This is a genomic window from Hydrotalea sp., assembly GCF_049968455.1.
Lineage (GTDB): Bacteria > Bacteroidota > Bacteroidia > Chitinophagales > Chitinophagaceae > Hydrotalea.
This window is the reverse complement of record NZ_JBMFQT010000005.1, coordinates 1-57,671: the sequence shown is the minus strand read 5'-3', so window position 1 is coordinate 57,671 and position 57,671 is coordinate 1. Positions and strand designations below refer to the sequence as shown.

Genomic DNA, 57,671 nt, shown 5'->3' with positions numbered 1-57,671 from the left:
ATAGCTAAGTGTCCATACGTACGTGCCGGTAGGTTGGGCTAAACCATTTAATGTGCCATCCCATTTTTGCGTCCAATCGGTTGTATAAAAAATAACTTGTCCAAACCTGTTATAAACGGTAAAACGTAGGTTAATGGCTTTGTAAGCATTCAGCGGATATAAATAATCATTCAGCCCATCACCATTTGGCGTAAATGCTGAGGGCACTGCTATATAACAATTGGTAACTGCTTTTAATATTTTAGTATAATTAGCCGTGCAACCTGCCGTATCGGTTACTAATAATTGTATTAGGTAATTAGTTGATATATTGGTATTGGGATAATTTTGTAATGGTGGTGTTTGTAAATCGCTGGTTTGTCCGTTGCCAAAATCCCAATGCCATTTTGTTAGTAAGCCCGTGCTTGAATCTGTAAAAGTAACGGCATCATTGGGGCATATATAATCAGGTGCTGAGAAGTATGCTTTGGGTGGATAATTGTCTAATACGAAATTTTTAGTAATCGTATCTGCACATACGGTGTTGCTGGCAATTAATTGAGTTGTTTTTTGTCCTAAAGAGGAATAAATAATGGCGGGATTTGCCATTGTACTAGTAGTTGCATTATCAAAAGTCCATACCCAATTAGTAGCATTTTGAGCTTTTAAAATATAATCAACTGTATCGTTCACACATCCCCAACGAATCGTATAATCAAAATCAGCTTTTACCAATTGTTGCGAAGTAATTGTAAAAGATGCTTGTGTGCTTAACGGTACGGCATTTTGGCAGTTGTCTAATAACGTGTTTCCATCAGTGCCCATTAATTGTTGCACCGTATATACATTGGGCGATAAGGGATTATTTAATTGTACAATAATAGAATCGGTATCAAAATTATTCACACATCCAACTCCATATGCCGATTGAATGGAAGCATTAGGTGTAAGGGAAAAATCGCTGCCATCTGCTGCAATAGAATTACATAAAATAGTTTTATTCATTTTTATGGCAATTTCTTTGCCCCCACAAATGCCTGAAGCTTTGGTATAGGTTGGCAAATTAGGATCGGTAATACTGGCAGTGCCGCCGGTAAAATTCAAAGTATACCCGCTCTGGCTATCGGTATAATGGCTCACTAATAATAAGTAGGTATGCCCCTGAATAAGTGTTGGCGGTTTACTAAATGGCGAAACGCCACCTTGTGCATAGGTTGAAGGGGAGGCACATTGGTTGGCCGCACTTGCAGTATCGGCAGTACCGGTTAATCCACCTACACCTGACCAATTACAACATACAAACAAGTTAGGATCGGTAAAAACATTGTTCGGATCTACACCTGTAATATCAAATATCTGCCAATCATAATCATCTGAAATTGTATTGGGTGTGATAACAAAAATAAGCGTACCTGTTTGGTAGCAGGTAAATTTATACCAATAAGGATTTTTATTCGTTGCAATAAAACTGTTAGGCCCAGTGGCACAAACCGGAACAGGTATGCTAGAAGTTCCACAAATGCTTACTGAGCCCTGCGAAAAACTTTTAATACCGCAAACCGGGAAAGCACTGGCGGGGGTTTGCCCTTTTAAGGTACAAATAGCCTGAGCATGTAGATCTAAGGGCACTATACAGCAAGATATTATGAATAAAACAAATACAAATCGAAAAAAAGTTATCAAAATTCAGTCAGTTTTTATTATTTAATGAATGGCAAATTAGGCATTATGCTGCTTTGTCTGAATGTTTTAACAAATTCAATACCTTTTTAATAACTCAAAGTAACGTTAGTTTTCTGAACACTGATGAACTGTATGATTTATTTGGGTGTAAAGCGTACATTTGTCACCCATAACATTATTTTTTGCGGTATGAGTGATGAAAAAAGTTTAAATTTTTTAGAAGAAATTATTGAGGCCGATTTGGTAGCCGGAAAATATCAACAAATTATTACCCGTTTTCCTCCTGAACCCAATGGCTATTTGCACATGGGGCATGCTACTAGCATTTGTTTAAATTTTGGACTTACCAAAAAATATGGTGGTTATACAAATTTGCGATTCGATGATACCAATCCAGTTACAGAAGATACAGAATATGTTGAAAGCATTAAAGCCGACATAAGGTGGTTGGGTTTTGAGTGGAAACATGAATTGTATGCCAGTGATTACTTTGAAACATTATATGAATTTGCGGTTCAGTTAATAAAAAAAGGATTGGCCTATGTAGATGACAGTAGCAGTGAAGAAATTGCTGCGCAAAAAGGAACACCTACACAGCCGGGTACCAATAGCCCTTATCGTAATAGAACAATAGAAGAAAACTTATCGCTTTTTGCCGATATGCGTGCAGGAAAATATAAGGACGGAGAAAAAGTGTTGCGTGCTAAAATTGATATGGCACATCCTAATATGTTAATGCGCGATCCATTAATGTATAGAATTAAACATGCACACCATCATCGCACAGGTAATAAATGGTGTATATATCCTATGTACGATTTTGCACATGGGCAAAGCGATAGCATAGAAAAAATTACACATTCTATTTGTACGCTTGAATTTGTACCACATCGCGAATTGTACGATTGGTTTATAGAAAAATTAGAAATTTATCCTTCACATCAGTATGAGTTTGCACGTCGTAATCTTTCTTATACAGTAATGAGTAAAAGGAAACTTTTACAATTGGTAAATGAAAAATTTGTAGCTGGGTGGGATGATCCCCGAATGCCCACCATCAGCGCTATGCGTAGGCGGGGATATTTGCCCGAAAGTATTCGTGATTTTTGTGATGGGATAGGAGTTGCCAAACGAGAAAACTTAGTTGATATCGGATTGCTTGAGTTTTATGTTCGCGAACGTTTAAACAAGGTTGCATTGCGAAGAATGGTTGTCTTTGATCCATTAAAGATTACTATAACCAATTATCCAGATACTATTGAATGGTTAGAGTCAGAAAATAATCCGGAAGATGTTGCAGCCGGCTCTCGTACCATTCCCTTCAGTAAAGAAATATATATAGAAAAAGATGACTTTATGGAGCAGCCGCCCAAAAAATATTTCAGGCTGGCTCCGGGGCAAATGGTTCGTTTAAAAAGTGCTTACATTATTCAATGTAATGAAGTGATAAAAGATAGTGAAGGTAATGTTGTAGAATTAAAATGCACTTACCTACCGGAAAGTAAAAGTGGTAATGATACCAGTGGTATTCATGTAAAAGGAACATTGCATTGGGTAAGTATTCAACATGCTATTCCTATTGAAGTGCGTTTGTACGATCGTTTGTTTAATGTTGAAAATGTAGACGCTGCTGAAGGTGATTTTAAAAATTACTATAACCCGCATTCATTAGAAGTTATCTCTAAGGTATTTGCAGAACCATCATTACAGGAAGCAACCTTAAATGAACGCTTTCAGTTTATTCGTAAAGGATATTTTTGTTTAGATACTGATGCCAAAAATGGTTCCTTAATTTTTAATAGAACTGTTGGGCTGAAAGATACTTGGGCAAAAGAAATGAAAAAAGCATAAACTCATTTCTCGGGCTACTTTTTTGTTGCAACTTGTTGGTATGAATTTATTTGAAGCATTTCAATTGCAGTGGAAACGAAAGTTTTCCTATTTACACCCCCATAACTGTACCCTATTGGTGGCAGTAAGCGGCGGGGTAGATAGCGTGGTACTATTACATTGCTTACACAAAATGCAATTCCGAGTAGCTGCTGCACATGTAAATTTTCAGTTGAGGGGAGATGAAAGTAATCGCGATGCCTTGTTTGTGCAGCAAACCTGTGAAAAGTATAATATTCCTTTTTATTTAAAAACGGTAAATACTCAAGCTTTTGCTGATGAAGAAAAAATTTCAATTCAAGAAGCTGCAAGGCGGCTTCGCTATGATTGGTTTGAACAACTATTGCAACAGCCTTACTTCAAAACAACACCCAACGCTTTTATTGTAACAGCCCATCATGCCAATGATAATATTGAAACATTATTGCATCATTTATTCAGAGGTACAGGAATAGCAGGACTACAGGGTATTCCACAAAAAAATAATCATATTATTCGCCCTTTATTATTTGCTTATAAGCAAGATATTATTGAATACGCAGAACAACACAATCTAAAATGGGTCAACGACTCATCCAATAAAAAACAAGATTATACGCGTAATTTTATTCGATTACAAATTTTGCCGCAGTTACAACAATATTTTCCAAATATAGATTCTATATTGACTGAAAATATTCAAAGATTTCAAGAAGCAAATCAATTATATCAGCAGGCTTTACAAAACCATTTTAAAAAACTAATACAACACAATGAATACGGCTATCAAATTCCTATAGAATTATTAAAAAAAACACAACCCTTTACAACAGTTTTATGGGAAATTGCCAAACAATTTGGTTGCCAGTCTACACAGTTAATTTCCATAGAAAAATTATTAGATGCAGAAAATGGAAGTATTGTTGAAACATCCACTCATCGGTTTATCAAAAACAGGAAATGGTTATTAATACAATTACGTAGTAATCAGATAAACGACCTTGTTACAATTCAGGAGTGGAGTAATCAAATTCATTACAATGGCGGTAAATTATTGTTCGATAAAGTACCGGTTCCTGAAAACTTCGAAGCCAATAGTCAAACTATTTATATTGATGAAACTTCTTTGCAATTTCCTTTAATTATTCGCAAACTAAAAACGGGAGATTATTTTTATCCCTTTGGGATGAAACACAAAAAGAAGATTAGTCGTTTTTTAATTGATTTGAAACTATCACTTCCCGAAAAAGAAAATGTGTGGGTGTTAGAAATGAAAAAAAAAATAATTTGGGTAATTGGTTATCGTGCCGACAATCGTTTTAAAGTAAATGCTAATGCTAAACAATGCATTAAAATTGCTTATTTAAAATAATTACTTACCTCATTAATAAAATGGCTTACGGGGTTAAATGGGCTTAAAAAATGTGCCGTAATAATTAAAAAAACTATGCCATATATTGCTCCCCAAAAATGTGCTGAATGATTGATTCTACTGCTACCTTTTCTTGATAAATATGCGGAAATTCCTAAGTAAACTATGCCAAATATGAAGGCGGGAAATTCAATGGGAATAAATAGTAAACTTAAAGGTTGGGTAGGAGCTAAAAATACAAAGGCAAATACAACCGCGGAAACGGCCCCCGATGCACCTAAGCTTTTGTAAGCATAGTTGTTGGCATTTTTAAAATAAGTTGGTAATAAACAAACTATTAATCCGGTAATGTATAATATTAGAAAGAGTGGCTTACCTCTTTCACCATAAATGGTAATAAAGAAGTTTTCAATGGCCTCACCAAACATATAAAAAGCATACATATTAAATGCTAAATGCATTAGATCGGCATGTATAAATCCACAAGTAATGAATCGATACCATTGATGATGATACGTAATTGCGGGGGGATAAAAAATTAAATCGTCCATTAGCCTTTCATTTGAAAAGGCAATAAATGATATGATACAAGTAACGGCAATTATTATGATGGTAATTGAAGGCATATTTATGATTGCTGCTAATAATTAAACATGATGGTATTTTTCATTGTTCAAGATGGTGCATACTCTATATATCTGTTCTGCTAAAATTAGTCGTACTAACATATGTGGAAATACCAATTTTGATAAGCTCCAAGTAAAATCAGCTCGCTTTAAAATTACTTCATCTACACCAAATGCGCCACCAATTAAAAAGATAATTTTTCTGTTCCCAGCATTTATTTTTTGTTGTACAAAATTTGCCAGTTCAATAGAAGTTAATTGTTTGCCCTTTTCATCTAATACTATCAAATAATCTTCCTTATGTAAATTATTAAGTATTACAACAGCTTCTGCCTTTTTTAATTCAGTAGCGCTTAGGGTAGCAGCATTTTTAAGTGGCTTTATTATTAACCATTCTACTACAAAATAATTTTTAATTCGTTTGGTAAATTCTTCAATAGCTTCATTTACCATTGGTTCATGCTGCTTGCCGATTGAAATAAATTGCATTTTCATAACAACTAATAAAATGTATCGGCAATGAATAATAGGGTTTACGGATGTTTATATTTTAATGATTTCGTAACCAATTATTAAAATATAAATAAATATAAGTAATGCTATAAAAATAATTATAAATATGGGTGTTAGGCTTAACAGAATGTATATCTTGCTTTTAAATAAGTTACTATATGTAAAATTGTCACTTATTTGTAGCATGCTCTGATTGTGCACCTTTAAAAATTTTGCCAAATAATATTGATACTGTTCAAATGCCGGTTTTAGTACTTTGCTAATAATGGTTTGAATTGAATCAATATTACCTGGTAAGTGGTTGTAGTAGTACGTAATTAAAGTATTATACTTTTTTCTAGTTGTTTTTAAACTGTCTAAAATAAGACTGTCGGATGGGTGTAGAAAGTTTAAAATTGAAATGCTATCAAAGCGTTTATTGTTTTGATTAATTACTTGTTCCCAGTTATTTACTTTAATTGCTTTTTGATTATTACTAGCATATTCTAAAAATGTTACCCAATTTGAATACGAGGTTTGTAGGATTTGTTGACTTATAGCATTAAAGTGAGCTTCTTTGTTGATTAGTTTACTATACTCTCTGTCAATTTTTCTGGCAAAGAAGTTATAAAAAAGAAAAATAACAATTATTGTAAAAATTAATAATGCAATAATTCCCTTTTTTGAAAAGAAAAGTGATCCCATATTTACATTTCTGTATGGACGAATATAGGTAAGAATTTTTAGTAAAATTTATTAGCTACCATTTATTTTTATGCTTTCATTGGCTGCTTAAGCATTTTTTGGCTGATTAAGCCTAATGTTGATTTAAAGATTTTTAATTCATTGTTTTGCTGCTTAATAAATGAATTATCTGCCAATTTTCCCATTACTGCATCCATTTCAGCATCGGAATCGTATACCATTTTCCGATAAGGATTTGTATAATCTTTTTCTCGGGAAAGGAAAATTTGTTCAGTAATCCAGCTTTTTGTACTTAATACTTCTTCAAACAATTTTTGAATAAACGATTCATTAATTGTTTGCCAGTTAATTTGATACAGTTCTGTTAATGCAGCCAATGCATGTTTTGTTTTTTCAATTTTGTATTGTGTGCCCTGCTTTTCATAAAATTGGTGAACCTGCTCCCAACTACTAATTTTGCCACTTTTAATTTGTTGCAGTAATTTATCAACAGTTGTTTTTTCCATTAGCTGCCCACCAACATTTATCCATTGTTTTCTTTCAAAGTTGGATAATGATTTTTTTAAATCAGAAACACTATTAAGAGCATTGGTGTTTATCCAGTTTAACAAGTAATTAATACCATAATAAGCAATCATTCGTTTGTATAAATGATAGGCTTTAAATGCTTTTATAATAATTGTTTTGCGTTTATTATTTTCTGCATTCGGTAAAATAATTTCTAATGAATCAATGATTTTATCTCCATTTTCCTTGTTCAATAATTCTCGTCCTTGCTCAATACAAGCTTTATGATTATTGTATAGTTCATTATTTTCTTTCGCGTAAAAAGCTTTGCCCACACAATACTCCAACGTACTAATGCCCTCAAACATTTCGTTTACAGTATCTGGTGCCAGAAAATCATATTCCAGGTATTGAATTTTTTCGGTTCTTTTATCGCGATCAATGTATTTCCAACTGTTGCGTGCAAGTGCATACATGTTGTACATAAACCAATACGCGGGCATAATTAACAGTTGATTTTTTTCATTGTCAATGCTCACCAATGAAAATGGGAGGGTTATATTCAGCTCTGCCGGATAATCGCCTTTTGCTAAAATGGTATAGCTGGCAAATTTGGAATTGTGTTTTAAACTAACGCATAAGCCGGGCCAAAAGCCACGCCCCATAACCATTTCACCATCTGGCCCTCTTGAATTATGATTTGAACCGATAGTAGCACCCGCTGCAATGTTGCTTTGTCCCATTAACAATGTGGCACACAAAAATGAGTTGTTATGGTGTTGCTCATGTGCAGGAAAAATTAAAGAGTTTAATACTTCACAACATGAAATAGTGGCATTATTACCTAAATAGGAGTTAATTAATCGCGCACCATATTTTAATTGAGAATGCGAAGCCATAATAAATCGAACGGCTTTTACACCATAAAATATTCTGCAGCCAAAGCCAATAATACCATTCACCAATTCACACCCTTCGCCAATTTGTGTTTGCCCTTCTTTTCCTGAATTAATGGTTAGATTTTTTAATTTATTAGCACCTTTTATGTAGGCATCTTCTCCAATCCATACATCTTTTAAAATGGCAGAATTTTTAATAACGGTTCTACTACCAACTTTTCCATAATAACCACGTTTTTGGTTAAACTGTTTTTCGGTGAAATTTTTAAATTGTTGTAATAGTTCACTGTCAGCTCTATATTTGCTCCATAAATAGGCATCGCCGGGTAGCATTCCATTAAATGGAATAACACTTCTTCCACCATTTTCATTGCAAATTTCCATCCAAATACGTATGGCTTCATCTTCGCCTTCTTTTACAATTCCATTTCCAAATTTTGCATGGTTTGAAGTAACCATTTCATTAATGTTGGCCAAAATACATTCATTGCCAATGATGAAGTGGGATAAATAATTCACATTGTCAATTACCACATTATCGCCAATGTCGCAACTTATAATGATGGAATTATATAAACCTACCGGTATAGTTAAATCACTAAAGTTTAGGCATATTGGTTCTAATTTGCCAATGCGAACCAGCCCAAAAAACTTACAGTTTTTTACCAGTTCAGGATTAAATGCATCCGAAACTAAAATATTGTTCCAATCATCACTGGTATTTCTGTTTTTTACCAATGCTTCAATTTCGTATGCGGTTAAACGACGGTATTCAATACCGCTTCGGTTTTGTGCGTCTCTTAAATAATATTCATTTTTCCCTTTGGGCAAATATTCCGGTGGAATAAAATGATATCCTAATTGTTGTATAGGTATTTTTTGAATATTATTTTCAGGCATGTTGATACATTTTGTTCAAAAATTATTCTACCGTAACACTTTTAGCTAAGTTACGAGGTTTGTCAACATCGTATCCTTTTGCTACACCAACATAGTAGCTTAATAATTGCAAAGGAATAACACTTAATAAAGGTGCTAATATTTCATCTGTTTCGGGCACAAATAGTGTATCGTTGGCCATCGGCGGCAAGGTATTATCGCCCTCTGTAGCAATAGCAATAACAATACCTTTTCTTGCCTTAATTTCTTGTACATTACTAATTACTTTTTCATAATATTTATCTTTTGTGGCAACAAATACAACGGGAAGTTGATTGTCAACCAAGGCAATGGGCCCATGTTTCATTTCTGCTGCCGGGTAACCTTCAGCATGTATGTAAGATATTTCTTTTAGTTTAAGTGCGCCTTCTAATGCCACAGGAAAATTATATCCACGTCCTAAGTATAAAAAGTCATTTGCATCTTTATACTTTTCAGCAATTTGTTGAATAGGTTCTGTGTTTTTCAAAATTTCTCTTACTTTATCAGGTATATCGGCTAGTTCCTGCATAAGTGTTAAATAACGGTCATGCGTTAAGGTACCCTTTGCTAAGCCAATTTTTAAAGCCATCATAGCTAATACTGCTAATTGTCCGGTAAAGGCTTTTGTACTAGCCACTCCAATTTCCGGCCCTGCATGCGTATAGGCCCCTGCATTACTTAAACGTGCAATGCTGCTGCCTACTACATTTACTACTCCAAAAATAAAAGCCCCTTTTTCTTTAGCATTTTCTAAAGCCACCAATGTATCGGCTGTTTCGCCACTTTGTGAGATGGCAATAATTACATCGCCTTTATGTATAATAGGGTTTCTGTATCTAAATTCACTGGCATATTCTACTTCAACAGGAATACGGCAAAGTTCTTCAATCATATATTCTGCCACTAATCCGGCATGCCAACTGGTGCCGCAGGCAACAATAATGATGCGGTGGGCATGTGTTAATGCTTCTAAGTGGTTTTCAATACCACTCATAATAATTTTGCCTACTTCCGGAAGTAAACGCCCTCTTAAACAATCATGAATGGTTTCAGGTTGTTCATGAATTTCTTTTAGCATAAAATGGTCATAACCACCTTTTTCAATGGCAGCTAAATCCATATCGAGTTTGGTAATAAAAGGTGTTTGTTTTTCATTACCTAAATTCTTTAAAGTAAGCTCGTCTGCTTTTACAATGGCAATTTCATAATCGTTTACATACACCACTTCTTTGGTGTATTCAATAATGGGAGAAGCATCACTGGCTAAAAAATGTTCGCCCTTACCAATACCTATCACTAACGGACTCCCTTTTCTGGCAGCAATAATGGTATCAGGGTCATTTTTATCAATTAACAAAATACAATATGCACCCACAACACGTTTCAAAGCAATACGTAATGCTTCTTCTAAATTACATTGATTGTTTTTTTGAATGTCTTCAATAAAATTCAATAAAACCTCTGTATCTGTGTCGCTGGTAAAATGATATCCCTTCTTTAATAATTCGTTTTTTATGCTAACATAGTTTTCAATAATACCATTGTGAATCATGGCTAAGTTACCATTGTTGCTGGTATGTGGGTGGGCATTTCTGTCACTTGGTTCACCATGTGTAGCCCAACGGGTATGGCCAATGCCAATATGTGCATGCACGTTTTTGCCTAATGCAGCTTCTTCTAAATCAGTAACGCGCCCTTTTTTCTTATAAATATTCAATGCTCCGTTGTCAATTAAAGCAATACCGGCACTATCATATCCACGATATTCCAAACGTTTTAAACCTTTAATAATAATAGGGTAGGCTTCTTTTTTACCAATGTATCCAACAATTCCACACATAGTATAATGAATTTATGATGAGCCTGCAATATCCTAAATTTTACGCTAAAATTGTGTAAGTTCATGCATAAATACACTATTTGTATGAGTAAGGTATTTCCATTTCATGAAGCATTAGTGCTGGAAAATGAACGCGTTAAATTGCGTGCATTAATACAAAATGATGTAGCTAATTTGCGTGTTTTTTCTGAACAGGAACCTGATTTGTGGCAATATTCTATTCAATCTGCTGCAGGTGAAACTAACCTGCAATTGTATATTGGTAAGGCATTGAAAGATAAAAGTGCAGGCAATGCGTATCCGTTTATTGTGTATGATAAAATAATGCAAGAATACGCAGGCAGTACTCGTTTTTATGACATTCAATCGCAACATGCCTGCTTGCAATTGGGTTATACTTGGTATGGAAAAAAATTTCAGGGTACAGGCTTAAATGTGCATTGTAAATATTTAATGCTTTCATTTGTGTTTGATAATTTAGGTTTTGAAAGGGTAGAGGCAAGGGCTGATGTTTTAAATAAACGAAGTATTGCAGCCATGAAAAAAATTGGTTTTGTGGAAGAAGGTATTTTGCGTAACAATGCACTTAGTGCAGATGGAATTAGAAGAGATTCAATGGTGCTTTCAATATTAAAATTGGAGTGGCAAAACAAAGTGAAAAAAAATTTAAATAATCTATTGTAAAAAATTAAGTGTATATATTCTTTTGTAAAATTTAGAGTACTAAAATTAATTTTTTTCAATTGAATAAAGCCCGGCATTATTGGTTTTACTGGTTTCACAACTCAATAATAAATGTTGGGGCGATACATAACAAATACCTTCTGTTTGCCAATCTTTATTAGATTTTCCAATCGTTACTCTCTTGATTGATCCATTAAAGAAGTTGTTGTTTTTATACTTAGATAAAAATAATAAAAAGGAGTTTTGTTTTTTGTTTTCATACCCAATTAAAGCTACTTCTTTTGTAGTTGAATCATAATCTGCACCAGTTATTTTGCCTTTAGAATCATAAATTATTATTGGACTAACACTTTGATTATATTGGGTTTTTGAAAGTTTATACAATCGGGTTTTTTCATCTCCTCTGTTTTTTGTAAAAATATATAAGCAACTGTCTACACTAATCATCGCTTCACAATCATAATTGTTATTTTTATTTATAGAAAATGTTTTTTGATCGGCATAATTATAAGAAATGGCACTGGCCGAAACATTTATTTCAAAAGCATTGCTATTAATGTCCTGTTTTCTAATTTTAAGTACTCTTAAGTTTTTTCTATTTCCCTTATTATTTCCGAAGTCCCCTATATAAATATAAGTTTCGTCTGCTGTAATATCTTCCCAATCAATGTTTGGATAATTAGTAATATGTATGATTTGTTTAATTTTTCCCGTAGTAGAATCAATTTGATATAAATCTGCAGGATTGCCGGAATCGTTAAATGTAAATAGCTTGTTATTTGTATAGCATAAGCCTGATGAAGAGCTTAATATTGTATCTAAAGAACATTTTTTAGATAGAATAATATTCTTATTGATGATAAAACCGCTATTATTTTCTTTTTTTATACAGCAAATTGATATGCCAATAAGAACAAGAATAATAGCGGTTTTTAAGTCCTTCATGTTAGTGTAATTATCTGTTAATTAGTGTTGGTTACCTTTCCCATTAATTTGGTAACAGCCCAAATCAGCACCGGGTAAAGTATATTCAGTAACTCCGTATATATTATCCTGTGGAACTGTCATTAAAGGAGCTAAATTTAAACCTGTATAACCTTTGCCGATTAATGGTGAACCAGATTGTAATCTAAAATTGAAATTAGCTACAGCACTAATATCTCTTAAATTTAAACCTGCAGGCAAAGGGAGAGGGAAATTAATGAATAATGGATTAAATTTTTGAACGGCATTTGTTCCATCATAAATTTGACCGAGTGTATAATTTGCCGGCAAATAGGTACTCGGATTTGGGATATCTGTTGGTTGTGGTTTTGTAATATATCCTGTAGGATAAAATTGATTTGCTAGAGAAACAGAATCAGCCCATTGATAGTTATATCCATAAAATAAATTAGCAGTATCTGCTGCAGGGGTATTAACAACTCTATATCCAAATTTGCAATTAATTGCAACATTGTTATAAAATTTTCCTCTGGCTCCTTCTTCATAATTAATATTTGCTCCACGGCCTGTTTGTATTTGTCTGTAGCCACAATCAACGAAAGTGTTATTATACATAACAATATTAGTTTGTGCTGCACCAGTAGGTTGACCTTTATTTGATGCTTTTTGACCATTTGTAGCCATTCCTATAAAAAAGTTATAGGCCATATCACCAACGGTACCTCCTTTACAATTAATACAGTCACCTCCGTTCAGTCCACCTTTTTCAAAGGTGTTTCTAAAAATAGCAATTTTACCATTAGAAATTCTAATGGGGTCATCAATGCCCCCGTATAACCAAGAGTCTTCCATTACAAAATAACCATTGGGATTTTGAAATAGAATAGAAAAATTTGTTCCTGCTTTTTGTCCCAACGAAGGCGCTAGCGTGGCTCCTAAAGCTGCGCCGGCAAACTCAACATGTGTCCATTTTAATGATAATAAAGTGCAAGAAGTATCACAATAAATACCTTTCCATAAACCTTTATAAGCTGGGTCATTAGCAGGGTCTACACCAGGTGAGTCAGTTTTAGTAACACCAGCAACAGTTATCCAGTTAGGTTGTGCTTGTGTACCCAAGCTAATCAATACACCACGCACAACTATGCCTGCTTGGTTGGTAACATTAATAGTAACACCGGGTTGTAGTATAACAGTATCACCTTTGTTAATAATTACATCACAACCAATAGTGTAAGTTTTACCTGTTAACATTGTTCCTTTTATCGATCCGCATAATGGTGCTGCATCGCTAATAGCCACAGCCGGGGGAGGAGTATATTTATAAATATTTGTGGTTTCTTCTGCCCATTTTTTGCAGCCTCCAAAAAGGATAACAAACATTGAAAATGATAGTATTCGTTTGGTTATATTTTTCATTTGATTCATTTTTATTTCAATTGAATGAGGTTTAGAACTTAAATCTTAACCCAGTTAAGAATGACATATAATACATGTCTTTTTGTACTAGAATCTTGTTGCTATTGTCTTGATCAGGTAATGCATTGTTCCCTTTTATGTAGTTATTGGGTTGCTTAATGTATACCTTAGGAATTGCATTTGTTAAGTTGTTAACTTTTGCATAGAAAGAAAATCTTTTTATTATTCTCTGTTCAATTGAAAAATCGAGCTGGCTATAAGGTTGTTGCCAATAATCTAAATTAGCATACGGAGATACTTGCGCAATGCGTTCCCCTGTGTATACGTAGGCAAGTTGTACATCTAAACCAATTTTTGGGTTCTTATACAATAAAGAAAGATTTCCAATGTTATCGGCTTGTCCCTGTAGCGGCCTTGTTTGCGATACTAGTTTTGTAGAAATTTGTCCTGTGGAAGGATCTCTGTAATAGTAATTTTTGTCAGTAGTTACTTGTGAATGCGTATAGGTATAATTTGCCGAAATACCAAACATGCCTATGTATTTTGTGTAAACCAATTCAATTCCGTAATTGGTAGCTTTATTAGTATTCTGTGGCTGAATAAATTGTGCTGAAGGACCTCCGTTTCTTACCACAAAATTTTCTATAGGATTTTGTAATTCTTTATAAAAAGCACCAACTAGAAACTGGTCAGCACCTCCGGGAAATAATTCATATCTCAAATCTAAATTATCAGCGCGTACATGTTTTAAATATGGGTTACCAATTTCATTAAAATACTCACCCGGAATTAAGTAAGGTGTAATTTCATAAAATCCAGGTCGGCTAATTGATTTAAAGTAGGAAAGCCTTAAGTTTTCTTTGGCTGATAAAGCATATTTAAAATGAATACTTGGTAAAACATCCGTATACTTTATAGTGCCTTGTTTAGCGTTAAAAGTTGCAGGCATTACCGTTGTATAATCTTGTTGCGTGTTTTCAACTCTTACACCACCTAGTACTTGCAACTTTTCAATAGGGTTGAATTTGGCTTGTAGATAACCAGCACCAATTTTTTCATGTGCAGTATAATTATTTGGAGTTAATGCAGAGTTTATGCCTTTTGCATTATCCGGTATTTTAAAATTATAATTTGCAGATGCAATATCAGTAAATATTTGTGGGGCACCATTTACCAATACTGGATTTAATATGTAATCATTGTAGTAATTGTCTCTGGTTTTGTAACGATAAAGTCCTCCAAAGGCAAATTCAATATCTTTAATAATGTGTTTATTATAAGTTGCATTTAAGTATCCTGCCAAATCTTGATCAGAATTCCTTTGCCAAATACTTTCCATTGTTTGTGTAATTGAAGGTGATACAGTAACTACGCCTGAATTTAAATCGGTAGTAACTGCATGGTCAACTTTATATTCAGTCATGTCGGGCAATGCTTGTTTAGCTATTGAATAAACTGCACTCCAATTTAATTTTAGTTGATCATTTATTGTATGATCACCCTGTAGCGTGGCATTATAAATACTCTGTTTTTGCCATCTGCTTCGGTTGTAAATAGATACATTACCTGATCCGGGACCCGTTCTTTGAATGGCTAAAACCGAATCAACAGTGTATCTTGTTTGGTATTCGTTTTGGTTTACATATAAATTGTATAATGAAATTTTATTACGGTTATTAAATACATAATCTATTTTATTATGCAGTCCAATTCTATTTGTTTGAACAGAATATCTTCTAAGTAAAATATCCGTAAAAACCGGAACATTACCCGGATCAGGTTGTGCATTAGGTATAAAAAAGTCTGAGTTAGAACCTCTGTAAAAATTTTGATAACTAGCTGCAAAAACAATGCCTAAACGCTGATTTAAAAATCTATTACCAACAGTTAAACCTAAAGTCCCATTAATTGGGTTGTTTTTATCATGGTATTCTATATTGCTTCTTGGAAAATCATTTTGTGTTGCTGCGTAATTGTTCCCATAAATTTCTGCAGGTGATTTTAAGTTAATGCCACTATGATCAAATGCACTAAAAGGTCTATTCGAGAATAAAGTGGAATATCCTACAGCACTATTCACATTTAATAAAAAATGGTTTGGTGCATTTTTCATTACCAGGTTCAATGTACCTCCAATTGCATCACCCTCCATATTAGGTGTTAATGTTTTAATAACCTCTAAACGTTCTAACATATCCGATGGAAATATGTCCATTGGAACAAAGCGATATTTATCATCCGGGCTAGGAATTTTAATGCCATTCACTAAAACGTTATTGTAACGTTGATCTATGCCTCTAATAATAGCATATCTTCCTTCACCACTGCTATTGCGTTGTATGGTAACACCACTAACACGTTGTAATGCATTTGCAACTGTAACGTCTGGCAATAATTCAATTGTTTTTTCTGAAAGTATATTTTGAACATAATCAGCGTTTTTTTCCAGGCTTCTTGTATATTTATCAGTATTATGGCCTGCACCAGAAACAACTACAACTTCTTTTAAATTGGTATTTTTTTGATTAAGATTAAAAGTGTAGGTAGCAATATCTCTCTCATTTTTTAAGTTAATCTTTACCTCTTTTACACTTTCATAACCAACGTATTTAATTTTTAATTCGTATTTGCCTACAGGCATTTTTCTAAATGCAAATGAACCATCTAAGTTTACAGCAGTCGTAAATTTTTGTTCTCCTTTCTCAAGTGTTACGGTTGCTCCAATTAAAGGTTCCCCTGTTGTTGCATCGAAAACTTTGCCTTTAATTTCGCCGGCCATTGCTAGGCCAATACAAAAAATATGTAATACTAAAAGCAGTAAAACTTTTTTAACTAAATTAGGTTGCATGTAGTTTTGATTTTGTGCAAAACTAATCGTGCTAAAATTTTGATTTATCCGTTTAAACCAACTTAATAATTATATTATATTTTGATAATAATTTGATAACATAAAGTGAATTTTTTTAACTTTTCTATCATGTCATTCATATGCTTTTTAACTTTAACTAAAGGCACCCAAATACAGGCCTTAATGTAATCAAAGCCATTCACCTTCAATTTTGTACCTTTGCGCCACTTATTTGTAAAAAACTAAAAGTAGTAGGGTATTTATCAATGAATTATCAAACGGAAATTGAACGTAGAAAAACATTTGCCATTATATCGCACCCCGATGCCGGTAAAACTACCTTAACTGAAAAATTATTGTTGTTTGGTGGAGCTATTCAAACTGCAGGAGCTGTAAAAAGCAACAAAATTAAAAAGCATGCCACCAGCGATTTTATGGAAATTGAAAAGCAAAGAGGTATTTCGGTGGCAACCAGTGTAATGACTTTTGAATACAATGGCTTTTTAATTAATTTATTAGATACTCCAGGCCACAAAGATTTTGCTGAAGATACCTATCGTACATTAACAGCAGTAGATAGTGTTGTATTAGTGGTTGATAGCGTAAATGGGGTAGAAGAGCAAACCAGGCGGTTGATGGAAGTGTGTCGTATGCGTGATACACCGGTAATTGTGTTTATTAATAAAATGGATCGTGATGGTAAAAACCGCTTTGATTTGTTAGAGGAAATTGAAAAAGAATTGAACATATCCCTTCATCCTATGACCTGGCCCATTAATAGTGGTAAGGATTTTAAAGGGGTTTATAACTTGGTTGAAAAAAATCTTTTGCTATTTACTGCCGGTACAAAAGCAGATGATGAGGATGCGATTCATTTGAGTGATCTAGGAGATGAATTTATTGACATGAAAATTGGTGAACGAGATGCCAACCAATTACGCGAAGATGTTGAATTAATAGAAGCCGTACATGGTGATTTAAATGTTGCCGATTATTTAACAGGAAAAGTAGCTCCCGTATTTTTTGGTAGTGCTGTAAACAACTTTGGTGTACAAGAAATGTTGAATACTTTTATTCAAATAGCTCCCACGCCAAAGCAAAGAGAAACCTCTTCCGGTGCAATAGCGCCTAACGATGATAAATTTAGTGGCTTTGTATTTAAAATTCATGCCAATTTAGACCCAAGACATAGGGATAGAATTGCTTTTTTACGGGTTTGTAGTGGCAAGTTTGAACGCAATAAATATTACCATCATGTACGATTGGATAAGGATATTCGTTTTAGCAATCCTTATTCATTTTTGGCACGAAGTAAAGATGTAATTGAAGATGCCTATCCGGGTGATGTAGTGGGTTTATTTGATACCGGCAATTTTAAAATTGGAGATACACTTACTGAAGGGGATAATTTTTATTTTTTAGGCATTCCTACTTTTTCGCCGGAAATATTTAAAGAATTGGTGAATAAAGACCCCATGAAGGCCAAGCAATTGGAAAAAGGTATTCAGCAATTAACCGATGAAGGTGTGGCTCAATTGTTTACACAATTTGGTGGTTCTAAAAAAATTATTGGTTGTGTTGGCGATTTGCAATTTGAAGTAATACAATATCGCTTATTACAAGAATATGGTGCTTCGGTTGAGTTTAGGCCTTTACCCTTTTATAAAGCCTGCTGGTTAACGAGCAAGGATAGTAAAAAGTTAGAAGATTTTTTGCGCTTTAAACAACAAAATACTGCAGAAGATAAAGATGGTCAGCCGGTGTATCTGGCACAAAGTGAATGGTTCTTAAACACAGAAATCACAAACAATCCTGATATTACTTTTCACTTTACAAGTGAAGTGCATAAATAACGTGGCATACCGTTCGTACAAAATTTAATTTATGGAACACAGTGAAATATTTGATGTTATTATAATTGGTGGTGGTCCTATTGGTTTAGCTTGTGCTATTGAGGCTAAAAAGAAACAGTTAAATTATTTAATTTTAGAAAAGGGATGTTTGGTGAATTCATTATACCATTACCCTATGAATATGACCTTCTTTTCTACCTCAGATAGGCTTGAAATTGGCGATATTCCCTTTGTTAGTATTGCTGCGAAACCTACACGTAATGAGGCTTTAGAATATTATAGACGTGTTACTTTAAAAGAACAATTACACATTCATTTGTTCGAAGAAGTTACAGCGGTTACTAAAACAATGCAACTGCCTTTGTGTTTTAAAGTTAGTACAATTAAGCAACAATACTATGCTCACAACATTATAGTTGCAACCGGTTTTTACGATATTCCTTTATTATTGAATGTGCCGGGTGAAGATTTACCCAAGGTTACACATTATTATAAGGACCCACATTTTTATGCTTTTCAGGATGTTGTGGTAGTGGGTGCTAATAATTCTGCCGTAGACGCGGCATTGGAAACCTGGCGTAAAGGTGCTAACGTTACCATGGTGGTTCGCGAAAGCCAAATTGGTGAAAGGGTAAAATATTGGGTACGGCCCGATATTATAAACCGCATTGAGAAAGGTTCCATAAAAGCTTATTTCAATTCTGTTATTACTACAATTGAGCCCCATCATGTACACATACAAACACCTGGCGGGAACATTACTATTCCCAACCAATGGGTAATTGCTGCTACTGGCTACCAGCCCAACTTTTCTTTTTTGCGCAATTTAGGAATTGAATTGTCGGACGATGGTGTGCAAAAACCCACTTATGATGAAGCTACGCATGAAACCAATGTTGCCGGCATTTATTTGGCCGGTGTGGTTTGCGGAGGTTATAACACCCATCGTTTATTTATTGAAAACTCAAGAGAGCATGCCGTAAAAATTTTGCAGCATATTGCTGAAAAAAAGGTATTGTAATTTTTAAAAAAATCAGCTGCATAAGGTTCTGCAAGTACAAGTGTGCGACGCAACAGGCGATACCCAATGTTATGCAGCTGACTACATAAATACTATTCTGCTATTAATAAAATTAATTGAGTTTGGTTAAAGCATTTTTTATACGTTCCCAGGCTTTTTCAATGTTTTCCATACTGTTGGCAAATGAAAAACGAATGCAATTAGGTTCGCCAAAAGCATCGCCCATTACTGATGACACATGTGCTTCGTTTAAAATGAACATGCTTAAATCGCCTGAATTGGCTACGGTTTCGTTGCCGAATTTTTTGCCGTAGTAAGCACTAACATCGGGGAAAACGTAAAATGCACCTTGCGGTTCAAAGCATTTAAATCCGGGAATACTGTTTACCAATTGCATGGTTTTTTCACGGCGTCGTGCAAACTCGGCGGTCATGGCGCGGCTTGATGCTAAATCGCCGGTAAGTGCGGCAATGGCTGCACGTTGTGTGATGGAGCAAGTACCACTGGTGAATTGTCCTTGTAATTTTTCGCAGGCTTTTACAATATCTGTATTGGCTGCCATGTAACCTAAACGCCAGCCCGTCATAGCAAAACCTTTACTTAATCCGTTAATTACAACAACATGATCTTTAATGGAAGGGAATTGTGCTATGCTTTCGTGGTTGCCAATGAAATTAATATATTCATAAATTTCATCGGATAGAATGGTGATGCGTGGGTGCTTTTCAAATACTTTTACCAATGCAGCTAATTCTTCTTTGGTATATACTGCGCCTGATGGATTGCAGGGAGAGGAAAAAAGAAAAACACGGGTATTTGAGGTAATGGCTGCTTCTAATTGGGCGGGGGTAATTTTAAAATTTTGCTCAACAGTGGTATTAATTTCAACCACATGGCCACGGGCAATTTTTACCAGTTCGGAATAAGTTACCCAATAAGGTGTGGGAATAATTACTTCATCGCCTTCATCAACCAAAGCCAGAATAGCATTGGCCAGTGTTTGTTTGGCACCGGTTGAAACAATAATATTTTCTGGCTTATAATCTAAATTGTTATCGCGTTTTAATTTGGTGCAAACAGCTTCTTTTAAATCGGGATAACCAGATACGGGTGTGTAATGACTCCAGTTGTCATTAATAGCTTTAATTGCAGCCTCTTTAATATGTTGTGGGGTATCAAAATCGGGCTCGCCTAAACTTAAGTCAATAACGTCAATTCCTTTGGCTCTTAATTCCCGGCCTAATTTGGCCATTTTTAAAGTTTCCGGTTCGCTAAAACGATTTAATAGGGTAGATAAATTGGTGCTCATGATTCAATGGCTTTTTTAAACGGCACCAAATGTACTTAATTAATGAACAGGTTTATTAGATAAATTTCAGTAGATGCCGAAAAAAATAAATAATTTTTATTGATTTTGGTATTGAAGTATAAAATCTGATAAATTGGGTGGGTAGGGGCGTTTGCGATTTAATTCATATTCATATACAATTTTGCCAATGTTTTTCATGAAAGGATAACCTATAGTTTCATAATCATAATCATTGCTATTAAAAATGCCCTTTGAATTGCACAAAATAGTGGCACTTAGCATGAATTCAATGTTGTTTTTGGTGTCGATGATGTAAGCCACATCAGTTAAAAATCCGTATGCATCGCCCACTTTATTAAAAATTCTTATGTTAGAAGGAAGGCTGCCTTTTTCCGATCCAAACAATAAAAACTTACAATAAGCATCCCAATAATGAGCAGTATCGTAGTAAGGATAATTACTTTCATGCGGATAGGCACTCATCCAATGCAATAGAAATTGCCTATCGGCCTCAGTTATATCAAATCTTGAGGTGGATGGTACGGATTGTGGAAATAAAACAGATCGTAAAATATTGGTAAGATCTTGCAGGTATAAACGATTTTTTTGCGAGAAGTTGAAGGGTGCATTGATGAGTTGATGGTTTTGATAATATCCTTTACCTAAATATACTTGCAGGTTCGGCAATGGCCCATCGTTGTATTGTGCCGGTTGATGCCACAATAATTGACCGCTGGTATCATAAAAGCTACAGGCATTGGTGAGCCTATTTTGTTCATCTGTTAAATTTACTTCTAAACGATGCCTGATAAGTGCATTGGGATAGCCTTTTTGCTGCAACTGTTGTAGAAGGGTTTTTTGCCCTAAAAACTCGTACAATCTGTTAAATGCATCATTGTCGCTTACTAAAAAAATTTGTTTAATGTAGTTGGCAATAGTAGGCCTACTATCAATGGCAGTAGGTTGCGTAAATACAAAAGTTTGTTGAGTTGCGCTGCTATCAGTAATAAGCGTAGTATTAGCATTTACACCAGGTAAGTTAAGCTGGTGCAATTTTTCCAGCGCTAAAAAAGCTACGGGCATTTTAACCGTACTGGCCGGATAAAAGTAGCGGTTAGTGTCAACATTGAAATAATATTCCTCAAAGTGCGGAATATTATTTTTATCGCGATTAATTTGTGTGTAAATGATTTGTACATTCCAATTATTTCTGTTTTCTAAAATACTTCCAAATTCTGGTGAATGCTGTTGCATTAATGTTTCTAAAAAATTAATCGGAAGGTGGGTTTGTATCATTTTTTTGGGTGTATGGCAGGCAATTAATGCTATTGTTATAAAGAAAACTAAGATTTTTTGAAGCATAATCAAATATAAACATCTTGCAACATTCGTTACAAGTGGTTCGTAATTTTGTAGTATGAAAAATGAAATGCATGAAGCTATATCGGTATTCGATATATTTAAAATAGGTGTTGGTCCTTCCAGTTCTCATACTTTAGGGCCTTGGCGTGCTGCATTGCAATGCTTAAAAGATGTTGAACAGAAGAATGACATTAAGCAAGTAAAAAAAATGCAGGTTTTATTATATGGGTCTTTGGCCAAAACAGGCCATGGACATGGTACTGATATCGCAGTACTGATGGGGCTTTGCGGTGAAGACCCTGAAACGATTGATGTTAATACCATTATACCTAAAATTGAAACTATTAAAGCCAATAAAACATTGCTGTTGCATAGTAAAAAAGCCATTCCTTTTGAACCAAGTGCAGATATTGTTTTTTTAAAAAATGAAAGTCTGCCTTATCATCCTAATGGCATGACTTTTTTAATTACAATGGAAGATGGTAAAGAAATGGCATCTACTTATTATTCCATTGGCGGTGGTTTTATTGTTCAGGAAGGGGGTGCAGCAGCTGCTAATAACCAAACGGCTGTTGATTTGCCTTTTCCTATTGACACGGCGCAGGATTTACTAAGTTGGTGCATGAAGGGCTTAAGCATTAGTGATGTGGTAATGGAGAACGAATTGGCTTGGCGGAGTGAAGAAGCTACGCGTAAAGGCATTTTACATATTTGGGAAACAATGCGAGATTGTATCTACCGCGGATGTCATACCCAAGGTGAATTGCCGGGTGGCTTAAAAGTAAAACGTAGAGCTTTTGATTTGAATAAGAAGTTAATGAATGGAATGCCCGATGCGAATTACGATGATTGGTTACAAAAAATTAGGGCAGGGGGTAATGCATTTCAATACACGTTAGATTGGGTAAGTTGTTTTGCCTTAGCTGTTAATGAAGAAAACGCGGCTTTTGGACGAGTTGTTACTGCCCCCACCAATGGGGCTGCAGGAGTAATACCTGCCGTATTACAATACTTGGTATGTTTTTGCAATGGAAATGAACCCGATAAAATTATTCGCTTTTTATTAACCGCATCTGAAATAGGTTCTATATTTAAAAAAGGTGCCACTATATCTGCCGCTATGGGTGGATGTCAGGCTGAAATTGGCGTAAGCAGCGCTATGGCTGCGGGAGCACTTACCGAAAGTTTAGGCGGTAGCCAAAGGCAAGCTTTAATGGCTGCTGAAATAGCTATGGAACATCATTTAGGTTTAACCTGCGACCCAATTGGTGGATTGGTACAAATACCTTGTATAGAACGCAATACCATGGGAGCAATTAAAGCTATTACAGCTTCTCAATTGGCACTGCAAAGTGCACCCGATTTTGCAAAAGTTAGCCTTGACAAGGTTATTAAAACCATGTGGGATACTGCTTTAGATATGAACAGTAAATACAAAGAAACCTCCGACGGTGGTTTGGCAGTGCATGTGCCATTAAGCCTTAGTGAATGTTAAGCTATTTAGTTTTAATCTTGTCGGTTCATCCTATGAATGCTGATTAATTTAGTAATGGATTGGCCACTATTTCCTCATGGCTTAGTGAAGAGTAATCTCTAATTACATGGTACAAAGTATCGCGTTCAACCGGTTTGCGATGTACTTGTTTAATTAAAGTAACTAAATCGGCGGTGCTCATACTTGGGTTTTGTTCTTCACTGCCTGCCATTGAATAAATTTTGGTGGAATCATCAATGGTACCATCAATATCATTTACACCAAATTGCAAAGTAAGTTGAGCGTTCTTACGACCTAACATAGGCCAGTAGGCTTTTATATGCGGAAAATTATCTAAATACAAACGAGCAACTGCATACATTTTCAAATCTTCAACAACGGTTGATTCGGGTACATGGCTCATTTCATTGTCTTTGTTCCTGAACTTTAATGGAATGAAAGTGTTAAAGCCACCTGTTTCATCTTGCAGTTGGCGAAGACGTTCCATATGGTCAATTCTGTGCCAGTATTCTTCTATATGGCCATATAACATAGTGGCATTGCTGTGCATACCCAATTGGTGTGCAGCCTTATGAATTCGCAACCATCCTTCTGCATCAACTTTATCGGCACAAATTTGTTGGCGAATATCAGCATGAAAAATTTCAGCGCCACCACCTGGTAAAGAATCTAAACCTGCTTCATGTGCAATACGCATACCTTCTTCTGCTGAAACCTTCGCTTTTCTAAACATATAATCTAACTCAACCGGGGTAAATGCTTTAATATGAAGGTCGGGGCGATGTGTTTTAATGGCTTTTAATAAAGTAGTAAAAAACGCCAAATCCATTTTAGGATGAACCCCACCTACAATATGCACTTCTGTAACAGGTTTTCCATCGTAGCTTTTAACAATGTTTAGCATTTGGTCAATACTTAATTCCCAGCCTTCTTCACGGTGGGCATATAAGCGTGAATAGGCACAGAATTTACAACTAAATACACAAACATTAGTAGGTTCAATATGGAAATTCCTATTAAAATAAGTAGTGTCGCCATGCATTTGTTCGCGAACATAATTCGCCAATGCGCCTAAAAAAGGCAAGCTGCCTTTTTCAAACAATGCAACGCCTTCGTCAAAACTAATGCGTTGCCGATTGATGATTTTTTCTGCAATAGGTTGTAAAGTTTTATCGGCAGTTTGAATAAGAACTTGCAATGATTCCGATACTATAGTAGTAAACATGATTGCTTCTTTTTTTGATTTGCAAAACTACCATTATAAACGTTAGTATGAATAGATTGTTAAGTAATTGGCAAAAATTACTATCTTCCCTGCTTTATTTAATTGCTAACCTTGCTTGCCTAAATGGCTGCCTTATAGAAGAAGGTTTTGCTGTTGAAATGCAAGATGAAAAATCAAATGCAATGAATGTTAAGTTGAGATTAATAGTGCTTAGCTTTTTAGAATTCTTTATTTGGGGTTCCTGGTTAATAACTGTGGGTGCTTACTGGTTTCAAAACAAAGGATGGACCGGTGAAGATTTCGGGAAAATTTTTTCCACCATGGGTATTTCTGCCATTTTTATGCCTGCCATCATGGGTATTATTGCCGATAGATGGATTAATGCAGAAAGACTTCTTGGTTTGTGTCATTTAATTGGTGCCATCATTTTGTTTTATCTCCCTGCCATCAATAATCCTGATTCTTTTTTCTGGGTGTTGTTATTATACATGATTTTTTATATGCCCACACTGGCATTGGCTAATTCGGTTTCATACACCATTTTAATTAAAAATGGGAAGGATACCATTAAAGACTTTCCTCCCATCCGTGTATGGGGTACTATTGGGTTTATTGTTGCCATGTGGATAGTTAGTTTACTGCATATTGAAACTTCGGCCGACCAATTTTATGTTGCAGCTGTTGCTTCATTAATATTTGGTGTTTATGCATTTACCTTGCCCAAATGTGTACCTATGGCTAAAGCCGGCGAAAGAAAATCGTTGGGTGAAATGTTGGGACTGAAAGCTTTTAAATTATTTGGCCAATACAAAATGGCTTTGTTTTTCATATTTGCAATGTTGTTGGGCGCAGCACAGCAATTAACCAACGCCTATGGTGATACCTTTTTACACGATTTTGCTAAAATTGACGAATATAAAAACACCATTGCAGTAAAGTATCCTGCCATTATCATGTCTATTTCTCAAATTTCTGAAACCTTGTTTATTCTGGCTATTCCGTTCTTCTTAAGAAAATTTGGGATAAAAATTGTAATGCTGCTGAGCATGCTGGCCTGGGTATTTCGGTTTGGGTTATTTGCTTATGGAAATCCGGGTAATGGGTTGTGGATGATTATTCTATCGTGCATTGTTTATGGTATGGCATTCGACTTTTTTAATATAACGGGTTCCTTGTTTGTAGATACACAAATAAAACCCGATATACGTGCCAGTGCACAAGGTATTTTTATGATGATGACCAATGGTATAGGTGCTTTATTAGGCAGTAGAATTAGTGGGTATGCTATTTCCAAATTTTTTACACATTCGGATAATAGTTTGGATTGGTATGGAATATGGATATCATTTGCCAGTTATGCCATTATCATTGCAGTTTTGTTTCTTTTGTTATTCAGGCATCGGCATAGGCCTGAAGAAGTTGCACAATTTCATCATTAACATAATGAAAATGAAAGAGGCCATGCTTTAAAAAGATGGCCTCTTATTTTAACTTTAGAAGTTATAACTATTTGTGTGCTTCAATTTTCTTAACGAAATTGGCTTTAGGCTGTGCGCCCACCAATTTATCAACTACTTGACCGTTTTTAATAAAAAGAATAGCAGGAATACTGGTAATGCCATAGTTTAAACTTACTTGTGGATTGTGGTCAACATTTAATTTACCCACTTTTACTACGCCTTCATATTCTTTTGCTAGTTCTTCAACAACGGGACCTATAGCACGGCAAGGACCACACCATTCAGCCCAAAAATCAATCATAGTTAATTTATCACTTGCTAACACTTCTGTAGAGAAGTTTGCATCAGTAAATTCTAAAGCCATTTGTACAAGTTTATAAGGTTTAAAAATTAATTTATAAATATTGAACGCAAAATTAAATCCAAACTATTTATACCTGTCAAAACAGTTATACACGACTGTTAATTATGACTTTCGGATGACTTTAACAGCGACATTCAGTCTTTAACAGTACAATACTAAGGCAAATAGTCAGTTTAATAGTTAGTTTAATTTTGCAGGTGTACACTCACTTTTACTTCAGGATGGTTTTGTAAAAAATTAATTAACTCGTCATTCAATAATATGCCTGTTTCATTGTTATACAAGCTAATTTTTAAATTTTCATCATCATCCACAATATTAAATTTCAACAAAGTTTTGCCCGGGAAAGCTTTTACATTTTCATTTAAAAATTCAATCCATTCTTTTGTAATACTGGCAGGTTCTAAATTTAGTTCAAGTACCCTTGTATTTCTTTCTTTTAAAGTTTCTAACAAAAAAAGTTGATTAATTTTTAGCTCAAAATTCGTATCGTTTTTAAAACGTTGTCGGAAATTACCGGATAAGAATATTTTTCGACCCACTTCTAAGTAGTTTTGAAATTTTACATAATCTTCGCTCCACAAGGTAAACTCGGTTTTTCCTGTAAAATCTTCTAAAACAAAAGTGCCAAAGTTTTTACCGGTTTTGGTTACCCTATGTTGCACATCAACAATTAAGCCGGCTAGTCGTACCGTTAAGTTTGCTGCTTGTTTAATTAATGCGGTATCGTTTTTTATTTCATTGAATTCTGCTATTTCTAATAGGTTGTAGTGTTTCAATTCAAAACGATGATGATCTAATGGATGCCCACTCATAAACATTCCGGTTACTTCTTTTTCATAATTTAATTTTTCAGTGAGTGGCCATTCTTCACATTCTGCTAATTTGGGTAAAGGTATTTCCATAGCACTCGACATTTCGCCGAATAGGGTATTGCCATGCCCATTTTTAGCTTGTGTACTGGCCGCCCCATAATTAATTATCTTTTCCAGGTTGGTATATTTATCACCATCTCCTTTCGCAAAAAATTGTGCTCGGTTCATTTGAGGAAAGCAATCGAATGCACCGCTGTAGGCTAGGCTTTCAAGTGACTTTTTATTTACACTACGCTGATTTACCCGTTGAATAAAATGGAAAATATGTTTAAACTGTCCGTTTTTGTCTCTCTCTTCAATAATATTTTCAATGGCTGCTTCTCCAACGCCTTTTATGCCACCTAATCCAAAACGTATTTCCCCTTTTTTGTTTACAGCAAATCCTTTCAGCGATTCATTAATATCGGGTCCTAAAACTTTAATACCCATGCGCTTACATTCTTCCATAAAAAATGTAATTTTTTCTATGCTGCCTGCGTGATTCAAAACCGCTGCCATATACTCTGCAGGGTAATGTGCTTTGAGGTAAGCAGTTTGGTAAGCAACAAAAGCATAACAAGTACTATGAGATTTGTTGAAAGCATATTGCGCAAATGCCTCCCAGTCTGTCCACATTTTTTCTAAAGCTTCCAATGCGTGACCACGTGCTTTTCCACCTTCAATAAATTGTGCTTTCATTTTATCAAGCACACTTTTTTGTTTTTTACCCATGGCCTTTCGCAATACATCTGCATCACCTTTACTAAATCCTGCCAAGCTTTGGCTAAGCAGCATTACTTGCTCTTGGTAAACAGTAATGCCATAAGTGTCATCTAAATATTGTGCAGCCTCTGGAATGTCGTACACCACTTCTTCACGCCCTTGCTTTCGGGCTATGTAGCTAGGTATATAAGCTATAGGTCCCGGGCGATACAAAGCATTCATGGCAATTAAATCATCAAACTTATCGGGCTTTAATTCGCGTAAATACTTTTGCATACCTACACTTTCAAATTGGAAAGTGCCATTTGTTTCGCCGCGTTGATATAGTTGAAAAGTTTTTTCATCATCCAAAGGAATATTATCTAAATCAATAGTGATTTGATGATTTTTTTTAATCAATTCCAATGCGGTTTTTAGTATTGAAAGGGTTTTTAAACCCAAAAAGTCCATTTTAATTACGCCAGCTTCTTCAATACTGCTACCTTCAATTTGGGTTACCCAAAGGTTAGAATCTTTGGCAGTGGCCACCGGAATTAATTCCGTTAAATCTTTAGGAGCAATGATGATGCCTGCTGCGTGTATGCCGGTATTTCTAATACTACCTTCCAGTTTATCGGCTTCTTTTAATATTTGGGCTTTAATATCATTCCCTGCGTAAATTTCTCTTAGTTTTTTTATGTTTTCAATGTCTTCGGGTGTATATCCTTCTTTTTCTTCTAACGATTTTTCACCTTCTTTAGCGGTAATGGGCGCATGTAAAACACGTTTCAATTCGGTGCCGGGTTTATCGGGCACTAGTTTGGCCAGCATATTGGCTTCTGCCAATGGTAAATCCATTACACGGGCCACATCTTTAATGCTGCTTTTGGCAGCCATTGTGCCATAGGTAATAATTTGTGCTACCTGATTTTTACCATATTTTTCAACCACATAATCTATCACTTTTTGTCTGCCATCGTCATCAAAATCGGTATCAATATCAGGCATTGATTTTCGATCGGGATTTAAAAAGCGCTCAAATAGCAAGTTGTATTTAATAGGGTCAATATTCGTAATGCCTATACAGTAGGCCACTACTGAACCCGCTGCTGAACCACGACCAGGGCCCACAAACACACCTAAGTTCCTTCCGGCTTTAATAAAATCGCTTACAATTAAAAAGTAGCCTGCAAACCCCATTGTTTTAATGGTGAATAATTCAAAATCAATTCGCTCTTGTGTAGCAGTATTAATTTCCCCATAGCGTTCTTTAGCACCCTCATAGGTTAAATGTTTAAGGTATTCCCATTGGTTTAGGTTATCGTCAGCATGTATTTTAAATGCAGGTGGAATAGGGAATGCGGGCAATAAAATATCTTTTTTTAAATTTAATACCTCCACTTTGTCAACAATGGCATTGGTATTGTCAATGGCTTGAGGCACATCTGCAAATAGGTTGACCATTTCATCGGGTGATTTAAAATAAAATTGGTCGTTTGGAAATTTAAAACGGCGGTTCCTGATTTGTGCATCATCGTTAATAAAGTCATCAAAGCCCGGCGTTGATTGCTTTTCTCCGGTATTAACACATAGTAAAATGTCGTGTGCATTATAATCGTCTCTTTCTGTGTAATGGCTATCATTGGTAGCAATTACTGGAACACCATATTTTTTTGAGAACTGCAACAAGGTTTGGTTAATAATTTCTTGCTCTTTTATGTTGTGCCTTTGCAGCTCAATATAGTAATCATCGCCAAAAATATCTAACCACCATTTAAATTCTTGTTCCGCTTTTTCCATATCACCTTTTAAAATGGTTTGCGGCACATAAGCACCTATACAACAAGTTGTGGCAATTAATCCCTCATGGTATTGCAGAATAAGTTCTTTATCAATTCTGGGATATTTACTGTACATACCCTCAATAAAACCCAATGAAGTAAGTTTTATCAAATTTTGATAGCCCTGCTTGTTTTTGGCTAATAATACTTGATGGAAGCGATGATCTTTTTGGTCTTTGGTAAAGTTTTTAATATGTCTGTTTTCAACAACATAAAATTCGCAGCCTACAATAGGTTTAATAACGGGCTCAACAATATCTTTTCCATTGGCATCTTTTCCCACCACTTTGGTATTTTTCCATGCCTGATTTACAAAATCGAAAACACCAAACATATTGCCGTGGTCTGTTAAAGCCACCGCCGGCATTTGGTGGGCAGCTGCTTTTTTATATAATGATTGAATAGAAGCTGCACCATCTAACAAAGAATATTGAGAGTGAACATGTAAATGCGAAAATTGAGGCATGATTATTGAATTTTACAATCGAAAATTCAAAATTACTGAATAAACCAGGCCCTTGTATGTAAAAAAATTATCCACATTCCATTGTTCATAAATGTTATTCATAAAAAATTGTGCAGGTTTTGGATGCATATAAAAGGGTTATTTATTTTGCAAACTATGTATAGGAAAATAACGGTTTTAAAAGTTGTTGCAGGATTAGTGCTGGTAGTAGGAACCAGTTGTAAAACCTTACGAAAAATTACCGCTCACGATAATTCGCTGGCCAATTCACAAAAAGCCAGTAAAGCAGGAAATCCCCAGTTTATAGATGGCATAGAAGTAACTCCGGGAAATGTGGTAAATACCAGACATAAAACCAATGCTTCTAAAATCAAAAATTTAAATACTACTAATGAGGATACACGCAATTGGGTGAATATTGAAAAAGCCAATTGGTTACAGGTGAAGTATGCTATTATTTTAGATGCTACTGTTGAAAAATTAACGGATATAGCATTGCTGCAAAAAATTGAAGAATGGTGGGGCACCAATTATTGTTTAGGAGGAAGTACAAAGAATTGTATTGATTGTTCTGCATTAACTTTTATTATCATGCGTGATGTGTATGGCGTTAACTTGCCACGTACAGCGCAGGAACAATATAATGTTAGTACCAAAATTCCGGACGATTCTTTACAAGAAGGGGATTTGGTTTTCTTTCATACCGGCGGCAGAAGAAGTCGCCAAATTTCACATGTGGGTATATATGTGGCCAATAATAAATTTGTGAATGCTTCATCTAGTGGTGGTGTTACCATAAGCGATTTAAATGATCCTTACTGGAAGCATGCTTATAGAGGTGCGGGAAGGGTTCGCCAAAATATGTAAAGCTTAAAGCTAATTCCTTAATACCTATTTCTTTCAAAAATAGCCTAATTTTACCCTTTTACTGAACTGTACTTTTTTAACATGCAAAAAAATCTACTGTCGCGTTTACAGCGTTGGATATTGGTATTAGCCATTACTTTTTTCATTATTATGACGGTTGCTCGTATTTTTACTTTTACTTTATTTAATACCGTAGCTTTTTCCTGGAGTTCATTTTTCAAAGTATTATGGCTGGGTTTTCGATTTGATGCTCGGGATGTGGGTATCATGGTTATTCTAATGCTAATACTCGGTTTAATTAAGCCCGTTCATCCGTTTCGTACTATAATGGGTAAAAAATTTGCCTTTCTTATTTGGTTCATTGCTATAGTCGTATTTACCGTTTTTTACACTTTTGACTATGGCCATTTTGCTTATTTAGATGTGCGCTTAAACGCACAGGCCCTCGATTTTTTGCATAATACTCGTATTTCTTTAGGAATGTTATGGCAAACCTATCATGTTATTTGGATTGTATTGGGAATGATTGTTTTTGTAGCCATAAGTTTTTGGTGGGTACGATTTACCTATCAACGAATAGCTCTTACTGATGCACGCTATGAGCCTTTTAAATCAAAAAGAACGCTTTTTTCAATTATTTACTTCTTGGTTTTTGGCTTTGGCATATTTGGGAAATTTGAGCAATACCCCTTACGTTGGAGTGATGCTTTTTCCTTAAATAGCGACTTTAATGCACAAGCATCCTTAAATCCTTTCCAAAGTTTTTTCAGCACCTTGGCATTTCGTCAATCAACCTATAATGAAGCATTGGCCAGAAAATATTATCCATTAATGGTGGACTATTTGGGGATTACGCAACCTGATTCCGTAAACTTAAATTATGAGAGGCATATTCCTGCCGATACCAGCTTACCCGCTACACACCCCAACATCATTCTCGTTATTTCAGAAAGTTTTAGTGCTTATAAAAGTTCTTTATTCGGAAATCCATTAAATAGTACCCCTTTTATTGATCAATTAGCAGAAAAAAGTATATTTTTCGACCATATGTTTACGCCGGGTTTTGGTACTGCCCGGGGTGTATGGACCACCATTACCGGTTTAACCGATGTTGAACAAAACAAAACAGCCAGCCGTAATCCGCAAATTGTTGATCAGCAGACCATTATTAATTCTTTTAAAAATTACGGACATTATTATTTTATTGGTGGAAGTACCAGTTGGGCTAATATAAAAGGCTTGTTGGAAAATAATATTGATAGCCTTCATATATACGAAGAAAAAGATTATAACTACCCACGATTAGATGTTTGGGGAATTAGCGATCATAATTTGTTTACAGCTGCCAATAAAGTATTAGCAGAACAAACCCGTCCTTTTTTTGCAATAATTCAAACAGCCGATAACCATCGGCCTTATTCCATTGCGGCGGAAGATTTAAAGCAGTTTAAAAAAATTACCTTACCCAATGACTCATTGTTGAAATATGGATTCACCTCTAACGATGAATACAATGCTTTTCGGTATTTTGATTACAACGTGCAGCATTTTATTGAAACCATCCAAAAAGAACCTTATTTCAATAATACCATTATTGCATTTATAGGCGACCATGGCTTAGTAGGCAATGCAGAAGCTTTATTTCCTAAAGTTTATACAAGCCAAGGTTTAACTAAAAATCATGTGCCATTTATAGTTTATGCCCCAAAATTAGTTAAGCCCGCAAAACACACCATGTTGGCTTCGCAGGTTGATGTGTTGCCTATTTTAGCAGGCATAGCTAATATTCCATATACTAATACAAGTATGGGGCGCGATTTATTGCACGTAAAAGATACCACCCAAAACATGGCTTTTATTTTTGAAGGTGAACAGCAGGAGTTAGGGTTATTGCAACACCAATACTTTGTTACACAACCTATTGCTAAACCGGAAAAAATTAAAATGTTTTCGATGCTTAATGATACACCTGTTCCTCATAACCCGCAAACCGACTCCTTACAAAAAAGCATGCAAACTTGGATGCAGGCCATTTATGAAACCACCCGTTATATTACACATCACAACAAAAAGCAAGTAAACGAAAAATAATATGTCTATAAAACAAAAAAATACTTAATGTTATAAGTAATAAAAAAACTCCTGAGCATTTCAGGAGTTTTTTTGTGGGAGCGGAGAGAGAGGGATTCGAACCCCCGGACCTGTTACAGTCAACGGTTTTCAAGACCGCCGCATTAAACCGCTCTGCCATCTCTCCGGATGCAAAATAAAGGCGTGACAAATTATCTTCCAAAAAAAATTACTTACTCGGTGTGTTTAATTTTGTTTATGTGCATTTAAAATTGTATTTTCCATTGAACATTAACCACTTTAAAACTGCTTTGGCCATGAAAAAAGTAAAAGACATTTTAAACAGAAAAGGCAACAATACCATAGGTGTGCCTGCACAAACACTTGTTTTTGATGCACTCAAATTAATGGCTGATAAAAATATTGGCTCTGTAGTTGTTTGGGATGAACATCAACTTTACATTGGCCTTCTTACCGAACGCGATTATGCTCGTAAAGTAATATTAATGGGTAAACATTCTGAAGCAACTACTGTTGCTGAAATTATGAGTACCGGGCTTCCTCACATTACTCCTGAAACTTCTATTGAAAGTTGTATGCATATTATGAGTGATAACAATATTCGTTATTTACCCGTTTTTGATGCAACCGACAAACTTTGCGGCATTGTTTCCATTAACGATGTTATTTATGAAACCATTCACGATCAAAAAGAAACAATTGAACAATTGCATAGCTATATTCAATCTGCTTAGTTCAACAAGCTAATATTAACACCGTTGGCTTTTTGTATCTTTGCCGCAAATGAAACATTTAGCGGTAATTAATAAGTATTTCTGGAAATACAAAACCCGGTTTTTACTGGGAATCTTATTCATTGTTTTATCCAACTATTTTCGAATTCTGGCTCCACAGGTTTCAGGCTATGTGGTTGACCAGGCGGAACAATTAATTCGCCAACAAACTGCCGCTAATACTGCAACAGAAAACAAACGAATTGCGAACTATGATTATTTGGTACAGCAATTCATTCATTTAACACAAACTCATAAAAATAGTATTACCACCAATATTTTAATTAGTGCTGTTATTTTGTTTTTATTGGCATTAATAGGGGGATTTTTCATGTTTTTAATGCGGCAAACCATTATCGTAATGAGTCGCCACATTGAATACGACCAGAAAAATGAAATATTTACACATTATCAACAGTTAGATGCCGCTTTTTATAAAACCCACAGTACCGGTGATTTAATGAACCGAATTACTGAAGATGTTAGCAGGGTTCGTATGTATGTAGGCCCTGCAGTAATGTACTTTATTAACTTGGCTGCAACTATTGGCTTTTGTTTGTTTTTTATGTTTAAAACAAACTGGCATTTAACCTTATATGTTTTATCGCCTTTGCCTATTTTAGCGGTTACCATTTATTACGTTAATACAATCATTAACCGTAAAAGCGAAAAAATTCAAGCATTATTATCCGATTTAACCACTGCTGCCCAGGAATCTTATTCCGGTATTCGTGTTATTAAATCATTTGTGCAGGAAAAATCAATGTTGCATTTTTTTAATGACAATAGTGAAGACTATAAAAAAAATGCCATTGGTTTGGCTAGGGTTGAAGCTATTTACTTTCCTTCCATGACGCTGTTAATTGGTATTAGTACCTTACTAACCATTGCCATTGGTGGATGGTATTTAATTCATCAACAATACAACGTAAGTGCTGGTACCATTTTAGAATTTGTTATTTACATTAACATGTTAACCTTTCCGGTAAGTGCCATTGGATGGACAGCTAGTATGATACAACGAGCAGCAGCCTCACAAAAACGAATTAATGAATTTTTGCATACAGAACCTGCCATTAAAGATCATCCCAATGTTAAACCGGTGCATGTTTCGGGCGAAATTCATTTTCAAAACGTAAGTTTTACCTATCCTAATACCGGCATCAAAGCATTAAGCCATTTTAATTTATCAATTAAAGCGGGTGAAAAAGTGTTGTTATTGGGAAGAACAGGCAGCGGAAAATCAACCATAGCACAATTAATGTTACACTTTTATAATCCCGATGAAGGTAATATTACCATTGGCGGGATGAAAGTGCAGGATATTCCTTTAAAAACATTGCGTACCGAAATCAGTTATATTCCGCAAGATGTGTTTTTGTTCAGCGATACCATTGCAAACAACATTGCATTTGGGCAAAAAGGCAGCATTGATAGAAATTTAGTAGAAGAAGCTGCTAAAAATGCCAGCGTGCATAACGAAATTATGCGGTTTGAAAAACAATATGATACCATGGTGGGTGAACGCGGTGTAACCTTAAGCGGCGGACAAAAACAACGTATTTCAATTGCCCGGGCATTAATTAAACAACCTGAAATTATTGTATTTGATGATTGTTTAAGCGCTGTTGATGCGAAAACCGAAAATGAAATTGTAACCAATTTATATCAGTTTTTAAAAGATAAAACAGGGATTATTATTACCCACCGCATATTTTCTACTTTTCGGTTTGATAAAATTGTAGTATTGGAAGATGGGGTTATTACTGAAGAAGGCACTCATGAAAGCCTACTACAACACAACGGGTATTATGCAGAGCTATACAGAATTCAAGTTTTAGAAAAAATGCAGCAAGCATAATCATAAAAAGCTTTTAACCTTAAATTTTGGTAATTCGTAAACAATACTATATTTGCCTGCACAATTCATTCAGTAACCAAAATCTTTACAACTGTGGCGTACGAGAATAACGAAAAAAAAATGGAAAGCGTTTATAGCAAACGTATTAGAGCCGGAAAAAGAAGAACCTATTTTTTTGATGTAAGAGCCACCAAAGGCAACGATTATTACTTAACCATTACTGAAAGTCGCAAACGTTTTGATGACAATGGTTATGACAGACACAAAATCTTTTTGTACAAAGAAGATTTTAATAAATTCATAAAAGCCTTAAACGAAGCCATTGATTTTGTGAAAACAGATTTAATGCCCGATTTCGATTTCGATGCATTTAATCATGAATATCCTGAAGGAGATGGATATGAAGCAACTGAACAAAGCACTTTTGTTGCTGTTAGCTCAAATGAACAAGGAAATACCATTGAAATTATAACAAGCGAAACCAATGTTACTTCTTTAAACAATGATAGTACCGAAGAAGTAGACAAATGGTAAATTATTCTATAATAACAGGAAGCCTTACTTTTTGGGAAATAGCCTTAAAGTAAGGTTTTTTCTATGTAAAACAGTCTACAAAACGGCAAAAAATTACTTTTCCTCATTTTCTTGCCAGTTCTCCACAAAATATAAAAACACATACATTTTTAAAGGTTTTTAGCTATGTTCGCAGGTACTAAAAAATTATAGTGCTGTGCGATTAAAGTCATTAGAAATTAAAGGTTTCAAAAGTTTTGCCGACAAAACAGTGGTTAACTTTGATGAAGGTATTACCGGCATCATTGGGCCCAATGGCTGTGGAAAAAGTAATATTATTGATAGTATACGTTGGGTAATTGGCGAGCAAAAAATATCGTCGCTGCGAAGCGAGAATTTAGAAGCATTGGTATTTAATGGCTCTAAAACAAGGAGCCCTAGTGGCCTTGCAGAAGTTAGCCTAACGTTTGAGAATACCCGTAATTTATTACCTACTGAGTTTAGTACAGTAACCATTACCCGCCGTTTTTACAAGAATGGTGATAGTGAATACCGTTTAAATGATGTAGCCTGTCGTTTAAAAGACATTCATAACCTGTTTTTAGATACCGGAGTTAGTACCGACAGCTATGCCATTATTGAATTGGGTATGGTAGACGATATTATTAACGACAAGGAAAATAGCCGTCGCCGAATGTTAGAACAGGCTGCCGGTATCACTATTTATAAAACCAGAAAAAAAGAAGCCAAATCAAAATTAGATGCAACTGAGCAAGATTTAGCCCGTATTGAAGACCTTTTATTCGAAATTCATAACCAGCTAAAATCATTAGAAAGCCAGGCCAAAAAAGCAGAAAAGTTTTACGAAATAAAAAAAGAATATAAACTGATAGCTGTTGAGCTGGCTAAAGCTTCATTAGAAGGGTTTAATTTAACTTATAAAGAACTAAATGAGCAACAAGAAATTGAAACCGATAAAAAAATTAGGTTAGAAGCAGAAGTTGCGGGCATGGAAGCTGAGTTAGAACAGGAAAAAGTAGGTTTTGTTGAGAAAGAAAGGACCTTGCAAAGCATGCAATATCAGTTTAATGAACTGGTGCAAAAACTAAGAACAAAAGAAAGCGATAAAAATTTGGCAGCTCAGAAGCTAGTATTTTTAAAAGAAAAAGAAACCGGGTTAAAACAATTTTTACAAAATGCCGAAGGCCAACTGAAGGGTATTGATGAATCATTGGTGTTTAGTCGCAGCCAAATAAAAGATGAAGAAAATAAGCTGGCTGAAATGCAAGCAGGTTTAACCAATTTAAAATTTGAGGTAGAACAGAAAAGGCAAATTTTTGACGAGAAGCGTGCCGGTGTTGATCAATTGAGGCAGCAATATCAACAAATACAACGTTCACAGTTTGATGCAGAGAAAAAAGTAGCTGTTGCCGATACTTCTATTCAAAACTTGCAGCGTTCGCAAATACAATTACAAACTGAGCAACAAAATCGCGAATTGCAATTACAGCAATTAACTGTTGAATTGGCGGAAAAAGAAAATAACTTGGCCAATAAGCGCTTGCAATTGCAGGAAATGCAAGAACAACACGAAAAAACCAAACAGCAGATATTGGAAACCCAACAGGAATTAGAAGTTTTGCGGAATCAGTTGGCAGAGGAAAGCCGTAAGTTAGATGCCCGTAAAAATGAATACAACCTGCTGAAAAGTTTAATTGATTCAATGGAAGGCTATCCTGAAAGTATTAAATTTTTGAGCAAAAATGCTGATTGGAATCATTCGGCCCCCATTTTGTCAGACATTATTTATGTGCAGGAAGAATATAGGGCAGCAGTGGAAAATGTTTTAGAGCCTTACTTAAATTATTTTGTAGTAAATAATTTGGAAGAAGGTTTAAAAGCCGTAAACTTATTGCACCAACACAATAAAGGTAAAGCGAACTTTTTTATGTTAGATAAGTTCAGGAATTTTCAAACCAATGTTGCTCAACCCGCTCAAACCATTGCTGCAATGGATATTATTGAGGTAGATGAGCAATACAAAGCTCTGGCAACTTATTTATTGGGCAATGTGTTCATTGCTGACGCTGAAAACGTATTCGAACAGACTTTAAATTCTGATGTCATCATCTTGGAAAAATCCGGTAAAATAGTGAAAGGAAAGTACACCTTAACCGGTGGAAGTGTTGGACTATTTGAAGGTAAAAAAATTGGTCGTGCAAAAAACTTAGAAAAGCTGGAAGAAGAAATTCAAGCACAGGAAGCTGTGGTTAATTTGTTGAAAGCCGACATTCAACATAATCATGAAAAAGTGGTTGGATTTAATCAACAACTGAAAGAACAAACGATACGCAGCACTGAAAATGAAATTAATCAGCTCATTAATCAAGTGTTTGCAACAAAAAATAAAATTGAAAATTTAAACAACTCACAGCAACAAACCACTCAACGTTTAGATGACATTGAGCAACGCATGCAAGATGAGCAAGATAGCATTGCTACAACCCGCCAAAATTTAGCAGAATTAAATGAACAATTAAAGGCTTTAGGTAACGAAATGGCCATGATTGAGCAAGACTATCAATTAGCAGAACAAGATTATAATGTTGCTACTGCGCAGTTTAACGATTTTAATTTGCAAATAACCCGTCAACAAAGTAAAATAAATGCTATTAAGCAGGAATTGCAGTTTAAAGAAAATCAGTTAAACGATTTGCAAAAACAAATTACCAACAATGCACAACAATTAACTGAAGCCTCTGCGCAAATTGAAGAAGGTAAGTTGGCGGTTACAATTATTGAAGAAGAGTTGCTGGAGTTAATGAAACAAAAAGAACAAGAGGAGCGGCAATTAAACGAAGCTGACCAGGCTTATTACAATATGCGCAATATACTGCAGGAAAAGGAATCATTAGTTCGCCAAAAGAATAAGCAACGAGAAATGTCCGAACACCTGCTGAATGAAATAAAAGATAAGCTAAACGAATTGAAATTGCAGTTGGCGGGAATGAAGGAACGTTTAAATGTGGAGTTTAAAATTAATTTAGAAGAAATTTTAGAACAACCGCGTACAACCGAGCTAACCTTGGAAGAGTTGCAAACTACCAGTGAAAGAATGCGTAAGCGTTTGGAAAACATTGGTGAAGTAAACCCCACTGCTATTGAAGCCTATCAGGAAATGAAGAAGCGTTATGAATTTATTGTAGAGCAGAAGAATGACTTGGTGCAGGCAAAAGAAAGTTTGTTACAAACTATTCAGGAAGTGGAAACCACTGCCAATCAACAATTTTTGGAAACTTTTAATAGAGTGCGCGAAAATTTTCAAAAGGTATTCAAATCATTATTTTCCGATGAAGATACTTGCGACATGGTTTTGGAAAATCCGGAAAACTTGGCAGAAAGTGGTATTGAAATTATGGCCAAGCCACGTGGAAAACGTCCTTCATCAATTTCACAGTTAAGTGGTGGTGAAAAAACGTTAACTGCCACAGCATTATTATTTGCTATTTATTTAATTAAACCGGCACCATTCTGTATTATGGATGAAGTGGATGCGCCTTTAGATGATGCAAATGTTACTAAGTTTACGCAAATGATTAAACAGTTTAGTGGCAATTCCCAATTCATTTTAATTACCCACAACAAACAAACCATGAGTGCTGTTGATGTAATTTATGGTGTAACCATGCAAGAGCCGGGTGTGAGTAAATTAGTACCTGTTGACTTTAGAAGTTTAAATTAATCTAAATCATCCATACTAGTAAAGCCGCTTTTAACAAATTGCGGCTTTTTTTATTATTAGATGGCATAATATAAATTGTAAATTTGTGTCTGCTATTTATTAAATAAATTTGGCCTTATATAAGGCAAGCATATTAAAATTTTAAAGTAATGAAGTATCAGGTAGGCGATGAAATTATTGTGTTGCATAACCACGAAGCAGGAAAAGTTGTAGAAATTATTAACGATAAAATGGTGTTAATTGAGGTTCGCGGTGTACAATTTCCTGCTTATACCGACCAAATTGATTTTCCCTACTTCTACAGGTTCAGTAAGCAACTAAAAGAAAAAGCAGTGCCAAACCCGGTGCCTAAAATGTATGTTGACCAAATTCCAAAAGAAAAACCAAAGCCCAATCAAGCCAAAGTGGCTAACGGAGTATGGCTTTCCTTATTTCCGGTTTTTTCGTTTGATGAGTTTAACGATGAAATAGTTGATAAATTCAAAATATATCTTTCCAACAGAACCAATACTGCTTATGATTTAGAGTATAGCCACAATTTAGGAGGCGAGCGCATATTAGATTTAAAAATTAATTTATTGCCCTTCCATGATTTTTATTTGCACGATTTAGATTTTGCAGGGGTAAATGATGCACCGGCTTTTCATTTCACTTTTCAATTACAAAATCCTCAAAAAAACAAAGCCCCATTTTTTGAGGTAACGCACAAAATAAAAGCCAAACAATTATTTTTAAAAATTGAAGCATTAAAAGCCAATAATCAACCGGCAATTGAATACTTATTATTTGATCATTATCCGGATGCCTTACCTGAACCTGAGAAAATTGCCTTAACCGGATTGGCTGCTCAGGGTTATAAAGTGTATGAAGCCAAGAAGATAAGGGAAAATTTACCGCCACCACGGTCAGAAGTAGATTTGCACATGGAAAAATTATTAGACGATTGGAAGAGCATGAGTAACTATGATATTCTAATGTATCAATTAAAAGAGTTTGAAAAATGGTACGATTTGGCGGTAGCTCACAGGCAACCTTCTTTAATTGTTATTCACGGCGTAGGCAGTGGCAAGTTACGTGATGAAATTCACGATCTGCTGAAAGGGAGAAAAGAAGTAAAAACATTCATCAATCAATATCATCCCCGTTATGGGTATGGTGCTACAGAAATATATTTTCAATATTAAAAAAATAGTTATGATAACAGACCATATTATTTTGCCGGTAAGTGATGGAACACAGATGCAAGCATTTATTGCACATGAATCAACTCATCAACCACAACCGGGTATTTTACTTTTTCAGGAAGCATTTGGTGTGAATCATCATATTCAAGATGTAGCACAGCGTTTGGCTAAGGCAGGATATGTGGTTATTGCACCTGAATTGTATCATCGTACAGCGCCGGCAGGTTTTGCAACCGGTTATGAAGATTTTAGTGTAATAGCGCCACATTTTCAGGCATTAACTGTTGAACAGTTAACCGCAGATATTTTAGCCGCTTATCATTGGTTACAAAACCAACAAAATGTTCAAATTAAAAAAATAGCCTCTATGGGTTTTTGTTTGGGTGGAAGAGTGGCTTTATTGGCGAATATGGTGGCACCGTTGAGTGCAGGCATTTCCTTTTATGGAGGCGGAATGCAAATGCTTGCTTCGCATATTGCTGAATTACATGGCCCACAATTATTGTTTTATGGAGGAAAAGATAAACACATTACGCAAGAACATATTCATGAGGTTGAGCAAGCTTTTATTGCTGCCAAAAAAGATTATGCTAAAGTAATTTTTTCTTATGCCGACCATGGCTTTCATTGCAATGAAAGAAGTAGTTATCATCCTAAAGCGGCAAAAGAAGCCTGGGCTTTAAGTTTAGCTTTCCTTCAAAATAATTTGTAATACCTTTACATTTGGCTACAAACCCGCTTTATCGCCTTGTTTGAATAAACAGGGAGGAAAGTCCGGACAGCACAGAGCAACCCACCGGTGAAAAGCCGGCCACCATTTGGTGAGAGAAAGTGCCACAGAAAATAACTGTCATGCTGAATGTATGATGAGGGTGAAAACGTGAGGTAAGAGCTCACGGCTGTTATTGGTAACAATAGCTGCGGGTAAACCTTGGGTGCTGCAATGCCACGTATAGAGCCGTTTTAAGAGCTGCTCGTTCAAGGCTCAGGGTAGGCAGCAACAGTTAAACAGTAATGTTTATCGCAGATAAATGATAAAGTAGAAACAGAATCCGGCTTATGAGGTTTGTAGCTTTTTTATTGTTTGGGTACAGTAAATAATTGATTGCTGAATGGTGGAGTAGTGGGTATTACCACATCATTAAAATTATAATTCACGGCCCTGTGGCAATTGTTACAGGTTTGCGTTAAAAACACAAATGCATTTTTAAAAGCAGGAACATTTTGTGCAGCAATGGTTTTATTTAAACTGTGAATGGCCGGTTGCAGCATTACAACTTTTTTCGATTCAGGCCTGTCTGTGCAATACATTTGTATATCATCTAAGGCTTCCATAATTTCATGAATTTCAAAATCAGCCAACTTCCAATTGCTATTAATGCCTGCAAACCATAGCTTGGCATGGTGTACTTGTATGCCTGACATAAATTCACCCAAACCGGGTTTATAACTATTGTTCACTTGTTTTTGTAAACTATCAACCTTTGCTTCTAAGGCCTTTGTGTTTGATTGGTTTTGCGAACAAGCACCCAATGTAAAAACTGTTATAATTAAAATTGCTACTATAATTTTTTGCATAAGCTAAGTTTTAATCCGTTATAAAATGCCGCTTTAGTTCTCATCACAAAAAACAGGGTGTTGATAGTAAATAATAAAACTACTGATTTGTGCAGATGATACGATATTAAAAATGCATAAAAATGTTGCATGATTTATTTTGCTTATTAATTGAATTGGCGTGCAAATTGACAGATGTAACATTCATTAGCGCATTTCCCTATTTTTGTAACCATATGACACAGGAACAATTAAAAGCTATGAAGGACCGTGTTTTGGTTCTGAGGAGGTTTCTTTGACGTTGATAACCGCTTACAAAAATTAGAAACCGATAAACAATTATCCTTATCACCCGGTTTTTGGGATGATAACCAGCGGGCAACCGCCATCATGAAAACCATTAAAATTCATGAATATTGGTTGGCTTTGTTTCAACAGGTAAATACTGCTGTTGAAGATTTTACCGTTTTATTTGAGTTTTGGAAAGCCGGTGATGCTACTGAAGAGGAAACAAAAGCAGCCTACGAACAGGCACTTAGAATAATTGAGGATGCAGAATTTAAAAGTACCCTCAATAAGCCGGAAGATGAATTGCCTGCATTAATGCAAATAAACCCCGGTGCCGGTGGCACTGAAAGTCAGGATTGGGCTGAAATGCTAATGCGCATGTACATCATGTATGGTGAAAAACAAGGATGGAAGGTAACGGAGGTGGATTTGCAACCTGGTGATGCAGCAGGTATAAAAAGTGTAACATTACAGTTTGATGGCCCCTTTGCCTATGGTTTTTTAAAAGCTGAGAGTGGCGTGCATAGATTGGTACGTATTTCGCCTTTTGATAGTAATGCCAGGAGGCATACCTCTTTTGCTTCGGTATTTGTATATCCTTTAATTGATGATTCTATTGAAATTAATGTGAATCCTGCCGATATTGAATGGGAATTTTATCGAAGCGGTGGTAAGGGTGGTCAAAATGTAAATAAAGTGGAAACGGCAGTTCGCTTAAAACATATTCCTTCGGGAATTATTGTGGAGTGTCAACAAGCGCGTACACAAGGCGAAAATCGTGAAATGGCTATGAAAATGCTGAAAAGTAGGTTGTATGAAGAAGAATTACGCAAACGCCAGGAAGCCATTAATGCAACTAATGCAACAAAAAAGAAAATTGAGTGGGGAAGTCAAATAAGAAGTTATGTTTTTCATCCCTATAAAATGATAAAAGATCACCGCACTAATTTTGAAGTGGGTAATGTTGGCCCGGTTATGGATGGGGAATTAGACGGATTTATTAAGGCTTATTTAATGTTAGCCAAAGAAGAAGCTTAACTTTATCACCTGTTGGTTGTAATACCCTCGCTTGTGTTTCATAACTACATCATGCTGAATTGCATGCTATTGTTGTAACAAATAAAATGAAACATATGAAAAGGATATTGCTTTATCTGTTGCTGGTTAGTGCCATTTCGGTAGCAAGTGTTGCTCAAACCCCTGTTAGTTCTAATATCAGTGCTGCTAATGCATTGGCAAAAAGGGTAGTGCCTAACTATGCCCCGCATATTCACTTTCAGGAAATTCCCAATTGTTCTACCGACAGTTTTTTTATTTATTGGCAAGATAATAGTTTATATATCAAGGGTAATAACGTCAATGCAATGGCCGTTGGTCTGAATTATTATTTAAAAAATAGTTGTTGGGCTAATGTTTCCTGGTATAGAAACGAAGGAGTGAAAGTACCTGAAAAAATGCCGGTATTGCAACAATCCATAGGTTTAAAAGCGCGTTGTAATGAACGATTCTTTTTAAATTACTGCACTTTTGGTTATACCATGCCTTGGTGGGATTGGAACGATTGGCAGTGGTTTATTGATTGGATGGCTTTAAATGGTATTAATATGCCTTTAGCCATTACCGGCCAGGAATCCATATGGTATAATGTTTGGAAAAAATTTGGTCTGAATGATGAGCAGATTCGAAGCTTTTTTACCGGGCCTGCTTATTTGCCCTGGCACAGAATGGCTAATATTGATCGATGGGAAGGTCCTTTACCCATGCACTGGATGAATACTCAACTTGCACTACAGAAAAAAATTGTAGCACGAGAAAAAGAATTGGGCATGAAACCCATTTTGCCTGCATTTGCAGGGCATGTTCCTCAGGCACTTGCAAAATTATTTCCTAAAGCTAAAATTCATTCCTTGGGTGAATGGGGCGATTTTAGTGAACAATATCAAAGTTATTTTTTAGACCCTTTTGATTCCTTGTTTAAACCCATTCAAAAAGCCTATTTAGCCGAACAAACCCGCTTATTAGGTACTAGCCATATTTATGGTGCCGATCCTTTCAATGAAGTAACACCGCCCAGTTGGGAACCCCAATACTTGGCATCGGTAGCCAATACCATTTACGAATCAATGCTTCAAACCGATCCCAAAGCCGAATGGTTGCAAATGAGTTGGATTTTTTATTACAATAGAAAACAATGGACCGATGAACGCATTAAAGCATTTTTAACTGCTGTACCTCAAGGAAAAATGACGTTGCTAGATTATTATTGCGACAATACTGAGATTTGGAAATTTACCGATGCTTTTTATGGTCAGCCTTATATATGGTGCTACTTGGGCAATTTCGGAGGCAATACTATGATGCAGGGTAATTTGAAAGAAGTGGAAGAACGCATGGAAAATACTTTTCAAAAAGGTGGCGAAAATATGAAAGGAGTTGGTGCAACTTTAGAAGGATTTGGTGTAAATCCCATTATGTATGTATATGTATTAAACAAAGCTTGGAGCAATGGCCCTGTTAATGTACAAAATTGGGTAAATAATTGGGCTAAAACCCGTTACGGCCAACCTAATGCCGATGTTGAAAAGGCATGGAATATTTTGTTGCAAACTGCTTATGCAGAACGTGCCGGTTTGGGACGTGCAACTTTAACCAATGCTCGCCCAGCATTAACCGGACACAATACCTGGACTACAAATCCCGTAATTAATTACAGTAACAAAGATTTGCTGCAGGCATGGAATTTACTATTACAGGCCCCTGTAAATAATCAAACACCTGCCGTTTATTTATATGATGTTGTGAATACCGGAAGACAGGTTTTAGGTAATTATTTTGCAGTACTACGCGATAAATTTACAGCAGCGTATGAACAACACAATGCCGTTGCCGTTCATGAATATGGTCAACAGATGTTGCAGTTGTTGAGCGATTTGGATACATTACTTGCTACCAATCAAAACTTTTTATTGGGTAGTTGGATTGCCGATGCAGAAAAAATGGCTGCTTCATCTAATGAGAAAAAATATTATGCGGAAGACGCTAAACGTATTTTAACTGTTTGGGGCCAGCCGGGTAAACATTTAACAGATTATGCCAATAGGGCATGGGCAGGTCTAATGCAAACTTATTACCGCCAACGATGGAAGTTATTTGTAGAAGATATTGAAAAAAGCATGCAACAAAATCAGGCATTTAATCAAGAGGCATTTAACCAAACCCTTACTCGGTTTGAAGAAAATTGGGTAAAAGGCAACCAAAAGTTTAATGATAAACCCATAGGTAATACCATGCAAATAAGCAAACAACTGTATGCAAAATATGCGCCCATGATTTTATTAGAAAAATAATTTTTGTTGTTTTCATAATTCTTTATCATCTTCGCATCGCAATGAAAAAAACAATGAATAACATATGGTGGTGGCATACTAATCTCTATCGGGGATGGTAATGCCATGCACATAGCATTATATATTTACGAGCCCCGACAGAAATGTTGGGGCTTTTTATTTTAACATTCGAATAAAAAAATATTGGACAGGTAAAATAGTTATTTAGTTATGAAAAAATTAGAAATAACCACCACTGTTAAACAAATGCTTGCCGATGTATATACCCCGGTGGGTATTTATTTGCGTATTCGTGATAAGTTCAGAGATACCATTTTGTTAGAGAGTACAGACCACCATGTAGCTGAAAACAGTTTTAGTTTTATTTGTATTAATGCAATTGCAGGTATTGAAATCTCATCCAACCGGCAAATTGAATTTAAGCTACCCAATGAGCAGCCTGAAAAAATGAATATTACCCAACAAACATCCATACCCGATGTTGTTTGGAATTTTATGCAGCGTTTTGAAGTTACACCTGCCGAAAATAAAGTGGTAAAAAGTGCGCAAGGCTTTTATGGATATACTGCCTATGATGCCATTCCGTTTTTCGATACCATTCAATTTCAAAAAAATGCAACTACCCAGCCCGTTATACCATTAATGCGGTATCGCTTGTATCAGTACATCATCATTATTAATCATTTTAATGATGAATTGTATTTGTGTGAAAACAAAATAGCCGGTCTGGAATCAGAACTGGAACGAATAGAAAGTTTATTATCAAGTAAAGATGTACCGGTTTTCCCCTTTGCAACTACCGGTAATGAAACCTCTAATATTGCTGATGCACAATATATTCAAATGGTACAATCGGGTATACAGCATTGTAAGCGGGGCGATGTTTTTCAAATTGTTTTAAGCAGAAGATTTCAACAAAGTTTTATTGGCGATGAATTTAATGTGTACAGGGCATTGCGTAGTATTAATCCATCGCCCTACCTGTTTTATTTTGATTACGGCGATTATAAACTAATGGGTTCATCGCCCGAGGCGCAACTTAAAATAAAAGATGATAAAGCCATTGTACACCCCATAGCAGGAACTTTTAAGCGTACCGGCAATGATGCTTTAGATGCCAAGGCTGCAGAGCAATTGTTGTTAGATGCAAAAGAAAATGCAGAACATGTTATGCTGGTTGATTTGGCAAGAAACGATTTAAGCAGAATTTGTACGGAAGTAACGGTAAGCCATTTCCGTGAAATTCATTATTATAGTCATGTTATACATTTAGTAAGCGAAGTAACCGGGAATATTCCCCCTAATACCAATCCTTTTTCATTATTAGCCAAAACTTTTCCGGCCGGAACATTAAGTGGTGCGCCTAAATTTAAAGCTATGCAGTTAATTGATGAATTGGAAACAACACCCCGCAGTTATTACGGTGGAACGCTTGGCTTCATTGGTTTTGATGGTAGTTGCAATCATGCTATTATGATACGAACTTTTTTAAGCAGAAGCAATACACTTTATTATCAAGCCGGTGCCGGAGTAGTGGCAGCAAGTGTTCCTGAAAGTGAATTGCAGGAAGTAAATAATAAACTTGGAGCACTGAAAAAAGCTGTGCAGTATGCAACAACCATTCAATAAAATAAAACATTAGCTATTTATTTAGGCAAACAACAAAACGTATTTCTTGTATGGCAAATAAAAATGAAACGGTAAAATTATTAGTGTTCGACAATTATGATTCATTTACGTATAATCTGGTGCACATGGTTTCCTTTTTATTACAGCAATCCGTTACCGTTTATCGTAATGATGAAATTAGTTTAGAAGCAATTAATGATTTTGACAAAATAATTCTATCGCCCGGCCCGGGTATTCCTGACGAAGCTGGCTTATTGTTGCCACTTATTCGGCAATATGCGCCAACAAAATCCATACTTGGTGTTTGTTTGGGGCATCAAGCTATTGGTGAGGCTTTTGGCGCAAAGCTTACCAATTTATCTAAAGTGTTTCATGGGGTTGCTACTGAAATTCATATAAACCCAAAAGTAAAGGCAAAATCCAACAGTTGGTTTAATCATTTGCCAACAACTATTGAAGTAGGGCGTTATCATAGTTGGATAATTAATAAAGACACTTTACCCAAGGAATTAGAAGTAACAGCCGTGGATGAAGCAGGTAATATTATGGCGGTTCAACATACAACCTATGATGTTCAGGGTGTGCAGTTTCATCCGGAAAGCATTTTAACGCCTTTGGGCGAAGAGATGTTGCGGAACTGGTTATTTCCCGGCAAACAATAACATGAATTATTGATCAATTTTTTGAATGATAAACGTATGAAGAAGATTTTACAATATTTGTTTGAGTATAAAACATTGAGTAGAGAACAGGCAAAAGAAGTACTGATTAATATCAGCAAGGGCCAATATAATGAATATGAAATTGCCTCATTTGTTACGGTATATTTAATGCGAACCATTACCATTCAGGAATTGCAAGGTTTTGGTGATGCATTAATGGAATTATGTGTACAGTTGCCCTTTGAAAGCTATCAAACTTTAGATATAGTGGGTACTGGCGGAGATGGAAAAAATACCTTCAACATCTCAACCATTAGTTGCTTTATTGCAGCAGGGGCAGGACAAAAAGTAGCAAAACACGGTAACTATGGTGCCACTTCAATTAGTGGTGCATCCAATGTAATGGAGCAATTAGGTTATAAGTTCAAAAATAATGCCGATGCCTTACAGAAAGAATTAGACGAAGTAAATATTTGTTTTTTACATGCACCGCTTTTTCATCCCGCTTTAAAAACGGTTGCCCCTTTGCGTAAGAGTATAGGTGTACGCACGTTTTTTAACATGCTAGGGCCAATGGTTAATCCTGCTTCGCCGGCCTATCAACTGGTTGGTGTATATAATTTAGAAATGGCACGCATTTACAATTATTTATTACAGCAAACCAATAAATCATTTACCATTATTCATGCTTTAGATGGTTACGATGAAATTTCATTAACCGAGGATACAAAAGTAATTACCAACTCAGGTGAACAAATATTAACACCACTTCAATTGGGTAAACGCCTGGTTCAACCACAGGATATTTATGGCGGTCATTCTGTTGAAGAAGCAGCAAAAATATTTTTATCCATTTTAAAAGGTGAAGGTACTTGGGCACAAAATGCAGTGGTATTGGCTAATGCTGCCATGGCACTGCATGCTACCAAAAATTTTACTGATTATGAATCGGCATACGCGGCAGCGGTTGAAAGTTTGGAAAGTGGTAAGGCTTACAACACACTTCAACAATTAATAGCATTGCAATAACGAATATTTTTAAAGTAGGCATTTGTATGAATATATTAGAAACAATAGTAGCAAAAAAGCAAGTAGAAGTACAACAGGCTAAACAACGTATATCCATTGAACAATTACTACAACAGCCTTTTTTTAGTGCTACAACTTATTCATTGAAGCATAATTTGTTGCAACAAAATTCAACCGGAATTATAGCTGAATTTAAGCGACGTTCGCCTTCCAAGGGATTTATTCATCAATATGCCAATGTAATTACTGTTACACAGGCCTATGCACAATATGCTGCAGGCATTTCAGTGTTAACCGATACCGAATTTTTTGGTGGGTCTCTTCAAGATTTTGCTCAGGCACGCATACAACCCGTTCCCATTTTGCGAAAAGATTTTATGATTGATGCATATCAGTTATACGAAGCAAAAGCCATTGGTGCTGATGTGGTTTTATTAATTGCGGCTTGCTTATCGCCCAAACAAGTGCAACAATTGGCCGTTGAAGCCAAACAATTGGGTTTAGAAGTGTTATTAGAAATACACGATGAAACAGAACTACAACACATTTGCGACGAGGTAGATATGGTTGGTGTTAATAACCGTAATTTAAAAAATTTTGAAGTAAACATTGAAACATCTCTACGTTTAATTAAACATATTCCAAGCACAAAAGTTCCGGTAACGGAAAGTGGTATTTCGGCAGTGGAAACGATTCTTCAATTAAAGAAAGCAGGGTTTAAAGGTTTTTTAATGGGAGAAAATTTTATGAAACATGAACATCCCAATTTGGCATTTCATCAATTTGTTCAACAACTAAAACAGTCAACATGCGCTTAAAAGTTTGTGGCCTAACCGACATGAATCAAGTTCGCCAGTTGAATGATTGGGGAGTGCATTTCTGCGGTTTTATTTTTTATCCTAAAAGCCCAAGGTATGTGTTAAACAATAATACAACCGAGGCTATTAAAAAGGTAAAAGGTACCATCAATAAAGTGGGTGTTTTTGTAAATGAAAAAGAAGATACCATTTTGAAAATGGTAGATGAATGTGGCTTATACCTTATTCAGTTGCATGGGGATGAAACACCACGTGCTTGTGAAAACTTATCGAATTATGTAACTACCATTAAAGCATTTCGTATTAGTGAAAACGATAACATACTTTGGAAAATTAAAGACTATCAAGATGTAGTAGATATTTTTTTATTCGATACAGAGGGTGTTGGGTATGGAGGAACCGGAAAAAAATTTAATTGGAATATGTTGAAAGGTCTTTCTATCCGGAAACCATTTTTATTAAGTGGTGGTATTCAACCGGATGACGTGCCTGAATTGCAAAACTTCATGCAGGATAGTGTAGCAAAAGATTTATTTGCTTTTGACATTAATAGCAAATTTGAAATAACACCGGGCATAAAAAACTTAGCTTTGGTGCACCAATTTTTTAATCAAGTAAATATATTATAAATAATTATGAATCAAATTAATACAAATTCCGTTTCTTATACGCATCCCAATGAAAATGGCTATTTTGGTCAGTTTGGGGGTGCATACGTTCCCGAAATGTTGCATAGAAATGTGGAAGAATTGCGCAGTCGATATCTAGAAATTATGCACGAGCCTTCATTTGTGGCTGCATTTCATCAGTTATTACGCGATTATGTAGGCAGACCGTCACCATTGTTTTTAGCAGAACGTTTAAGTGCTTTACATAGTACCCGTATTTTCTTAAAAAGAGAAGATTTAAACCATACAGGTGCTCATAAAATTAATAATGCTATCGGTCAGGTATTATTGGCACAACGTTTAGGCAAAAAAAGAATTATTGCAGAAACCGGTGCTGGCCAACATGGAGTGGCAACAGCTACTGTTTGTGCCTTAATGGGGTTGGAATGCATTGTGTATATGGGCGAAAAAGATATTGAACGTCAGGCGCCTAACGTTGCTCGCATGCAAATGTTGGGTGCTAAAGTTGTGCCGGCAACAAGCGGTAGTAAAACTTTGAAAGATGCTACTAATGAGGCTATACGCGATTGGATTAATCATCCGGAAAATACACATTATGTAATTGGAAGTGTAGTTGGTCCACATCCTTATCCCGATATGGTAGCTCGTTTTCAAAGCATAATTAGTGAGGAAACTCGTTGGCAATTAAAAGAAAAAACAGGTAGTGAATTACCTACTTATGTAATAGCCTGTGTAGGTGGGGGTAGTAATGCCGCCGGAGCTTTTTATCATTTTTTAGACGAAACGTCTGTGCAACTAATTGCAGTAGAAGCTGCAGGCTTAGGTGTTCATAGTGGTATGAGTGCGGCAACCTCACAATTGGGTAAACCCGGTATTTTACATGGTAGTAAAAGTTTAGTAATGCAAACCGATGATGGACAGGTTGTAGAACCACATAGCATTTCTGCGGGACTAGATTATCCTGGTATTGGACCTTTGCATGCCAATCTATATGAATCTGGCAGGGCTACATTTTTAAGCGCAACCGATGCGGAAGCATTAGAAGCTGCATTTGAAGTAACAAAATTAGAAGGTATTATACCTGCTTTAGAAACAGCACATGCATTTGCAGCATTAAAACAACTTTCGTTTAAACCGAATGATGTGGTAGTGTTATGCTTAAGTGGACGTGGTGATAAAGATTTGGCAACTTACATGCAAGCTATGCAAAAAATTGATTAGAAAATGCACATCAATATTACACTTCCGGAATTAAGTTTAAGACAATGTACACCTGCTGATAGCCAATTTTTTTATGAACTAAAAAAGTTAGTACTATTTCATTATGTAAAAGCTATTTGGGGTTGGGATGAACAAGTGCAACAACAATTTCATGCAGAAAATTTTCATCCCAATCAAACCCAAATTATTTTGTGGCAAGCACAACCGGTTGGTACTATTGAATTGGTTGAAGACAAGGATAAAATTTTTATCAGCAGTTTATATATTCATCCCGATTTTCAAAACAAAAAAATTGGAACTTTTTTGGTGCAACAACAAATTCAACAAGCAAAAACTTCTGGCAAAAAAGTGGCATTGGAGGTATTACGCTTAAATACCCGAGCTCAAAAACTATATTCGAATTTAGGTTTTGTTACCATTCCCAATAACGATGCCATTAAATTATACATGCAAAATAATTGTACATTATGAAAAGAATTGCTCAAACATTTTTAAATAAACCCAAAAATGTACTTAATGTATATTGCACAGCAGGTTATCCTCAATTGAATAGTACATTAACAATAATGCAGGCATTACAGCAATATGGTGCCGATTTAATTGAATTAGGAATGCCTTATAGCGATCCCTTGGCTGATGGGCCGGTAATTCAGCAAAGCAGTAGTGTTGCTTTACAAAATGGTATGTCCATCAAAGTATTATTCGATCAACTGAAAGATTGCAGAAAAACCATACACATTCCTATTATTTTAATGGGATATATGAATCCCATTCTTCAATATGGATTTGAAGCATTTTGTAAAAAAGCGGCTGAAGTAGGGGTAGATGGGTTAATATTACCCGATTTGCCCGAGTACGAATTTGAAAATATGTATGGGGCTGTTATAAAAAAATACCAACTTGACTTTATATTTTTAATCACACCTGAAACTTCTGAAGAACGTATTCGAAAAATGGATGCATTAAGTTCAGGATTTTTGTATGCGGTAAGTTCATCGGCTACTACCGGAAAAGATAAAAATTTTAATGAGGTGAATACCTATTTACAACGCTTACAGGCCATGCAACTCAAAAACCCCATTATGGTGGGTTTTGGTGTAAAGGATAAAAGTACGTTTACAACAGCTTGTACCTACAGCAATGGTGCTATTATAGGTAGCGCTTACATTCAGGCATTGGGCAGTTCAACCGATATTGCTGCAACTACAAAACAATTTTTAGAGAATATTTTAAAGTAAAGCAATAATTTTTTTTCATGAAAGTAGTAATTATAGAATACAACGCCGGCAACATACAAAGTGTACAATATGCCTTGCAACGAATTGGCGTTAATGCAATACTTTCAAACGATCATGCTACAATAAAAAGTGCTGATAAAGTTATATTCCCCGGAGTAGGTGAGGCCAGCAGTGCTATGCGAAGTTTGCAACAAAATAATCTGCATTTGTTAATTCCAACTTTGCAACAACCACTGTTAGGCATTTGTGTAGGTATGCAGTTGTTATGTTCTTTTTCCGAAGAAAATAATACCGATTGTTTAGGTGTTTTCAATTTAACTGTGAAAAAATTCAATACACAATCCAACTTAAAAGTGCCCCAAGTAGGCTGGAATAGTATTTATAATTTATCATCGCCCCTTATGCATCAGGTGCCTGAAAACAGTTATTGCTATTTTGTGCATAGTTATTATGTTCCTCAAAACAAGTTTTCTATTGCTACTACTAATTATGTTGAACCTTATGCATCTGCCATACATCACAATAACTTTTATGGTGTACAATTTCACGCAGAAAAAAGTGCTGCTGTAGGTGAACAAATATTGAAAAATTTTATGGCTTTATAAAAACTACACGTATGGAAATTATACCCGCTATAGATATTATTGATGGAAAATGTGTTCGATTAACGGAAGGTGATTATCAACAAAAAAAAATTTACAACGAAAATCCCTTAGAAGTTGCCTTAGCGTTTGAAGCTGCCGGTATTCAACGTTTGCATTTAGTTGACTTAGATGGAGCTAAAGCCGGAAAAGTGACCAATTGGAAAGTGTTAGAAACAATAGCTAATCATACACAACTAATCATTGATTTTGGTGGTGGAATTAAAACCGCTAATGATATAAGCACCGTGCTGAATGCAGGGGCAAGGTACGCAACGGTTGGCAGTGTGGCTGCAAAGCAAAAAGACTTATTTACTGAATGGTTAGCAGAATTTGGGGTAGATAAATTTTTATTGGGTGCCGATGTAAAAAACGGTTACATCACCATCAATGGTTGGTTAAATACTACTGAGTTACCCGTACAACAATTCATGAAAAATTATATGCAGTTGGGTGTACAACAAATTTTTTGTACCGATGTAAGTAAGGATGGTCGTTTAGAAGGGCCTGCCATTGAGTTGTATGAAAGTTTAATAAAAGCATTGCCCCATTTACATTTAATTGCCAGTGGTGGCATTAGTAGTGTAGACGATTTGTTGCATTTGCAACATATTGGTTGCAGTGGTGCTATTGTAGGTAAAGCCATTTATGAAAATAAAATAGCTTTAAATCAGTTGGTTCAGTTTAATTAATAACAATGGAAACAAAACAAATACAAACGGTATCGGGCTTAACCAAACGCATTATTCCCTGTTTAGATATTAAAGATGGAAGAACGGTAAAGGGTATTCATTTTGAACAAATACGCGATGCCGGTGATCCTGTTGAGTTAGGTGCCTTTTATGCCGAACAAGGAGCTGATGAGTTGGTATTTTTAGATATTACCGCTACAGTTGAAAAACGTAAAACACTCAAAGAATTAGCCAACAGAATTGCAGCACATATTAATATTCCTTTTACTGTTGGGGGCGGTGTAAGCAGTGTTGAAGATGCATCGGTATTATTACACAATGGTGCCGATAAAGTGTCTATTAATACAGCCGCTTATAAAAATCCTAAATTAATTACTCAATTAGCCAATGAATTTGGCAGTCAGTTTGTGGTGGTAGCCATTGATATAAAACAAGAAAGTGATGGTAATTGGTACGTTTATTTAAACGGAGGAAGAACAGCTACCAACACCCTTTGTACCACCTGGGCCCAACAAGCCTGTGAATTAGGTGCCGGTGAAATTTTATTAACTTCAATGAATCACGATGGTGCCAAGCAAGGATTTGCGCTAGACATTACCCGAACATTAAGTACACAATTACCTATCCCGGTAATAGCCAGCGGGGGTGGAGGAACCATGCAACATTTTGAAGCTGTATTTAAGGATGCACAAGCCGATGCTGCATTAGCAGCCAGCATTTTTCACTTTAAAGAAATAGCTATACCCGCTTTAAAAGAATATTTATATGAACGAAATATTTCGGTAAGGTTGTAAATGCGTTTTGTATGCATACACTGAAATTTGTACAGTTTAGTTTTCAAATTCTTTTTGTTCGATCTTTGAATGCAACTTTTTACAAGTTAACCGATATAAGACTTTGGGGAGTAATAAAAGGTATTTTAATATTAAAAAAATAAAGATAATTACCCATAGGCCAGTGATCTTTAAACACTCCTTTCCGTAATTATCTTTACAATGCTGAAATTATGACATCGGAAGAATTTAACCAAAATTTGTTGCAAAAAACGAGTAATTTAAAACCTATGTAGCCGGTCAATGACCTAAACAAATGGGTGCTATAGCCATTAGGTTTATTAATGATAATTTTCGTGCACAAGGTTGGCAAGGTGCCACCTTTTAAGCTTGCACACCTTTAAAAAAAACTCGTTTAGGAGGTAGTATACTTCGGTTAACCGGCCATTTAAAAGATAGCATTCATTTTAATGTGGCATTGGGTAGGGTTGTGGTGCGCACTTATATCCCTTACGCAAAAGCTCATAATGAAGGCCATGAAGGCACAGCCAACGTAAAAGCTCATACACGCACTATTAAAACCACAAAAGGCGTTAAAACTGTGGCTGTGAAAGCATTTACAAAACAAATGAGATTGCCCAAGCGGAAATTTATGCCAATGGATGTAAACGATAGACCTGTGCTTTACGATGCTTTAAAACGCCAAACAATTGAAAGTATTAAAAACATTTTTGAAAAGTAAAAACTGAACTACGAACTCATTATTTGCCCAGCTTTTTTTAAGCATTCAAAAACGAATTTTGGGTGATGTAATACCCGAAATAAAAATGGATTGATTAGGATTTGGGCCAGTTAGAACACTAGTTGTGATTTGCTTTCAAATTCTTTTTGTTCGATCTTTGAATACAACAGAGAAATTTTTACCATTAGCAGAATATATGTTGTGATTTGCTTTCAAATTCTTTTTGTTCGATCTTTGAATACAACCCTATACAGATGAAAAAAGTAAAACACTTAGTTGTGATTTGCTTTCAAATTCTTTTTGTTCGATCTTTGAATACAACGCTTTGCCCAATTCATTTTTTAGTAAATAGTTGTGATTTGCTTTCAAATTCTTTTTGTTCGATCTTTGAATACAACTAAAACCAGTATTAACCACTAATAAATACGTTGTGATTTGCTTTCAAATTCTTTTTGTTCGATCTTTGAATACAACCAACGGGTATAATTTGCAACTTATCGAAATGTTGTGATTTGCTTTCAAATTCTTTTTGTTCGATCTTTGAATACAACCAGATGGCGGCTTATAGGTTACTATGCCTTGTTGTGATTTGCTTTCAAATTCTTTTTGTTCGATCTTTGAATACAACGTAGA

At 35.5% G+C, this 57,671-nt stretch carries 43 protein-coding genes, 1 tRNA gene, 1 other RNA gene, 1 pseudogene and 1 CRISPR repeat array (1 of these 47 running past the window's edge); of the genes and pseudogenes, 30 read left to right on the top strand and 16 right to left on the bottom strand.

What is annotated here, in order from left to right; translation table 11 throughout:
- Positions 1–1,608, bottom strand: the 5' portion of a protein-coding gene (locus tag ACP5P5_RS04840; RefSeq protein ID WP_428284978.1) for a gliding motility-associated C-terminal domain-containing protein. It extends 60 nt beyond the left edge of the window; only the first 1,608 of its 1,668 coding nucleotides appear in the window; it begins with the start codon at positions 1,606–1,608; the stop codon falls past the left edge of the window.
- A 243-nt stretch (positions 1,609–1,851) separates the two neighbouring features.
- On the opposite strand from ACP5P5_RS04840, the gene ACP5P5_RS04835 reads away from it, so the two are divergent.
- Together ACP5P5_RS04835 and tilS are read left to right on the top strand one after the other, a co-directional pair.
- Positions 1,852–3,513, top strand: coding sequence for a glutamine--tRNA ligase/YqeY domain fusion protein (locus tag ACP5P5_RS04835; protein ID WP_428284977.1), 1,662 nt, complete (start codon positions 1,852–1,854; stop codon positions 3,511–3,513).
- A 40-nt stretch (positions 3,514–3,553) separates the two neighbouring features.
- On the top strand, positions 3,554–4,903 hold the full coding sequence (tilS, locus tag ACP5P5_RS04830; protein ID WP_428284976.1) for a tRNA lysidine(34) synthetase TilS: 1,350 nt from the start codon (positions 3,554–3,556) through the stop codon (positions 4,901–4,903).
- Here tilS and ACP5P5_RS04825 read toward each other — a convergent pair.
- From ACP5P5_RS04825 to glmS, 5 genes are all read right to left on the bottom strand, one after another.
- Entirely contained in the window at positions 4,891–5,529 is a 639-nt protein-coding gene (locus ACP5P5_RS04825; RefSeq protein WP_428284975.1) for a rhomboid family intramembrane serine protease, read from the bottom strand. The genes tilS and ACP5P5_RS04825 overlap by 13 nt on opposite strands.
- Positions 5,530–5,550: 21 nt before the next feature.
- Positions 5,551–6,024 (bottom strand): 23S rRNA (pseudouridine(1915)-N(3))-methyltransferase RlmH, encoded by a 474-nt coding sequence (locus tag ACP5P5_RS04820; protein WP_428284974.1) that lies wholly within the window; start codon positions 6,022–6,024, stop codon positions 5,551–5,553.
- A 48-nt stretch (positions 6,025–6,072) separates the two neighbouring features.
- Positions 6,073–6,726 (bottom strand): hypothetical protein, encoded by a 654-nt coding sequence (locus ACP5P5_RS04815; RefSeq protein ID WP_428284973.1) that lies wholly within the window; start codon positions 6,724–6,726, stop codon positions 6,073–6,075.
- Between the two features lie 68 nt (positions 6,727–6,794).
- A complete protein-coding gene (locus tag ACP5P5_RS04810; protein WP_428284972.1) occupies positions 6,795–9,032 on the bottom strand; it encodes a DUF4954 family protein in 2,238 nt (745 codons plus the stop codon).
- 22 nt (positions 9,033–9,054) lie between these two features.
- On the bottom strand, positions 9,055–10,893 hold the full coding sequence (glmS, locus tag ACP5P5_RS04805; protein WP_428284971.1) for a glutamine--fructose-6-phosphate transaminase (isomerizing): 1,839 nt from the start codon (positions 10,891–10,893) through the stop codon (positions 9,055–9,057).
- An 84-nt stretch (positions 10,894–10,977) separates the two neighbouring features.
- Here glmS and ACP5P5_RS04800 point away from each other — a divergent pair, with 84 nt between their 5' ends.
- The gene (locus ACP5P5_RS04800) at positions 10,978–11,577 is read left to right on the top strand and encodes a GNAT family N-acetyltransferase (protein WP_428284970.1); all 600 of its coding nucleotides are present in this window, start codon (positions 10,978–10,980) and stop codon (positions 11,575–11,577) included.
- Between the two features lie 45 nt (positions 11,578–11,622).
- Here ACP5P5_RS04800 and ACP5P5_RS04795 read toward each other — a convergent pair whose 3' ends face one another.
- From ACP5P5_RS04795 to ACP5P5_RS04785, 3 genes are read right to left on the bottom strand one after another with little or no spacing between them, the layout of a single operon-like run.
- Complete coding sequence (locus ACP5P5_RS04795; protein ID WP_428284969.1) at positions 11,623–12,522, bottom strand: hypothetical protein; 900 nt, start codon at positions 12,520–12,522, stop codon at positions 11,623–11,625.
- A gap of 21 nt (positions 12,523–12,543) precedes the next feature.
- Positions 12,544–13,941 (bottom strand): hypothetical protein, encoded by a 1,398-nt coding sequence (locus tag ACP5P5_RS04790; RefSeq protein ID WP_428284968.1) that lies wholly within the window; start codon positions 13,939–13,941, stop codon positions 12,544–12,546.
- Between the two features lie 31 nt (positions 13,942–13,972).
- Entirely contained in the window at positions 13,973–16,789 is a 2,817-nt protein-coding gene (locus tag ACP5P5_RS04785) for a TonB-dependent receptor domain-containing protein (protein ID WP_428284967.1), read from the bottom strand.
- Positions 16,790–17,055: 266 nt separating this feature from the next.
- Here ACP5P5_RS04785 and ACP5P5_RS04780 point away from each other — a divergent pair, with 266 nt between their 5' ends.
- Positions 17,056–18,642 carry a peptide chain release factor 3 gene (locus ACP5P5_RS04780; protein WP_428284966.1) on the top strand — a complete coding sequence of 529 codons (1,587 nt, stop codon included), beginning with the start codon at positions 17,056–17,058 and terminating at the stop codon, positions 18,640–18,642.
- A 31-nt stretch (positions 18,643–18,673) separates the two neighbouring features.
- Positions 18,674–19,663 carry a YpdA family putative bacillithiol disulfide reductase gene (locus ACP5P5_RS04775; protein WP_428284965.1) on the top strand — a complete coding sequence of 330 codons (990 nt, stop codon included), beginning with the start codon at positions 18,674–18,676 and terminating at the stop codon, positions 19,661–19,663.
- Positions 19,664–19,775: 112 nt separating this feature from the next.
- Here the strand turns inward: ACP5P5_RS04775 and ACP5P5_RS04770 are convergent, their stop codons facing one another.
- Positions 19,776–20,972 (bottom strand): pyridoxal phosphate-dependent aminotransferase, encoded by a 1,197-nt coding sequence (locus tag ACP5P5_RS04770; protein ID WP_428284964.1) that lies wholly within the window; start codon positions 20,970–20,972, stop codon positions 19,776–19,778.
- A gap of 96 nt (positions 20,973–21,068) precedes the next feature.
- Positions 21,069–22,334, bottom strand: coding sequence for a serine hydrolase (locus ACP5P5_RS04765; RefSeq protein ID WP_428284963.1), 1,266 nt, complete (start codon positions 22,332–22,334; stop codon positions 21,069–21,071).
- A 55-nt stretch (positions 22,335–22,389) separates the two neighbouring features.
- On the opposite strand from ACP5P5_RS04765, the gene ACP5P5_RS04760 reads away from it, so the two are divergent.
- Positions 22,390–23,829 (top strand): L-serine ammonia-lyase, encoded by a 1,440-nt coding sequence (locus ACP5P5_RS04760; protein WP_428284962.1) that lies wholly within the window; start codon positions 22,390–22,392, stop codon positions 23,827–23,829.
- A gap of 43 nt (positions 23,830–23,872) precedes the next feature.
- Here ACP5P5_RS04760 and mqnE read toward each other — a convergent pair whose 3' ends face one another.
- A complete protein-coding gene (gene mqnE, locus ACP5P5_RS04755) occupies positions 23,873–25,054 on the bottom strand; it encodes an aminofutalosine synthase MqnE (protein ID WP_428284961.1) in 1,182 nt (393 codons plus the stop codon).
- Positions 25,055–25,101: 47 nt separating this feature from the next.
- Here mqnE and ACP5P5_RS04750 point away from each other — a divergent pair, with 47 nt between their 5' ends.
- A complete protein-coding gene (locus tag ACP5P5_RS04750) occupies positions 25,102–26,493 on the top strand; it encodes a nucleoside permease (RefSeq protein WP_428284960.1) in 1,392 nt (463 codons plus the stop codon).
- Between the two features lie 67 nt (positions 26,494–26,560).
- Here the strand turns inward: ACP5P5_RS04750 and trxA are convergent, their stop codons facing one another.
- The gene (gene trxA / locus ACP5P5_RS04745) at positions 26,561–26,878 is read right to left on the bottom strand and encodes a thioredoxin (RefSeq protein ID WP_111293150.1); all 318 of its coding nucleotides are present in this window, start codon (positions 26,876–26,878) and stop codon (positions 26,561–26,563) included.
- Positions 26,879–27,063: 185 nt separating this feature from the next.
- A complete protein-coding gene (gene dnaE / locus ACP5P5_RS04740) occupies positions 27,064–30,741 on the bottom strand; it encodes a DNA polymerase III subunit alpha (protein WP_428284959.1) in 3,678 nt (1,225 codons plus the stop codon).
- A gap of 156 nt (positions 30,742–30,897) precedes the next feature.
- On the opposite strand from dnaE, the gene ACP5P5_RS04735 reads away from it, so the two are divergent.
- Together ACP5P5_RS04735 and ACP5P5_RS04730 are read left to right on the top strand one after the other, a co-directional pair.
- A complete protein-coding gene (locus ACP5P5_RS04735; protein ID WP_428284958.1) occupies positions 30,898–31,608 on the top strand; it encodes a C40 family peptidase in 711 nt (236 codons plus the stop codon).
- A gap of 81 nt (positions 31,609–31,689) precedes the next feature.
- On the top strand, positions 31,690–33,699 hold the full coding sequence (locus tag ACP5P5_RS04730; RefSeq protein ID WP_428284957.1) for an LTA synthase family protein: 2,010 nt from the start codon (positions 31,690–31,692) through the stop codon (positions 33,697–33,699).
- An 81-nt stretch (positions 33,700–33,780) separates the two neighbouring features.
- Here ACP5P5_RS04730 and ACP5P5_RS04725 read toward each other — a convergent pair.
- Positions 33,781–33,865 (bottom strand) — tRNA-Ser (locus ACP5P5_RS04725).
- 130 nt (positions 33,866–33,995) lie between these two features.
- Between ACP5P5_RS04725 and ACP5P5_RS04720 the strand changes: the two genes are divergently transcribed.
- From ACP5P5_RS04720 to rnpB, 7 genes are all read left to right on the top strand, one after another.
- Positions 33,996–34,433 carry a CBS domain-containing protein gene (locus tag ACP5P5_RS04720; RefSeq protein ID WP_428284956.1) on the top strand — a complete coding sequence of 146 codons (438 nt, stop codon included), beginning with the start codon at positions 33,996–33,998 and terminating at the stop codon, positions 34,431–34,433.
- Positions 34,434–34,482: 49 nt separating this feature from the next.
- Complete coding sequence (locus tag ACP5P5_RS04715; protein WP_428284955.1) at positions 34,483–36,333, top strand: ABC transporter ATP-binding protein; 1,851 nt, start codon at positions 34,483–34,485, stop codon at positions 36,331–36,333.
- Positions 36,334–36,426: 93 nt separating this feature from the next.
- Positions 36,427–36,867 (top strand): DUF3276 family protein, encoded by a 441-nt coding sequence (locus tag ACP5P5_RS04710; protein WP_428284954.1) that lies wholly within the window; start codon positions 36,427–36,429, stop codon positions 36,865–36,867.
- 196 nt (positions 36,868–37,063) lie between these two features.
- Positions 37,064–40,588: a chromosome segregation protein SMC gene (smc, locus tag ACP5P5_RS04705; protein WP_428284953.1), complete on the top strand. Its 3,525-nt coding sequence runs from the start codon at positions 37,064–37,066 to the stop codon at positions 40,586–40,588.
- 149 nt (positions 40,589–40,737) lie between these two features.
- The gene (locus ACP5P5_RS04700; protein ID WP_428284952.1) at positions 40,738–41,772 is read left to right on the top strand and encodes a Smr/MutS family protein; all 1,035 of its coding nucleotides are present in this window, start codon (positions 40,738–40,740) and stop codon (positions 41,770–41,772) included.
- 10 nt (positions 41,773–41,782) lie between these two features.
- Positions 41,783–42,484 carry a dienelactone hydrolase family protein gene (locus tag ACP5P5_RS04695; RefSeq protein ID WP_428284951.1) on the top strand — a complete coding sequence of 234 codons (702 nt, stop codon included), beginning with the start codon at positions 41,783–41,785 and terminating at the stop codon, positions 42,482–42,484.
- A 15-nt stretch (positions 42,485–42,499) separates the two neighbouring features.
- An RNA gene (rnpB, locus tag ACP5P5_RS04690) (RNase P RNA component class A) lies at positions 42,500–42,848 on the top strand.
- A gap of 1 nt (position 42,849) precedes the next feature.
- Here the strand turns inward: rnpB and ACP5P5_RS04685 are convergent.
- Positions 42,850–43,350 (bottom strand): hypothetical protein, encoded by a 501-nt coding sequence (locus tag ACP5P5_RS04685; RefSeq protein WP_428284950.1) that lies wholly within the window; start codon positions 43,348–43,350, stop codon positions 42,850–42,852.
- Positions 43,351–43,565: 215 nt separating this feature from the next.
- Between ACP5P5_RS04685 and prfB the strand changes: the two genes are divergently transcribed.
- The 14 genes and pseudogenes from prfB to ACP5P5_RS04615 all read left to right on the top strand — a co-directional run.
- A protein-coding gene (gene prfB, locus ACP5P5_RS04680; RefSeq protein WP_428285121.1) for a peptide chain release factor 2 occupies positions 43,566–44,655 on the top strand; the annotation gives its coding sequence in 2 pieces (ribosomal slippage) (positions 43,566–43,613 and positions 43,615–44,655; 1,089 coding nt in all).
- Between the two features lie 95 nt (positions 44,656–44,750).
- Positions 44,751–46,964: an alpha-N-acetylglucosaminidase gene (locus ACP5P5_RS04675; protein WP_428284949.1), complete on the top strand. Its 2,214-nt coding sequence runs from the start codon at positions 44,751–44,753 to the stop codon at positions 46,962–46,964.
- Positions 46,965–47,174: 210 nt separating this feature from the next.
- The gene (locus ACP5P5_RS04670) at positions 47,175–48,593 is read left to right on the top strand and encodes an anthranilate synthase component I family protein (RefSeq protein WP_428284948.1); all 1,419 of its coding nucleotides are present in this window, start codon (positions 47,175–47,177) and stop codon (positions 48,591–48,593) included.
- Between the two features lie 50 nt (positions 48,594–48,643).
- The gene (locus ACP5P5_RS04665; RefSeq protein WP_428284947.1) at positions 48,644–49,255 is read left to right on the top strand and encodes an anthranilate synthase component II; all 612 of its coding nucleotides are present in this window, start codon (positions 48,644–48,646) and stop codon (positions 49,253–49,255) included.
- 36 nt (positions 49,256–49,291) lie between these two features.
- The gene (trpD, locus tag ACP5P5_RS04660) at positions 49,292–50,284 is read left to right on the top strand and encodes an anthranilate phosphoribosyltransferase (RefSeq protein ID WP_428284946.1); all 993 of its coding nucleotides are present in this window, start codon (positions 49,292–49,294) and stop codon (positions 50,282–50,284) included.
- Between the two features lie 26 nt (positions 50,285–50,310).
- Positions 50,311–51,102 (top strand): indole-3-glycerol phosphate synthase TrpC, encoded by a 792-nt coding sequence (gene trpC / locus ACP5P5_RS04655; protein ID WP_428284945.1) that lies wholly within the window; start codon positions 50,311–50,313, stop codon positions 51,100–51,102.
- The gene (locus ACP5P5_RS04650; protein ID WP_428284944.1) at positions 51,093–51,731 is read left to right on the top strand and encodes a phosphoribosylanthranilate isomerase; all 639 of its coding nucleotides are present in this window, start codon (positions 51,093–51,095) and stop codon (positions 51,729–51,731) included. Before trpC ends, ACP5P5_RS04650 begins: the two co-directional genes overlap by 10 nt.
- 6 nt (positions 51,732–51,737) lie before the next feature.
- Positions 51,738–52,952 (top strand): tryptophan synthase subunit beta, encoded by a 1,215-nt coding sequence (trpB, locus tag ACP5P5_RS04645; RefSeq protein WP_428284943.1) that lies wholly within the window; start codon positions 51,738–51,740, stop codon positions 52,950–52,952.
- Positions 52,953–52,955: 3 nt separating this feature from the next.
- Positions 52,956–53,423 (top strand): GNAT family N-acetyltransferase, encoded by a 468-nt coding sequence (locus ACP5P5_RS04640; RefSeq protein WP_428284942.1) that lies wholly within the window; start codon positions 52,956–52,958, stop codon positions 53,421–53,423.
- Entirely contained in the window at positions 53,420–54,190 is a 771-nt protein-coding gene (gene trpA, locus ACP5P5_RS04635) for a tryptophan synthase subunit alpha (RefSeq protein ID WP_428284941.1), read from the top strand. Before ACP5P5_RS04640 ends, trpA begins: the two co-directional genes overlap by 4 nt.
- 17 nt (positions 54,191–54,207) lie before the next feature.
- On the top strand, positions 54,208–54,795 hold the full coding sequence (gene hisH, locus ACP5P5_RS04630) for an imidazole glycerol phosphate synthase subunit HisH (RefSeq protein WP_428284940.1): 588 nt from the start codon (positions 54,208–54,210) through the stop codon (positions 54,793–54,795).
- A gap of 11 nt (positions 54,796–54,806) precedes the next feature.
- Positions 54,807–55,523 carry a 1-(5-phosphoribosyl)-5-[(5-phosphoribosylamino)methylideneamino]imidazole-4-carboxamide isomerase gene (gene hisA, locus ACP5P5_RS04625; RefSeq protein ID WP_428284939.1) on the top strand — a complete coding sequence of 239 codons (717 nt, stop codon included), beginning with the start codon at positions 54,807–54,809 and terminating at the stop codon, positions 55,521–55,523.
- Between the two features lie 5 nt (positions 55,524–55,528).
- Positions 55,529–56,317 (top strand): imidazole glycerol phosphate synthase subunit HisF, encoded by a 789-nt coding sequence (gene hisF, locus ACP5P5_RS04620; RefSeq protein WP_428284938.1) that lies wholly within the window; start codon positions 55,529–55,531, stop codon positions 56,315–56,317.
- Positions 56,318–56,714: 397 nt separating this feature from the next.
- Positions 56,715–57,038 (top strand): annotated as a pseudogene (locus ACP5P5_RS04615) (hypothetical protein); the annotation flags it as partial.
- Between the two features lie 121 nt (positions 57,039–57,159).
- A CRISPR array of direct repeats spans positions 57,160–57,666; the repeat unit is 47 nt; unit sequence GTTGTGATTTGCTTTCAAATTCTTTTTGTTCGATCTTTGAATACAAC.
- Between the last annotated feature and the right edge of the window lie 5 nt (positions 57,667–57,671).

Bases quoted from the DNA above. Each gene is read 5' to 3' on its own strand.
- ACP5P5_RS04835 (WP_428284977.1), top strand. From the start codon at position 1,852: ATGAGTGATGAAAAAAGTTTAAATTTTTTAGAAGAAATTATTGAGGCC.
- tilS (WP_428284976.1), top strand. From the start codon at position 3,554: ATGAATTTATTTGAAGCATTTCAATTGCAGTGGAAACGAAAGTTTTCC.
- ACP5P5_RS04825 (WP_428284975.1), bottom strand. From the start codon at position 5,529: ATGCCTTCAATTACCATCATAATAATTGCCGTTACTTGTATCATATCA.
- ACP5P5_RS04820 (WP_428284974.1), bottom strand. From the start codon at position 6,024: ATGAAAATGCAATTTATTTCAATCGGCAAGCAGCATGAACCAATGGTA.
- ACP5P5_RS04815 (WP_428284973.1), bottom strand. From the start codon at position 6,726: ATGGGATCACTTTTCTTTTCAAAAAAGGGAATTATTGCATTATTAATT.
- ACP5P5_RS04810 (WP_428284972.1), bottom strand. From the start codon at position 9,032: ATGCCTGAAAATAATATTCAAAAAATACCTATACAACAATTAGGATAT.
- glmS (WP_428284971.1), bottom strand. From the start codon at position 10,893: ATGTGTGGAATTGTTGGATACATTGGTAAAAAAGAAGCCTACCCTATT.
- ACP5P5_RS04800 (WP_428284970.1), top strand. From the start codon at position 10,978: ATGAGTAAGGTATTTCCATTTCATGAAGCATTAGTGCTGGAAAATGAA.
- ACP5P5_RS04795 (WP_428284969.1), bottom strand. From the start codon at position 12,522: ATGAAGGACTTAAAAACCGCTATTATTCTTGTTCTTATTGGCATATCA.
- ACP5P5_RS04790 (WP_428284968.1), bottom strand. From the start codon at position 13,941: ATGAAAAATATAACCAAACGAATACTATCATTTTCAATGTTTGTTATC.
- ACP5P5_RS04785 (WP_428284967.1), bottom strand. From the start codon at position 16,789: ATGCAACCTAATTTAGTTAAAAAAGTTTTACTGCTTTTAGTATTACAT.
- ACP5P5_RS04780 (WP_428284966.1), top strand. From the start codon at position 17,056: ATGAATTATCAAACGGAAATTGAACGTAGAAAAACATTTGCCATTATA.
- ACP5P5_RS04775 (WP_428284965.1), top strand. From the start codon at position 18,674: ATGGAACACAGTGAAATATTTGATGTTATTATAATTGGTGGTGGTCCT.
- ACP5P5_RS04770 (WP_428284964.1), bottom strand. From the start codon at position 20,972: ATGAGCACCAATTTATCTACCCTATTAAATCGTTTTAGCGAACCGGAA.
- ACP5P5_RS04765 (WP_428284963.1), bottom strand. From the start codon at position 22,334: ATGCTTCAAAAAATCTTAGTTTTCTTTATAACAATAGCATTAATTGCC.
- ACP5P5_RS04760 (WP_428284962.1), top strand. From the start codon at position 22,390: ATGAAAAATGAAATGCATGAAGCTATATCGGTATTCGATATATTTAAA.
- mqnE (WP_428284961.1), bottom strand. From the start codon at position 25,054: ATGTTTACTACTATAGTATCGGAATCATTGCAAGTTCTTATTCAAACT.
- ACP5P5_RS04750 (WP_428284960.1), top strand. From the start codon at position 25,102: ATGAATAGATTGTTAAGTAATTGGCAAAAATTACTATCTTCCCTGCTT.
- trxA (WP_111293150.1), bottom strand. From the start codon at position 26,878: ATGGCTTTAGAATTTACTGATGCAAACTTCTCTACAGAAGTGTTAGCA.
- dnaE (WP_428284959.1), bottom strand. From the start codon at position 30,741: ATGCCTCAATTTTCGCATTTACATGTTCACTCTCAATATTCTTTGTTA.
- ACP5P5_RS04735 (WP_428284958.1), top strand. From the start codon at position 30,898: ATGTATAGGAAAATAACGGTTTTAAAAGTTGTTGCAGGATTAGTGCTG.
- ACP5P5_RS04730 (WP_428284957.1), top strand. From the start codon at position 31,690: ATGCAAAAAAATCTACTGTCGCGTTTACAGCGTTGGATATTGGTATTA.
- ACP5P5_RS04720 (WP_428284956.1), top strand. From the start codon at position 33,996: ATGAAAAAAGTAAAAGACATTTTAAACAGAAAAGGCAACAATACCATA.
- ACP5P5_RS04715 (WP_428284955.1), top strand. From the start codon at position 34,483: ATGAAACATTTAGCGGTAATTAATAAGTATTTCTGGAAATACAAAACC.
- ACP5P5_RS04700 (WP_428284952.1), top strand. From the start codon at position 40,738: ATGAAGTATCAGGTAGGCGATGAAATTATTGTGTTGCATAACCACGAA.
- ACP5P5_RS04695 (WP_428284951.1), top strand. From the start codon at position 41,783: ATGATAACAGACCATATTATTTTGCCGGTAAGTGATGGAACACAGATG.
- ACP5P5_RS04685 (WP_428284950.1), bottom strand. From the start codon at position 43,350: ATGCAAAAAATTATAGTAGCAATTTTAATTATAACAGTTTTTACATTG.
- ACP5P5_RS04675 (WP_428284949.1), top strand. From the start codon at position 44,751: ATGAAAAGGATATTGCTTTATCTGTTGCTGGTTAGTGCCATTTCGGTA.
- ACP5P5_RS04670 (WP_428284948.1), top strand. From the start codon at position 47,175: ATGAAAAAATTAGAAATAACCACCACTGTTAAACAAATGCTTGCCGAT.
- ACP5P5_RS04665 (WP_428284947.1), top strand. From the start codon at position 48,644: ATGGCAAATAAAAATGAAACGGTAAAATTATTAGTGTTCGACAATTAT.
- trpD (WP_428284946.1), top strand. From the start codon at position 49,292: ATGAAGAAGATTTTACAATATTTGTTTGAGTATAAAACATTGAGTAGA.
- trpC (WP_428284945.1), top strand. From the start codon at position 50,311: ATGAATATATTAGAAACAATAGTAGCAAAAAAGCAAGTAGAAGTACAA.
- ACP5P5_RS04650 (WP_428284944.1), top strand. From the start codon at position 51,093: ATGCGCTTAAAAGTTTGTGGCCTAACCGACATGAATCAAGTTCGCCAG.
- trpB (WP_428284943.1), top strand. From the start codon at position 51,738: ATGAATCAAATTAATACAAATTCCGTTTCTTATACGCATCCCAATGAA.
- ACP5P5_RS04640 (WP_428284942.1), top strand. From the start codon at position 52,956: ATGCACATCAATATTACACTTCCGGAATTAAGTTTAAGACAATGTACA.
- trpA (WP_428284941.1), top strand. From the start codon at position 53,420: ATGAAAAGAATTGCTCAAACATTTTTAAATAAACCCAAAAATGTACTT.
- hisH (WP_428284940.1), top strand. From the start codon at position 54,208: ATGAAAGTAGTAATTATAGAATACAACGCCGGCAACATACAAAGTGTA.
- hisA (WP_428284939.1), top strand. From the start codon at position 54,807: ATGGAAATTATACCCGCTATAGATATTATTGATGGAAAATGTGTTCGA.
- hisF (WP_428284938.1), top strand. From the start codon at position 55,529: ATGGAAACAAAACAAATACAAACGGTATCGGGCTTAACCAAACGCATT.